The organism is Leuconostoc falkenbergense (genome assembly GCF_014634805.1).
In the GTDB taxonomy this organism is placed as follows: domain Bacteria; phylum Bacillota; class Bacilli; order Lactobacillales; family Lactobacillaceae; genus Leuconostoc; species Leuconostoc falkenbergense.
Map to the genome: position 1 here is coordinate 1 of NZ_BMBS01000015.1, position 43,261 is coordinate 43,261.

General features: G+C 37.2%; 42 protein-coding genes, 6 pseudogenes and 1 riboswitch. Of the genes and pseudogenes, 3 read left to right on the forward strand and 45 right to left on the reverse strand.

The genetic code is table 11. The features are described 5' to 3' along the window. Positions 1-43 precede the first annotated feature (43 nt). Positions 44-406: a KxYKxGKxW signal peptide domain-containing protein gene (locus tag IEU71_RS04345; RefSeq protein WP_004914147.1), complete on the reverse strand. Its 363-nt coding sequence runs from the start codon at positions 404-406 to the stop codon at positions 44-46. 175 nt (positions 407-581) lie between these two features. On the opposite strand from IEU71_RS04345, the gene IEU71_RS04350 reads away from it, so the two are divergent. Then, entirely contained in the window at positions 582-1,178 is a 597-nt protein-coding gene (locus tag IEU71_RS04350) for a hypothetical protein (protein WP_004914143.1), read from the forward strand. 57 nt (positions 1,179-1,235) lie between these two features. Here IEU71_RS04350 and IEU71_RS04355 read toward each other — a convergent pair whose 3' ends face one another. The 21 genes and pseudogenes from IEU71_RS04355 to IEU71_RS04460 form a co-directional block, all read right to left on the reverse strand. Further along, on the reverse strand, positions 1,236-2,039 hold the full coding sequence (locus tag IEU71_RS04355) for a serine hydrolase (RefSeq protein ID WP_004914140.1): 804 nt from the start codon (positions 2,037-2,039) through the stop codon (positions 1,236-1,238). Further along, positions 2,029-3,129, reverse strand: a complete 1,101-nt coding sequence (locus IEU71_RS04360) for a dipeptide epimerase (RefSeq protein WP_004914138.1) — start codon at positions 3,127-3,129, stop codon at positions 2,029-2,031. The genes IEU71_RS04355 and IEU71_RS04360 overlap by 11 nt, the downstream gene beginning before the upstream one ends. Further along, complete coding sequence (locus IEU71_RS04365; protein WP_004914135.1) at positions 3,126-4,556, reverse strand: Sapep family Mn(2+)-dependent dipeptidase; 1,431 nt, start codon at positions 4,554-4,556, stop codon at positions 3,126-3,128. Before IEU71_RS04365 ends, IEU71_RS04360 begins: the two co-directional genes overlap by 4 nt. Positions 4,557-4,575: 19 nt before the next feature. After that, positions 4,576-5,226 (reverse strand): M15 family metallopeptidase, encoded by a 651-nt coding sequence (locus IEU71_RS04370; protein ID WP_004914128.1) that lies wholly within the window; start codon positions 5,224-5,226, stop codon positions 4,576-4,578. Next, positions 5,210-6,037, reverse strand: a complete 828-nt coding sequence (locus tag IEU71_RS04375) for a serine hydrolase (RefSeq protein WP_004914126.1) — start codon at positions 6,035-6,037, stop codon at positions 5,210-5,212. The genes IEU71_RS04370 and IEU71_RS04375 overlap by 17 nt, the downstream gene beginning before the upstream one ends. Next, positions 6,027-7,673, reverse strand: a pseudogene (locus IEU71_RS04380) (peptide ABC transporter substrate-binding protein). Before IEU71_RS04380 ends, IEU71_RS04375 begins: the two are co-directional and overlap by 11 nt. Positions 7,674-7,908: 235 nt before the next feature. Further along, a complete protein-coding gene (locus IEU71_RS04385; RefSeq protein WP_004914114.1) occupies positions 7,909-8,430 on the reverse strand; it encodes a 2'-5' RNA ligase family protein in 522 nt (173 codons plus the stop codon). A 37-nt stretch (positions 8,431-8,467) separates the two neighbouring features. Further along, positions 8,468-8,962: pseudogene (locus IEU71_RS04390) on the reverse strand (NUDIX domain-containing protein). Between the two features lie 121 nt (positions 8,963-9,083). Further along, a pseudogene (locus tag IEU71_RS10175) lies at positions 9,084-9,745 on the reverse strand (thiaminase II/PqqC family protein). 92 nt (positions 9,746-9,837) lie between these two features. Further along, positions 9,838-9,926, reverse strand: a riboswitch (TPP riboswitch). 128 nt (positions 9,927-10,054) lie between these two features. Continuing rightward, positions 10,055-11,482: a cryptochrome/photolyase family protein gene (locus tag IEU71_RS04405; RefSeq protein WP_080519711.1), complete on the reverse strand. Its 1,428-nt coding sequence runs from the start codon at positions 11,480-11,482 to the stop codon at positions 10,055-10,057. A gap of 22 nt (positions 11,483-11,504) precedes the next feature. Continuing rightward, positions 11,505-11,807 (reverse strand): DUF2316 family protein, encoded by a 303-nt coding sequence (locus tag IEU71_RS04410; protein WP_036067007.1) that lies wholly within the window; start codon positions 11,805-11,807, stop codon positions 11,505-11,507. A 183-nt stretch (positions 11,808-11,990) separates the two neighbouring features. Continuing rightward, on the reverse strand, positions 11,991-12,395 hold the full coding sequence (locus IEU71_RS04415) for a DUF3021 family protein (protein ID WP_004914095.1): 405 nt from the start codon (positions 12,393-12,395) through the stop codon (positions 11,991-11,993). A 10-nt stretch (positions 12,396-12,405) separates the two neighbouring features. Further along, on the reverse strand, positions 12,406-12,861 hold the full coding sequence (locus IEU71_RS04420; protein ID WP_004914083.1) for a LytTR family DNA-binding domain-containing protein: 456 nt from the start codon (positions 12,859-12,861) through the stop codon (positions 12,406-12,408). Between the two features lie 21 nt (positions 12,862-12,882). Next, positions 12,883-13,749 (reverse strand): ABC transporter permease, encoded by an 867-nt coding sequence (locus IEU71_RS04425; RefSeq protein WP_004914081.1) that lies wholly within the window; start codon positions 13,747-13,749, stop codon positions 12,883-12,885. A gap of 1 nt (position 13,750) precedes the next feature. Then, a pseudogene (locus IEU71_RS04430) lies at positions 13,751-14,606 on the reverse strand (ABC transporter ATP-binding protein). A gap of 196 nt (positions 14,607-14,802) precedes the next feature. Next, positions 14,803-15,513 carry a hypothetical protein gene (locus IEU71_RS04435; protein ID WP_004914076.1) on the reverse strand — a complete coding sequence of 237 codons (711 nt, stop codon included), beginning with the start codon at positions 15,511-15,513 and terminating at the stop codon, positions 14,803-14,805. Positions 15,514-15,717: 204 nt separating this feature from the next. Then, the gene (locus tag IEU71_RS04440) at positions 15,718-16,002 is read right to left on the reverse strand and encodes a hypothetical protein (protein WP_036067004.1); all 285 of its coding nucleotides are present in this window, start codon (positions 16,000-16,002) and stop codon (positions 15,718-15,720) included. Between the two features lie 17 nt (positions 16,003-16,019). After that, positions 16,020-16,862: a PTS system mannose/fructose/sorbose family transporter subunit IID gene (locus IEU71_RS04445; protein ID WP_004914067.1), complete on the reverse strand. Its 843-nt coding sequence runs from the start codon at positions 16,860-16,862 to the stop codon at positions 16,020-16,022. Between the two features lies 1 nt (position 16,863). Continuing rightward, entirely contained in the window at positions 16,864-17,733 is an 870-nt protein-coding gene (locus IEU71_RS04450; RefSeq protein ID WP_004914065.1) for a PTS mannose/fructose/sorbose/N-acetylgalactosamine transporter subunit IIC, read from the reverse strand. Between the two features lie 24 nt (positions 17,734-17,757). Then, positions 17,758-18,253 (reverse strand): annotated as a pseudogene (locus IEU71_RS04455) (PTS sugar transporter subunit IIB). Positions 18,254-18,267: 14 nt separating this feature from the next. Beyond that, complete coding sequence (locus IEU71_RS04460; protein ID WP_004914059.1) at positions 18,268-18,696, reverse strand: PTS sugar transporter subunit IIA; 429 nt, start codon at positions 18,694-18,696, stop codon at positions 18,268-18,270. Positions 18,697-18,986: 290 nt separating this feature from the next. Here IEU71_RS04460 and IEU71_RS04465 point away from each other — a divergent pair, with 290 nt between their 5' ends. Then, positions 18,987-20,597 carry a ParB/Srx family N-terminal domain-containing protein gene (locus tag IEU71_RS04465; RefSeq protein WP_004914057.1) on the forward strand — a complete coding sequence of 537 codons (1,611 nt, stop codon included), beginning with the start codon at positions 18,987-18,989 and terminating at the stop codon, positions 20,595-20,597. Positions 20,598-20,643: 46 nt separating this feature from the next. Here the strand turns inward: IEU71_RS04465 and IEU71_RS04470 are convergent, their stop codons facing one another. The 17 genes and pseudogenes from IEU71_RS04470 to IEU71_RS04540 form a co-directional block, all read right to left on the reverse strand. Then, positions 20,644-21,639 (reverse strand): AI-2E family transporter, encoded by a 996-nt coding sequence (locus IEU71_RS04470; protein ID WP_004914052.1) that lies wholly within the window; start codon positions 21,637-21,639, stop codon positions 20,644-20,646. Between the two features lie 104 nt (positions 21,640-21,743). Beyond that, positions 21,744-22,226, reverse strand: coding sequence for an MscL family protein (locus IEU71_RS04475; RefSeq protein WP_004914050.1), 483 nt, complete (start codon positions 22,224-22,226; stop codon positions 21,744-21,746). Positions 22,227-22,365: 139 nt separating this feature from the next. After that, positions 22,366-23,154 carry a metal ABC transporter permease gene (locus tag IEU71_RS04480; RefSeq protein WP_004914049.1) on the reverse strand — a complete coding sequence of 263 codons (789 nt, stop codon included), beginning with the start codon at positions 23,152-23,154 and terminating at the stop codon, positions 22,366-22,368. Further along, positions 23,147-23,830 (reverse strand): ATP-binding cassette domain-containing protein, encoded by a 684-nt coding sequence (locus tag IEU71_RS04485; RefSeq protein ID WP_004914048.1) that lies wholly within the window; start codon positions 23,828-23,830, stop codon positions 23,147-23,149. Before IEU71_RS04485 ends, IEU71_RS04480 begins: the two co-directional genes overlap by 8 nt. A 4-nt stretch (positions 23,831-23,834) precedes the next feature. After that, positions 23,835-24,741, reverse strand: a pseudogene (locus tag IEU71_RS04490) (metal ABC transporter solute-binding protein). 238 nt (positions 24,742-24,979) lie between these two features. Next, positions 24,980-25,435, reverse strand: a complete 456-nt coding sequence (locus IEU71_RS04495; RefSeq protein ID WP_004914041.1) for a Fur family transcriptional regulator — start codon at positions 25,433-25,435, stop codon at positions 24,980-24,982. A gap of 107 nt (positions 25,436-25,542) precedes the next feature. Further along, positions 25,543-25,977, reverse strand: a complete 435-nt coding sequence (locus IEU71_RS10180) for a glycosyltransferase-like membrane protein (protein ID WP_488534252.1) — start codon at positions 25,975-25,977, stop codon at positions 25,543-25,545. Then, entirely contained in the window at positions 25,973-27,127 is a 1,155-nt protein-coding gene (locus tag IEU71_RS04500; protein WP_004914037.1) for a glycosyltransferase-like membrane protein, read from the reverse strand. Before IEU71_RS04500 ends, IEU71_RS10180 begins: the two co-directional genes overlap by 5 nt. Positions 27,128-27,144: 17 nt before the next feature. Continuing rightward, the gene (locus IEU71_RS10185; protein ID WP_308738280.1) at positions 27,145-27,327 is read right to left on the reverse strand and encodes a 6-carboxytetrahydropterin synthase; all 183 of its coding nucleotides are present in this window, start codon (positions 27,325-27,327) and stop codon (positions 27,145-27,147) included. Further along, the gene (locus IEU71_RS10190) at positions 27,309-27,524 is read right to left on the reverse strand and encodes a tunnelling fold family protein (RefSeq protein ID WP_004914035.1); all 216 of its coding nucleotides are present in this window, start codon (positions 27,522-27,524) and stop codon (positions 27,309-27,311) included. Before IEU71_RS10190 ends, IEU71_RS10185 begins: the two co-directional genes overlap by 19 nt. After that, positions 27,517-28,863 carry a TIGR03111 family XrtG-associated glycosyltransferase gene (locus IEU71_RS04510; RefSeq protein ID WP_004914033.1) on the reverse strand — a complete coding sequence of 449 codons (1,347 nt, stop codon included), beginning with the start codon at positions 28,861-28,863 and terminating at the stop codon, positions 27,517-27,519. The genes IEU71_RS10190 and IEU71_RS04510 overlap by 8 nt, the downstream gene beginning before the upstream one ends. Next, entirely contained in the window at positions 28,860-29,450 is a 591-nt protein-coding gene (gene xrtG, locus IEU71_RS04515; protein ID WP_004914029.1) for an exosortase XrtG, read from the reverse strand. The genes IEU71_RS04510 and xrtG overlap by 4 nt, the downstream gene beginning before the upstream one ends. A 1-nt stretch (position 29,451) precedes the next feature. Next, the gene (locus IEU71_RS04520; RefSeq protein ID WP_080518952.1) at positions 29,452-30,225 is read right to left on the reverse strand and encodes a Firmicu-CTERM sorting domain-containing protein; all 774 of its coding nucleotides are present in this window, start codon (positions 30,223-30,225) and stop codon (positions 29,452-29,454) included. An 81-nt stretch (positions 30,226-30,306) separates the two neighbouring features. Beyond that, positions 30,307-31,179 (reverse strand): GGDEF domain-containing protein, encoded by an 873-nt coding sequence (locus tag IEU71_RS04525; RefSeq protein ID WP_241870129.1) that lies wholly within the window; start codon positions 31,177-31,179, stop codon positions 30,307-30,309. Between the two features lie 265 nt (positions 31,180-31,444). Then, the gene (locus IEU71_RS04530) at positions 31,445-32,221 is read right to left on the reverse strand and encodes an EAL domain-containing protein (RefSeq protein ID WP_051000479.1); all 777 of its coding nucleotides are present in this window, start codon (positions 32,219-32,221) and stop codon (positions 31,445-31,447) included. A gap of 186 nt (positions 32,222-32,407) precedes the next feature. Next, entirely contained in the window at positions 32,408-33,325 is a 918-nt protein-coding gene (locus tag IEU71_RS04535; protein WP_004914018.1) for an aldo/keto reductase, read from the reverse strand. A gap of 142 nt (positions 33,326-33,467) precedes the next feature. Continuing rightward, positions 33,468-34,517, reverse strand: a complete 1,050-nt coding sequence (locus IEU71_RS04540; protein ID WP_004914016.1) for a 2,3-butanediol dehydrogenase — start codon at positions 34,515-34,517, stop codon at positions 33,468-33,470. Positions 34,518-34,750: 233 nt separating this feature from the next. Here IEU71_RS04540 and IEU71_RS04545 point away from each other — a divergent pair, with 233 nt between their 5' ends. Next, a complete protein-coding gene (locus IEU71_RS04545) occupies positions 34,751-35,584 on the forward strand; it encodes an aldo/keto reductase (protein WP_004914015.1) in 834 nt (277 codons plus the stop codon). A gap of 59 nt (positions 35,585-35,643) precedes the next feature. Here the strand turns inward: IEU71_RS04545 and IEU71_RS04550 are convergent, their stop codons facing one another. From IEU71_RS04550 to dnaG, 6 genes are all read right to left on the reverse strand, one after another. Then, on the reverse strand, positions 35,644-37,050 hold the full coding sequence (locus tag IEU71_RS04550; RefSeq protein ID WP_004914013.1) for an NAD-dependent succinate-semialdehyde dehydrogenase: 1,407 nt from the start codon (positions 37,048-37,050) through the stop codon (positions 35,644-35,646). Positions 37,051-37,210: 160 nt separating this feature from the next. Then, entirely contained in the window at positions 37,211-38,212 is a 1,002-nt protein-coding gene (locus IEU71_RS04555) for an alpha/beta hydrolase (protein WP_004914011.1), read from the reverse strand. 129 nt (positions 38,213-38,341) lie between these two features. Then, positions 38,342-39,076, reverse strand: a complete 735-nt coding sequence (locus IEU71_RS04560; RefSeq protein WP_004914009.1) for a 3-oxoacyl-ACP reductase — start codon at positions 39,074-39,076, stop codon at positions 38,342-38,344. Next, positions 39,076-39,633, reverse strand: coding sequence for a QueT transporter family protein (locus IEU71_RS04565; RefSeq protein ID WP_004914007.1), 558 nt, complete (start codon positions 39,631-39,633; stop codon positions 39,076-39,078). Before IEU71_RS04565 ends, IEU71_RS04560 begins: the two co-directional genes overlap by 1 nt. Before the next feature lie 102 nt (positions 39,634-39,735). After that, positions 39,736-41,034, reverse strand: coding sequence for an RNA polymerase sigma factor RpoD (gene rpoD, locus IEU71_RS04570; RefSeq protein ID WP_004914004.1), 1,299 nt, complete (start codon positions 41,032-41,034; stop codon positions 39,736-39,738). Positions 41,035-41,068: 34 nt separating this feature from the next. Beyond that, positions 41,069-42,931 (reverse strand): DNA primase, encoded by a 1,863-nt coding sequence (gene dnaG, locus IEU71_RS04575; RefSeq protein ID WP_004914002.1) that lies wholly within the window; start codon positions 42,929-42,931, stop codon positions 41,069-41,071. Between the last annotated feature and the right edge of the window lie 330 nt (positions 42,932-43,261).

Sequence of the window (43,261 nt, forward strand, 5' to 3'; positions counted from 1 at the left end):
TTGTTTTAGACAATTACCATTAAAGGCGCTGCGGCTTTTTTATTCAAGTGTTCGGTTTAATTTTACAATCTACCTTATTATCAGTTGTTTTAGTCAGATTGTCTGCAACATCATCTGTTTTCTTTCCAGATTCATTGGTTTGATTATTTTCTGATTCTTCCGCAGCAGATGTGGCTACAATATCGTTAGATGATTCCTCTTTTGTAGTATTTTTAGCAGAACTACTATCCACTATTTTATTAGCAGTTGAAACATTAGTATCATCAGCAGAAGCTACTGAGTGGTTCATCAGAATTGAACCACCAAACAAGCTGATTATTGAAGCACCCGAAACGAGCCATAGTTTTCCTGCCTTGTACATCTTGAATCTTTTACTATTTTCCTGATTGTCATAATTTAATTTCATAAATTCTCTCCCTCTCTATCTATTACTACGCTCACTATTATCTACCCATAATATTTATTTTCGGTCATCAATTCTTCAATAGATTGATAGACAATTATTCACAAATACTTGATATTGTTGACTTGAGTATAGTAACGTTTTTTATTAATACATTTAATTTCAAAGGAAATGAATCATGAATCGTAATTTAAAAGTTATGCAGACAAAACGAAAAATTTTTTTAGCAATCATTACCTTGTCACGTGATACCCCAATTAACAAAATTAAAAATACTGATATAGCAAACATGACTGATCTGAATCGCGCCACCATTAAAAAATATATCCAGCCTGATGCAACACCTGATGCCTTTTTTGAAGAATTTCAAAAGGAATTACTTGAGAGAGTCCACTTAGCTTATCAGATTGGTCCAGAGAAATGGTATGATCCCAACATTTATTCACATTCTCAAATGCTCAACCAATTACGCGTTCTGTTTGATTTTCAAAACGAACTACGTCAGTTGTTTATATACTGCGGCCATACAGCTGCCTATTTCTTTCACCAGCTAAAATTAGGACTGCAGAGTCGGGACTTCACAATTTATCGTATTGAACAGCAATCCGAACATGTTCCTGGACTATCATATATTTCAGAGCGACAAGCAGTCTTCTTCAAAAACGAACTATTCGCTTTAATCTGCACTTGGATTACAAGCGAGAATCCAGAAACACCCGAGGAATTTATCAAAGTTATTGAAAACTTGTGGGCTAATCAGATGATTTGGCCATAATAAAGTGAAGTATTTTGGTCGCAAAAAAATAACTTGTGAGTCCACAAGTTATTTTTTCTAAAACAAAATCATTTCTTCCCACAAAACATGACTTATATTGTTAAACAACGCCAGTCGCTGAAATCTGTGACTGGCGCTTGTTTTTGTTAACAGCGCAACATCTAATTGGTGATCATCAAATACAATACTCATAATATCATGATTAACTGTCGCCCCTTCACCGGTCTTATTGAAAATGGTGAATTCTTGAAATGGCGCTGATGTGTTTTCAATAAACGTCCCCGGCAACTTATATTGCGATTGCTGACGCGTCAATAAATAGTTGGTAACCGAATGTTCCAGAACATTTTTTAACATTGATAAACTATCAGCGGCCGTTGTTTCGTTATCTAACTTGGTTTGTGCCATGAATTGGCGACGCAAGTGAGTGTTTGTATAACGTGAGCTCGCAAAGTGATTGATTTCTGCCATACCAAAATAACGTATCAACGCATTTGCTGCCCAATTATCTGAAATCGTCAACATTAGCGCTTGCAATTTCGCCACCGTGACAGTCTGATTATTGCCCGACAATACGTCTAAAATACCTGCTCCAAAATGCGTTAGCTTTCGTTTCGTCCACCAAATATCATCCTCAGCCAACCCAAAATCTGAATTAATTAGCGACACTTTGTTGGCTAAGACTTCTGGCTTTTCAGTCATAATATAATCTGAAATCAGTAACTTTATTATACTGGCTGATGGAAAAGATAAATTTGGCCGCAACGACAACAAAACACTGCCATCAAGTGACAAAACAATTGCAGTCTGACCTTCAAAATCCGACAGCAATTGTTCAATTTTTTGTATCTTAAATGACATCAAAACTCCTCTGCGCAATACCCAGTCCTGACCGATTTGAAGGTATCAATTGCGTTTGATCAAGCCGCAAGCCATCAGAAACAAGGTCATAGTCAAACATAAACGGTGCGTCTAAGTCAACGTATTTGACAGTTTTATTTGTGTTAGCTAAAGCGACAGCAAATGCAATACTGATTTTTGATTCAATCATACAACCAATCATAGCTTGTCCGTTAAAATCATTAACAGTTTGGAATATCTTTTGCGCTTCAGTAATACTGCCTGCTTTTTCCAGCTTAACATTAATCAAACGGACAGCGGTTTCGTGCATATATTGAAACGCTTGGTGATGATTAAAGACACTTTCATCCAGCATGATCGGTATCTTAGACTTGACAACTAGCGCTTTAAGCTGGTGTTCAAAGCCGACTTTCAATGGCTGCTCAATAAAATCAATTGGCAATTCTTTAGTAAGTGCCATTTCAATAAACTGCATTGTTTGTGCAACTGTCCAAGCCTGATTCGCATCAATTCGAAAATGTATTTTTTGATATCGATGATTTAATTGTGCAATTTTATCAATTTCATTCACAATAGTATCGCCACCAACCTTAATTTTTAAAGCTGAGAAACCTCGGCTGACAATACCATCAGCGTCTTGTAACATCTGATTTTTTTGGCTAATACTCAATGTGTAATCGGTCACTACCGGTTGACTCGTGCCACCTAAATACTCAGCAATCGGTAAGTCTGCAATACGAGCAAAAATGTCATAGACGGCTTCACTGACTGCCACACGTGCTGCAGAATTAAACACAATTAAACCATGAACAAATTCATCAACTTCTGCCGGTGTTTGAAAAGTTTGATTAACAATGGCTGGTTTTACAATGTCATTGATGACCGCCACAATACTTGTCAAAGTATCGCCAGTTACTTTCAGTGATGGCACCGCTTCACCATAACCTGTAAAAATAATGCCGGTCTCCGTTTTCGCTGACACTGCAATCACGATACCTCCTGCATTATCCTGCCGATGCAAATTAGTCACAAATGGCCGTTTTAACTTAACAGTGTATTTTTTTAATTTAATGTCGCTAACAATAATCATTTTATATTTCCCAATCGGTAGATACTTTCCACTAAAATAGCCATTGCTTTTGGATAATTTTCTAAATCATATTTTTCATTTGCTTGATGAGCCGTTGTTGTTTGCCACGCAAATCGTGTGCCAAAAGCAGCACCACGCTTAATTAATCTACCGTAAGACGCACCAGTTGAATAATGCAGCACTGTTGGCTGACCCATCACTGTTTCATAACTTGCCAACAAAGTTGCAATCACAGCATCATTTTTAGGCGTCAAATGTGGTAACAATTCATCCTTTTTGACTGTCACGCTACTATGCAAGGCTTTGACACTTCGTTGAATAATGGCAAGCATTTGTTTTTCAGTAATACCAATTGGATATCTGATATTGATACTAAAGTAACCATCCCCGCCACTGACAAATTTCTGTAATCCATAATTCACGACCAACGGTCCCATTTCAGCTTGATTAAAGGCCAAACCCATTTTTTTGCCGAAATAATCTAAATGTGCTGTACGACCTAAAATTTGTAAAAAAGCAGCGGCTTCACCAGTAAAGTCAAATTGCGTCAGAAAATTAGCCAAATAAGTCCCAGCATTTAAACCAGCATCAGGTGTTGAGCCATGCGCTTGTTTCCCTATCATTTTAATTTCAAGGCCATTACTTAGCGTTTGGACAGTAGCTTTCAGGCCAACATCAGCATTTCGCTTCAAAAAATAGTCCAGTTTTTCGGTTACAATAGGCTCATCAATTCCAGTTATTGTAGCAACAGCCAAGCCGGGTACGACGTTGCCAGCAACTCCGGCGTCAAATTTTAATAATGTTACATTATCTTGACCTTGTTTTGTATCTGAAAATGACACCATAAAGTTGGCAATACCTGCTTCAGCATTTTCCACAATAAATTCACCATCAGGGGAAAAACCGATGTCAGGCACCCCCTCTTTTTGGAAATAATAAGGCATATCTGACCAATCATTCTCTTCATCGGTGCCAATGATTAATCTTATTTTATTTTTAACAGCAAGCTGTTGATCAGCAATCAGTTTGATGGCGTAGTAACTCAGCATTGTCGAGGCCTTCATATCATCAACACCACGACCAGTCAGAAAATGTCCCTGTTGTTCTGGTTCAAATGGTGATGACGTCCAGCCATCTCCCACCGGAACAACATCGACATGAACAAGAATACCAACGGTTTCTGACGCTGCCTCTGGACCATATTCAATATACCCAACACGATCCGCAACACATCCAAAGCGCAAACCATCACGTGCAGCAAAACTCAGCATTTGATTCAGTGCTTGTTTGACTGCAACACCATACGGATGAGTTTTGTCACTTGTTTGTGTGCTTTTCACTGATGGAATTTTAACTAACGTTTTGAGATCTTTTAGCCATTGCTCGTAATAGTTTGGCACCATTTTTTGCCAAGAAGATTCGCTCATCTTAAACCTCTACTCCATTTCATCGCTGATCATTATACTGAGTCCGAAACCACAAATGTGATTTTGAATTAGTTGTTAAGCGTTCGATATACTCCTCTAGTGATAACCCATTTTTTGTCATGTAAGCGGCATTTTCTTGACCAACAAATCTAAAGTGCCACGGTTCATAATTAATACCCGTCCAGTTTACTTTTGCCTTGGGGTATCGCAAAATGAAACCATAGTCAACAGCGTGATTTATCAGCCACTGTTGTGAAATAAGCTGATCAACATCATCATACAAATCCTGTCTGTCATTTAAAAACGCTGTGTCTATTATGTCAACAGCTAAACCAGTATGATGTTCACTTGAACCAGGCAGTTGTGAATAAGCTAACGTCATGTTTTGTGCCTGTTCAAGTGAATAACCGGCATTGCGGTGACGCTGGACAGATTGATCAAATAGGCTTTTTTGATACGCAATCGAGCGATAACCAGAGACTAATGTAAAACGAAACCCATTTTTCTCTGCTTCGGAAAACAAACTAGATAAACTATCTACAATACTAGTATTAATCGTTTCTTTCCCAATTAAGAACCGTTCAAACGCTAGTTCTTCTTGAATAGGATGTTGCTGATTAACAACAAGCAAATTAGGATTGTCTAAAGCACCGCTATTTGGAAAATTCATTCGTTGTTGCCTCCCTTATGAGCCTTTCAGCTTCATCAAACTTGGCAAAATGATTAGCCCCATCAAAGCCTAAAAGCACCACAATATATCGTTTATGCTGATGTGTAATAACTGCAATAAGGTTCTGTTTCGCACGGTCAGTAAAACCAGTTTTCAACCCTGCCCAAGTCATATCATGTGAGGGATTAGCAATTTTTGGATTACGATTTAACCAAATTTTATTTTCAATTACCATTTGCGCTTGTTGCGCTAATGATAAGATATCAGGAAAATTCAAAATAAGCTTCTTTGTCAATAATAACAACGCGTTGGCAGACATTTTTGTGACTTTTTTGTCGCTAACGTGCTGACTAATGAAAAAATCAGCAAGATCCTCATCATCTAGACCAGTTGGATTACTAATGTCGCCATCAATTTTCATCGCCGCCAATAATAATTGTGTTTGATGACGCCAATTTGACAAAGAACCAAATAAGGTCAGCATCAATTGAAGCGCTGGCTGATTTTCAGATATCAGCAAGGTCATGTTAAGTAAATCAATGACCTCATAACCCTGTGGTACAGTCATTGGAATATCTGCCAAATCAGGGTTAGAACCCACTGCAGCAACATTTGCTGTGACTGGTAGAACTGAATGATAATCGAGCTTACCTTGTTGAATCGCTGACATCGTTTGATAAATAATAATTAGTTTTGCTAAAGAGGCAGTTGGCCATTTTAGATTGTCATTCTTACTGGCAATGACTTTGTCATCAGTGATTGAAAATACAATATAAGCTTGGGCCGAAGTCTCAATTGGTTCACTTATCATGTTTGACAGCATTCTTATAAATTGTGCCGGCACCCGTTGTGAAGTATTGAATACCTGACACTTTTGGATTAGATAATTGTACTTGTTGACCCCAAATAACTGGGTTGACAGCTGAATCTTGGAACAAAATTTTCTCGCCTAATTGCTCATCCTTATCGCGTGCACTTCCCTTTTGTGCATCGGTCGATAGTGCCTTTTTGATAGCGGCATCATAACTGGCATTTGACCACTTACCATCGTTATTTGGTGATGACGTTGTGAACAAATTCAAGAAGGTTGTCGGTTCAGCGTAATCACCATACCAATTGACATAGATAATATCGAAGTTTTGGTCAGTTTGATCATTTAATCTCTGCTTGAATGGCACAAATTTTTCTGAAATCGTCAAACCGGATAATTTCTGCCATGAATCTTTCATAAAGTCTCCGACAAGCTTAGTTTGTGGCACATCTGCAGTCAGTTCCAATGTCAGATTTAGTTTGGTTAATCCTTCCTCTTTCATACCTTCTGCAAATAACTGCTTAGCTTTTTCAAGATCGTAGCTGTAATCCTGTTTGGCTGTTGATGCGAAATCCTTACCACTAGCCGTTTTTGATAGTCCGGCGGGTGTCATACCTGTGGGTACTTTACCAACACTGTTATAAATTGAGCTCAAGATTTCGGAACGATTTGTTGCTAAATTCAACGCTTGACGAATTTTCTGATTGTTCAAGCCTTTAACTTTACCCGTCTGATTGTACTCAAAATATGATGTTGCTGCCAATGGAACAGCTTTGTAGTCTTTACGCTTACTATTAGCCGTTTGTAATTCAGTCGTACTCAAAACAGCCAAATCTAAGCTACCACGTTTGTATTCCTGAACAGCTGTTGCAGGATTTTTGATGACACTATAATTCACACCAGCGTTTTTGACGCTTTTGGCGTTGTAATAATTTTTATTCGGAATTAACTTAAACGACGTGTTCGTACCATTCCAGCCAACAAATTTATATGGTCCAGAATAAATTTGTTCACTTGATTTAGTACCAAGTTTCTAGCCTGCTTTCGTATTAAATGCCTCATTTTGTGGGTAAAAACTAGGGAATGACATGAGACTAGCAAATTGCGGCTGTGGCGAATCTAATGTCACAACGACTGTTGAAGCGTTTTTTGCAACGATTCCCAGTGAATTGACATCTTTATCTGTTCCGGCACTGATTGCATCCGCATTTTTAATGCCAGAATAAATATAAGCATACTGTGAGGCAGTTTTAGGATTAACCGTCCGACGCCAAGCATAAACGAAATCTTTTGCAGTCAATTTTGTACCATTCGACCATTTCAAGTTTTTACGTAAATGGAATGTCCATGTCAAACCATCTTTTGATGTGGTCCAGCTTTTTGCAAGACCTGCAACCGGTTTACCACTTGCACTTTTACTTAACAAGCCCTCTTGTGTATTTCCAGCAATCTCAAACGCATAAGTATCGGTCATTTTTGACAAATCCTGTGTTGTTAGATCAGTGCTAATATAGGTTTTGATCGTTGCATCGCTTGAACTACCACTGGTTCCCCACACACCGGCAACTCGCGTTCCTGCCGCAATGACCACAATAGCGCCGATGGTGCCAAAAATGATTGTATTCCGTTTTACCATATATATTTCTTATCTCTCTGTTATTCTCTCATCAAAGCGTTATTAAGATAATTCTCTTTTTAAATTAGCACTTTTTCATTTGAATATAACTTTTTTAATTTGATACTAAATATAATAGCATACGGTCTTTTAAACATTTTTGAAAAACATCTATATTATAACTAGTTTTTTGTGCACAACGCACAAAAAAACAGTCAATCACTATAATTGACTGTTTGTAAAATCCTAAAAACATTCACACCAATTCAAATGAAGCCAAAATTTCAGAGTCATCATTAGCAAGAATATTTTCAATAGCAACATATTTGATCTTAGCTGTTATATGCCATTGTAATTCATTTAGTGTCTCAACGAGTTGACGCGCTTCACTGGGTTGTAAGGATTGTCCTATTGTAACGTGTGGTTGATACGGTATATCACGACGGTAAAAAGGCTCAAAATTATCCAGTTCATAAAGCTTGTCGTGTATCATTTTGATTATGTCTGCGCCTTGCGCAACGGATAACCAAACGTAGCCGTTATCCGTGTCGCCTCCAACACAATTCAGTGTTAGAGTGAACAACTCAAGACGTTTCACAACAGATTGCACCGCATCACAAATACTCGTATCCGAGGCATTACTTTTGAAAGGAAACACAAGCGATACATGAGGTCGAATATGTGTATATAAGCTATCATTTTTTTGTCGAATCGACTGAATGGTTGCTTGATCAACTGAATTAAAGTCTGGAAAAATCAAAACGGACCGATATTTCATCGCCACTCCTTTTATTATTGCATATCAAATAAACAGATTAATCACCATTTTCACGTAACCATGGTCGATCACTAACTTCATTTTCAGTGATAATCCGATGCAGAGTTTGTTGCGCTTGCGGCACAAACATTTTTGGTTCCGGATGAATAGGTACAAATTGCAAATCCAATGTCTCTGTACCATCTTTTTGCAAAAATCCCCCAGCCTGTTCAACTTCAAAACCAATACCAATAGTCTCTTGTGCATCACCCCAAGAATTTTTGTCCGTCACATTTGTGGCGATACCCAATACTCTGGTTACGCTAACGTCAATATTCGTTTCTTCTTTAAATTCCCGTACAACCGCTTGCATTGGAGAATCGCCATATTCAAGATACCCCCCAGGAAATCCCCAGCCAGCGTCTGAATCCCAACGTTTTTCTAACAAAATAGCATCGTGAGTGTCATTCTATAAAACTCCAAACGCAGAAACAAAAATCATGCCCTCATGACCAACTTTCTCCCGCATTCGCGCAATATAATTCTTATTCATGATGTAACCCCTTAATCAAAATTTTGTGCAACAAATCACTTTTCATTATAGCACTACGACGTATTAATTATGAAAATAATGATATTCGGTGATCACAAAAAAATCTGGGTCAAATTTCGCTTTATTTGGATTGCGCAGTAGTGAAGCTGTCCCATTTTTCTGGCAATAATGTCATTTGCCAGAAACGTAATTCTTCTGCACTACTATACATAAATTGTTGCAACAACAAATCCATATCAAGTTCATCTTGATGTTTAGTCACTAAGTCATCTAATAATTGAATCATCTCGTGAACGTAACCTTGAAATGTCTCATCAGCGTACGAATTAACAAAATCAATATAAATTTGTTGCTTGCCTTTTAAGTAATCCTTTCTTGCTAACATTTCTTGGAAAATTTCTAGATATAACCAGGGGCATGGTGCATGTGGCAAGTATAGTGATAAGTTGTTGGTAAAATTTCAGCCTGTTGAATCTCGTCATCAGTCATATTAAGACCTTGATATATCCCATTTTGCTGGTCAACATCATAAGCTGTAATTGCCTGAATGCCTGATTTTAAAGCATCAATAACTTGTGAATCCTGACTTGTCGCCAAAATTTTATCATAAATTGCTAAATAATTTTTGACATAGTAATTATCCTGTATCAAATATGCCTTAAAGGCAGACAAAGGTAACGTCCCATCTTCAATGCCCTTAATAAAGGGGTGATTCTTGCTTGACAGCCAAAGTGAAGCTGACTTTTCGTGTGCTAATTCGCTAAATTTCATGATATTCTCCATTCTTTTTTATAAAATATCTAAAAACCCCAGCTCACTGAAATTGAGCTGGGGTCGCCAAAAAGCATCGTAAAATACAACATCATGATATTGATGTGGCTAATATAATATCTTCCTGCGTCAGTCTTAACTGCTTCAGGTTCAATGGGTATGATCTCAGCTCAAGGCACCCCAGATATCTTACATAAAAAATTATAACACACGTATTCATTAAAACAGTAATAAATTTTAATGATATGCAATTGATTCATCAGCTAAAGGCGAAAATGTGTCATACAAGCCAAGTTATTGGATTCTTTTCACAAAACCCTTTTAAAAATTATCCTTACTTTGCTCATACACCGCGATTGCTCTTAATCGCGCAGCTTTATGATCCACAATTGGCTGAGGGTAATCATCATTTAATTTCACACCATAAGCTTTTTGTTCCGCATCAGTTAACTGATTAGGCTGATGTATTTTTTTGCTTTTGATAGATTTCAATTCCGGAACATATTGCGTGATAAACGTGCCATTAGGATCAAATTTTTCTGACTGTATTGTCGGATTAAATACTCTAAAATATGGCACACTATCTGTACCTGTCGACGCAGCCCACTGCCAACCACCAATATTACTTGCTGGATCATAATCAACTAATTTTTCTCGAAAATACTTCTCACCCCACCGCCAATCAATTAATAGATCTTTGGTTAAAAAAGAAGCAACAACCATTCTCAAACGGTTGTGCATCCAACCCGTTTCATTTAGCTGACGCATGGCAGCATCGACAATTGGAAAACCAGTGCGCCCTGTCCGCCATGCTTTAAAATGATCCTCATTATTTTGCCAAACAACGTTTTGAAATGATGTTTTGATTGCCTTTTCTTGCTGATCTGGATACATAGCATAAATCATATTGTAGTAATCACGCCAACACAGCTCTTTGATGAAGGTCGTACGACCGTCACTTTCCGGTTCCTGCCTGACAGCACCATAAATTGTCCGAATTGAAATTTCACCGGTCCTTAAATATCGTGATAAATGGCTGGTGGCATCAAGGCTGGGTATATCACGATTTTTATCATAGTCAGCGAGTTTATGTGACACAAAGTCGATCAAAACTTGTTTGGCAACCGACTCTCCAATTTGATTTTCGTAAGCATAACTGTCACATGGACGGATTAGCTTTTTAAGCTCAGCTGTTGCGTCATTGTTTGGCAGCACCAGTTGCTTTTTGACAATTTCCGAATGCCTTAGATCATAATTTGGTGATTTTTTAGGTCGTTGTATCCATTGCTTAAAGTATGGTGTGAACACCTTATATCCAGTACCATCTTGTTTTTTAATATCGAACGCACTGTGCAATGTAAAATCTAAAAAAGGATGCGGCGTTACCTGCAACTCATCACGACAATATTTTGCAATTGCTTGATCTCGTTTTCTACCATAACCCCGTTCATCAAAATCAAAATACAAATCTTGCCACTCCGGCAGCTCTTTTTTTAATGCTGTAAACACAGTGGTGACATTTCCTGAGAAAATATGCAAGCTGATTTTTTTTTCTTTTAAAACTGATTTAAAATGAGACACACTGGCAAAAAAAGCACTTTGATTGACACTGCCATTCGCTACGATTTGGTTCGGGTCAATAATAAACACTAAAGCAAGATGATCACTATTGGCAACAGCAGCTGACAAAGCTGTATTATCTGCTAATCTTAAATCTCTTCTAAACCACATCACACTTGTCTTAGTCACAAAAATACCCCTCACATTTAAATTATTTTGACAGTTGTCGCTTGTAAATTTTTCTGGTACTCAAAAACCAATAATTACGAAAATCACCCACTAATTTTGAATATGGATAACCCGTTAGTCCTTGTTGAAATAATTGTTCCGACAAATACTCTTTCAAAATCCAAGGATCTTCAGGTGCAACGTGATCCAATTCTAATATCTGATTGATTTTTGAAACAGAAGTGTTTAACGCGGCTGCCACATCCTCAATTGCTAAATGGCTCATTTTGAGATTTTCCTTGAGTTCCTTACTTGTATTGAAACGCTCAGTAGAATTTAGAGACATGTCACTCCCCCCTTTCATTGTTCAGTTCACGATGTTAATAAAGCAATTATTGATTGTTATACCAACACAATTATGATTTATGTAATACAACGAGTATAATGCTTTCACACTTTTACGTAAAGAAATTTGATTTTAACTGCAAAGCACACAACAAAACGCCAATATTTGGCGCCTTTCTAATGATTAATCTGAACGTTTATGAAATTTAGCAATGGATTCATTAACGCGTTCAACTTTCAAATGCAAATTGATTTTGATAATTATCCAAACCGCAATATAGATTGTCAAAAAACTCAACCAAAAGGTGGGCTCATACAAAACTTCATGTAGCCCCAAAGTTAACGACGCAGCACCTAAAGTTATCATTAGCGTACCTATAAAATGTAGTATGAGAGCGACAAGATATGAAAATCGTTCAATGTCAAAAATCATTGATAAAATACCAATTAAGCCGCTCATCACTAGTACAATTAACGTGTTGATAGGATCAACATGTGTTTGTTCAGAAAAAAAGATAATACAAATCATGTAAATGAACGACCCATAGCCAAACCCATGAATCACGTGACGCAAAATTTCTTTGATCATTTCTATCTCCTCAAACCGACAAACGAGCAATCAAGTCTTTTACATATCGCCGACTGACCACAGATTGATTATCCTGAGTTAAGTGCGCGGTCATATTGCCTGCAAAACTCTCCGATAGGCTTTGTAAATGATTAATATTGATGACAGCGTGTTTGGATATTTGAACGAAGTGTTGATTTTTAAGGCGTTGACAAAAATGAACCAACCTTTCTTTCGTACATACTAGTCGCTCTGTTGTATAAATTAATAATTCATCATCAACAACGTCAAGCAAAATAATTGTCTCAACCTTCAAAACGATTATCTCATCTTCCGCCTTAACCGTCACAAGATTGGCAGTCTCTGACTGATATTGACGAATGTAAGCCATCAAACGTTGCGTTTCTAAGCTATTTTCTTTTGCTCGGACGATTACCATTGGCTGCTCATCAGGAACTTCTGTGCTGATTTGAAAGACAATTTTCATATTTGCCTTAACCTCGTTTGTTTAATTAAGTAAGTTTTGTCTTTGTTTTTGTGTAATAAAGCTTGGTATCAAAACAATTAAAAATGTAATCAGAATCAGTGCACCGACAATGCTATAAGTCTGTACTAAACTCAACAGTGATGACCATTTGATTTGAATGCCCATTAAACGATTAAAATATCGGATAGCATTAGTCTGTTGAAACGTATCTTTGATCGTATCGTTCATCAACACTTGGCGATACAGCGAGGCAATATAAGAACCCGGTGTCATTTTCATAATTGTTTGTGCAAAAGTTGGTAGTGATCCAATTGGAATGTAAGTACCAACTAAAAATCCTGACGCAGTACCAATAATGGTTGCCAGTTTTCCAAAACTATCGACTGTTTGAAAACGACTGGCTAATATAGCATTAACTAACGTTGCCAATATAGCGCTCAACACCATTATACCTAATGTCGGCACAACTTGTGATATTTGAAACGATATTTTATCAGTTACCACAAAATATAACCCCATGACAACTAACATGACTAATTGCATGATAAAACCAATAAAAGTAGCGCTTATCAAATAGCCAAAATGAATTGACAATGGGCCAGCATCGGTTAAAGACAAGTCTTCCAGCACATGTTGTTCTTTATCTTTTACCATTTGTGATAGTGCCGTTAAAGTCGTTGTAATACCTGTAATGGCAAGTGTTCCGCTTATTAACCAAGTATCTAACAATTGATTTTTATGACTAATGCCCGCCCAATTAGATGAAATCCCTTTTTTTAGAAAGACTAGATAGAGAACAAAGGAAATGAGTGCACCAAGAAGTGAAAAAATTACCCCGCTACGATTTCTAAAATACAACATCATGTTACGTTTTACCATAGCCAACATATTAACGCATCTCCTTTCCAGTTAATGTCACAAACGCATCATCCATCGTACCTAAACGATATTCAAAATTGACTGATGTTGTGTGATTAGCGAAATTGCCTCTGTGATACTGGCAGTTTTGATAAGTAACTCATGTTCGTTCATCACTTGGCTAACCATATCTGGTGATAATGTTTCATTCAACTGTTTTGCATTTGGACAAAATAATGTTAATTGATTGCTGGCATAGCGCTGCTTGATCTCATCAGCAGAACCGCTGGCAATAATTTGTCCATGATCAACAATATAGACCTGTTGAGCATGATCTGCCTCGTCCAAATAATGCGTTGTCAGTACAATTGTCAACTGACGATTCTGCTGCAAGTCATACAGTAATTGCAAAATGCTAGTCTTGTCTGAATGTCAAGACCAGTTGTTGGTTCATCTAAAAACAAAATATCTGGACTATTTAACAGTGCTCGAGCAATATCAACACGTCTTTTTTGACCGCCTGACAGTGTCCCGTATAATTGACCGGAAAACTGAGTCAATCCCAAATCGTGAATCAAAATGTCAACTTGCTTCAAACCGACATTTCGATACTGTTTGGCCCGAATCATCAAATTCTCTTTTACAGTCAGCTGATCATCAAGCACACTATTTTGAAAAACAACACCTATCGTCGTATTTGGTGCATATATTATGTCACCCGAGCTAGGCTTGCGAATACCGGTCAACATCCTCATTGTAGTTGATTTTCCCGCACCATTTGGCCCTAGGACAGCTGTTAAACTCCCTTTTTCAATATTCATGTTAATGCCATCAACAGCGATATGATTACCATATTTTTGTGTTAAGTTAATTGTTTTCAATATCATGACTTAACCTCCTCAACAATGAGTATAACAAAGTACGATTCAACATTGATTCAAATTCTGCCAACCGGTTGAATTCGTTTGGTAAGCGGTAAAAATTAATAAAAATAATTTAGCTATTTAAACATAAAAAAACCAATAACTTTCTAAACATTAGTTTGCTGAAGTTATCGGTTTTAATTTATCTATTAGTATTTGTCTATTTAAATGTTATTGTGCCACCGGGTGCAAAATCATCTGAATCTGTTCCAGGCGTGACGCCAGTATGATCAACAACAACTCGCAAGTTTTGCAAATTAAAATTTTTATTACTGGTCAAAATTTCGATAGAAGACTTAATGCTGGTATGTGGCTCTATTTTACCAAGATAATTGTCAAATTCGTAAGCACCAAATGTGCCAGAACTAGAATAGGTCATATTATTGCCATCAATTACTTTTAAATAATCTCCGCCATTTGTAGAACTAGTATCAATTTCTCTATTTGTCATATTGTTTATTGTATAAAAAAGCGAGACGCGATAATATTCTTTGGGAAGTTCATTTTTATTAATATTCTCTTCCGCGTCCGTGTAGTCATTAGTATCTCTTTTATCCGTTTTTTTAATAACCACTTTGGTAATACTTAGGTCAACGCCATTAACAGAACCCTTATATTGTAGTGGTTTGTTAAGTACCATGCTTTTATCTTTTGCTTGACTAGATTTTGTCGCGCTGCTTTTTTCAGAAGTGTTATCTTTAGTTTTTGTATCACTAGGAATGAGTGCAAAAATAATAACTAAAATCAATGATCCAAAAGAAAACAGTAACCACTTTTTTAAATGTTGTTTACGTTGCACAATTGCCAAAACTAAAAACACGACAAAAGTTAGCAAAAACAGTAATACTGCAGCTCCTAAAATAGTTTCCATTCTATCCCCTCAACTTTCTCATTTTCAAACAAAGTAAAGTATACCACCAATATTAATATAAAAGAAATGTAATATTAGTTTCTTTAACATTGACTTCTTTTTGAGGTTATTTGAAAACAATTTAAAAAATCGCATTTTCCACAGTTATTTAATCTCTACAACAAAAAATAGTTGTCCCATCACAAGGACAACCATTTTCATTTCTTACTTTTGATGGCCGTAATACTGTATGACCTTGGCCAAATTTTGTTTGCCGCGGTAGATAGCGTAACCAACTGTGAAGACTGCCACAACATTCAAAATACCAAGAACAACACCAGTGCCAAACAACCACCAGTTATGCTTGACAAAGAAGTACATCATCAAAATGCTTATCCCAACTAGCATTGAGAAAAATGACTGCCAGCGTGATAGATTATTGAGCATTGTCTTTTGATAAGACACTTCTTTTTGATAGTTTTCATTATAATCTTGTGTGCTCATCTTCATGAAACGCCTTTCTTTTATTAATAGCTTAGTCCTGGGTTGAAGAATCCAAGGAGTACACCAATCAAAGCAACGACTACCAAAATCAACATCACCTTGATGGGTGAGATATTCTTTTTAGCCATTAACCACCAGCACGCCACAATAAACAGCGCCGTCAACAAACCGGGATAAACAGAGTCCAACTTATCCTGAAGGACAAGGTAGGCCTTGCCAGATGAATTTGTTAATTTAAATGACGTTTTGACCGTAACCCAAGTTGCGGCAACACCACCAACGACCATGCCACCAACAGTAGCGATTGCACGTCGAATAGCTTTTCCTTGCGCACCAACTAAAATACCAACAGCTTTATCACCTAGTTCATATCCTTTAAAGTAGGCAAAACGCATACCAAAGTATCCTAGCAAGTTCCATACAATAATATAGAAGATGGCACCCAATGGCGATCCACCATCAGACATACCCAAAGCAATACCTAGAATAACTGGAATCAGTGTGCCGACCACCAAAGAATCACCAATACCAGCAATTGGTCCCATTAATCCGGCACGAAGTCCGTTAATTGTTGTATCATCCACATTACCATGGTTTGCACGTGCTTCTTCCAAACTTGCTGTCACACCAACAATCACTGTACCCAACTGTGGTTCTGTATTGAAGAACGCTGTATAGGTCTTCATCGCTTTTTCTTGATCTTCTTTGTTATCGTACAATTCTTCAACAATTGGTAACATTGAAGTCAAATAACCAAAGGTTTGCATATGCTCTTGTGAAAACACTGTGAGATGACCGTAAAACCAGTGATGGAATGACTTATTTAATGTCTTACGAGAAATTGTCTTTTTTTCTGTGTTATCCATTTTAAATATCCTCGTCTTCCTCATCATCATCGATGGTCGATGTTGTCCCTGACGGAACCGCTTGTCGATTAGTACTGATAGCCATGTCCAACTTGTAGAAAATCATTGCGAAAATCAACGAAACAACTGTGACTGAGACTAAATTCAAATGCAATGAAGCAGCAAAAGTAAAGCCAACAAAGAACGGAATAAAATCAAGTGGGCTATCAACAATTTGCTTTAACAAGATTGCAATTCCCACACAAGGTAGTAGTGCACCAACAGTGAATAACGTTTTCATTGGAATGCCGTCCATTGGTAGTGCTGTTTTAAGCGCAGTAACGGCACTTGATCCAAAATGTGTCATCAATAGTGTTGGAATGAATGAAAAGATAAAGTGAGAAATCCAAGGATAACCCCAATCCACCGCATAAAGCTTTTTGAAATCACCCTTTTCAACTGCTCGCCAACCAATATGCTGCCAAACCAAGTTCATTGTTGCTGTACCGTAGAACAAAACAGTTCCAACAGTTCCAACAGTTCCAACCAATGTACCCATCGACTTGGCTAAATCAGCCGCGTTTGTCGAAGTAGCCGCCAAACCTTGCGAGTGAATTGCCACCATTGCCAGTGGAATACCAATATACGAGACCGCTCGCAAATCAGCAGACACCGTACCACCCGGTGTCACCAAAGCGATATATACTAATTGCATTGCCACACCTGCGGCGATACCAGTTTTCAAGTCACCTAACACAAGTCCACAGACTAAACCACCTACTAAAGGACGACCTAATGTATAGTTTCCGATAGTTGAGCCAGCCATACCAGGCATTGACGATAAACTAGCGAAAATGCCCAGAATACTTGCTTGTATCCAACTAATTGTCATATTCCTAACTCCTTTGATGTTAGTTTACAAATTGAATTTCCCTTTGAAATCGTTCCAGTAACCGATTGACACATCGGGCAAAAGCTGGAATTTGACTTGGTAACCCTGTGTCTGAATGGCATCAAGTGCCTTAGCTTCAGCGGGTGTAATCGACTGATTATTTCCTAGTTTAACGGCGTCAGGTCTATCGTTGGCTGGCCCGACAATCACCTTATCGACACTACTTGGCACAAAACCATAATCTACCGAAAATTGTTTTCATATCTTGAGGTGTTTTTGTAATCAAGAAATATCGGCGGTCTGAGTCAAGCACTTGCTGTGCTTTTTCCTTAAAATGTGCCAATGTCCAAACAAACGTCTTCTTTTCAGAGGCACTTTTGAAGGCATCCTTCAAGACTGGGTTATTTGCTGCAGCGTCGTTAACGGCAATCAAACCATCACAAGGATATTCTTTAGCCCAACGTGTCACTGTTTGACCATGAATAATGCGGTCATCAATTCTTACAAATGAAATACTCATAATTGTTCTTCCTTTCAAATTTCATCATCGTCATCATCTGCTGATAACTCAAATTTTTTTACAGCTGTGGTAGCTTCAGTCAAGACAGCTTGTGTCAAATTATCTGGATCAAGGCTGTCTTTTAAGATGGCTGCATTTAACGCCATCGGGAAATTCATGCCGCCAAGAATCGTTGTCTTTGACAATTGACCACTTTGGTGAATAATGTTGATTGCAGTTGTTAAAGGACTCCCGCCAATAATATCGCCAAGTACGATCAAATTTGCGTCAGGCTCCAATTCTGATAAAAGTGCTTTAAACCGCTCTTCAAATTTTGCCGTGTCTTCACCAGAATGCATCCCCACTGCCTTCACCGTTTTTATTTCATCGCCAATAAACATACTAAGAGCATCTTTCAAGCCCTCCGAAAATCGACCATGACTCACCAAAATGAGATAATTCATTCTCTTTCTCCTAACTTTCATGAACACAATGAAATCATGTTTCGACATCATATCATTTTTTACAGGGTTAAATGTAAGCGCTTCCATAACCTAAATAATATCTTACTCTTGCACACTAAAAAATACAATACAAAATTACAAAAGTTATCATTTTAAATAATACAATCCTGTTACTAGACCATTTTTGAATTTTTTTCTTTTTCACATACAACATCTTTACCTATTCTTTGCAGTGCTTTTAATTCAGTGGTTTACCATTATCTTAATAATAAATATTTCAGATGAAGATTATGATCACAACACGTTTTTCCAAAATTTCAGCAACTGTTGCTGGATTAGTGGCAGCCATTTTTGTTGGTGTCGCCAATGTAAGCGCAGACAATAAAACTGAATATAATGTGCCAATTTCTACCATTCACCCCATTCAAGCGGCAGTTGGTAAAGCCCAAATTGCTTCGAAAATATCAACTTACGTTGAAAATGGTGCCTTAACTAAAAATTATTACAATGATTTTAATGATGATAATGGTTATACCAATGGCCTTTACTCATTGAATGGTGTTTCCCAGACAGACAAAACGACCTATAAAACTAATAGTATTCAATCAGTTATTCCAGATGCGCAATTAACCAACGACAGTACAGCAAAAGTACCAGTTATCAAAGGCCCGGGTGGCACTTTGTACGCAACTGATGGTCATCATGGCTCAACCACATACGAATTTATCAAACAACAGTACAATTTAGGGTTTGATACCATCAACGTGGAAGTAATTGCAGATTACAGTTCACTTTCTATGGCAGATTTTTATAAAAAATTAATCGCCAACAATCAAGTGTTGCCTATGGCATTCAATGTCAAAACTGGTGAGTATCAGTCATTTAGCCTTGATCGACTACCAACGCATATGTATGCTAATGAATTTGTTAACGACCCATTTCGAAGCCTTGCCTACTTTTGGCGGAAAAGTGCTATTGACAAAGATAACGTCACCGCAAACTTTGCTGAATTTTATTTAGGCATGTTTTTGACAAGTACTGGCGAATTTAAAGGCTTGTCATTTGAATCCCAAGACTATTATCTCACTGCTTTTAACAAAGGAAATGCTATTTTGCAAAAGCTGATTAATGGTGACACCACCTACACTGCACTATTCAACAAAGTGCTCACCATACCATATGGTGTGACACCATCAATGCTTGGCATTCAATCAATTTTTGACGACACAAAAATAGCGGCACAACGCCAAAAACTAACCGATGCCCTTACTTTTTTAACCAATACACCAGCATTAGCTACTTCAAATACAACATTATTTGATCTCAATACAGAACAACTGACAAAACAAGTTGCCACTTTCAAAGCACTATCGGCTTCAGACTACACAAAAGACAGTTATCAGAAGGTCAATGATTTGATAACAAAAGCAAATGAACTCATATCTAACAATGGATCACAAACAGATTTAGATAATTTAACGTCACAAATTGAGCAAGCATTGCGCAACTTGGTCAAAGTACCAACAACTGAAATATTAGATACAACACAATTTGAGCAACAAGTAAGCCGCTTCAACAAATTAACAGCCACACAATACGATTCAACCCACTATCAAAGCATCAAAAATGCAATCGCAGAAATACAAGCCTTGATTACAAACCATGGTACACAAAATGAGTTAAATACCAAAGTTGAATCACTACAAGCAAAAATTGACGCACTAAAACCCGTATCATCAGTCAAAACAGCAACCAATACGTCACCAAAACATAATCACAAGCAACACCTTGAATTGCCAAGAACTATGGTTAAACAACCAATTATCATCAGTCCTGTCATGATAGTCTTGGTATTGATGGCAAGTGTTAGTTTTAGCTATAAACGTTTTAAATTATTTTAATAACCACAAAAAAAGAGTAAAATAATTTACTCTTTTTTATGTTATATTAATTATTAAATTTTTGAATTCTGAAGAAATCAAGCAAGAATGTCAGAATTGGTAAACCAATCACCAGTCCCCATACACCAAACATTTTTTCCATAATAATCAAGTTCAGCAATATGACTAAAATCGGCATATGTGTACGGTGTGACATGAAATGTGGATGTAAGAAATATGATTCAAAAAAGTGAATACAAGCAATCGCAACCAAAATAATAATAACTGTATTCCAATCTCCAATAATGAACGCTGTAATAGTCAATGGAATCAAAGAAATAATGACACCGAACACTGGTATCAAACCCAAAATGAAAATCATGACGGTAAAGCCTAACAAGTATGGAAACTGTAAAAATGCCAACACAACCATCATAATGGCTGTGTTAATCAAACAGATCATCAATTGTACTTCAAACAACTTTCCCAATATGATTATAAAACGGTGAACAATAATATAAAACTCACCAAAGAATTTTTTATAAGGACTGTGCAAAAAATTCATTGACCATAACCGCAGTTGCGGATATGTCATACTAAAAATAAAACTAAATAGTAAGGCTAAAATCAATTCATACAGGACATGACCAACTTGATTGAGCTGTGTCAAACCTTGTGAAATCAACTGACTAGTATTTACTGAAGCAATATATTGATGAAAATTCTTATATATCGTTTCTAAAAACGAATTCGAATGCCAGTTAAGATTAGTTGCCAACTTGACCATACTATCAAATTGATGAATCACTGTGTTAGCGCCTCGATCAATAGCAAACGCTATCACCCCAATAAAGACAACATAAACCAGTGCTATTGACAAAGATCGTGATAACTTTAGAAAATGAGAAACGCGTTTTCCAGCGTTCATTGCTAAATAAGCAAAAATTATCGTCAACAAGAGTAATGTCATAAACTGTTTCAAACAAGCAATCAACAAAATGATGACAAAAAGAACAAAGTACCGATACAACGGGCGCTTTTTTAGTGATGTTAATAAATCCATGAAATCCCCCAATTAATATATATGAATCTATTATATATGAAATATTGCTGTTTTATAACTGTTTTTTTAATTTTTCCCTATTTAACACAAAGGATAGTCTGATATTAATTTTTTTCCTGCTCTTTTTGCTGATTTTTTAACATTTCAGATTGCATGTGCAACGATTGGCGTAACAACTCATTCGTCGCCTCTTGTGCTTTGCGTAATTGCTTCGTTTCTTCCAATTGCGCATTGTAACCAAAGGCTTCTGACGCTTCCTTCACTAAGAATTTGTTCACTAATTTAACAAAGAAAAATACACAGGCAGCAATCGCACATAATGTCAAAACGTTTTCAAAAACTGCCCGCAATGGATTCAGGACTAAGTAGATATCGGCGGTATGTTGCTTGGACACCAATATAACTGAACAAAAGTAAAAGATATTTGAAGCAAGACTAATGATACTCTTAATCAAATCTGTTAAGCTACCACCGACGATAACACCAATTGATAGTTGAATAATGGCAGGTGATGTAATAAATTTTCGAAATTGATCCGCTTGTTCCGTTGCAAGATTATCTTTAATTTTGATTCTAATTTTACCCATGACATCCCCTTAAACGTTTTGAGTTAACATTTTTTCATTACTAATTGCTATTATTCCATGATATCTTGCTTTTTTCAACTGCCTTAATCAACAAAAAACGTTACTCTCGTAACGTCATTTAATATCAAGTTTCTATTTTTCAAGATATCTTGGCAATCATCAAACTGACACCATAAATCACACCCTCAATGACGGTGATAAAGAAACTTACTGGCCAATTTGTGATGTAACTTAAATACAGTCCCATCCATGTACCAAACAGTGCAAAAATAAGGGATAACCCAATCATACTATGCACTGAAGTGGTTAAAAATTTAGCCGATGAAGCTGGAATTGTTAACAACGAAAAGATTAACAGAGAGCCAACAATTTGCGCCGTGACACTGACCGTACAGGCAACTAACATCAAAAAAATGAGGGAAATCCAAACCGCATATTTTGAATTATAGCCAGACCCAGCTGGATCGAAAGTAATGTATTTCAACTTGCGAAATAGCAAAACTGAAATAACACCTATAATCGCAATTAATATTAACAACTCAGTTAGATTGTCACGACTAATACCAACAATACTGCCAAATAGAATGCTCGTCGCATAGCTTGATTGTTTATCAGACAATGATAGAAATAAAACACCTAGCCCTATAAAAATTGCCGAAAAAACACTAACCGAAGATTCACGCTGACTGATTTTTCGCCCCGCTAAGGAAACAAAAACTGAACTTGTCATCGTAAAAATTAGCATACCAGTTATTGGTGAAAGCCCGGCAAAGATAGCAAAGCTCGCCCCTGAAAAACTAATCTCGGATAAAGTATGTGTATAAAAAGCAGTTTTACGGGCAACGACAAACACGCCCATCACCGCACAAATCAGACTGATAAAGAAACTAGCAATAAAAGCATATTGCATGAAAGCATATTCAAACATTGGCAATTCCTTTCTCTAATTCTGCTTTTCTGATGACACCCTTGTGGTTTTGAATATGCAGTTCAACGTCAGCAAACATGGCAACAAGCTCTGGATCATGCGTGATAAAAACCACTCCTATATCTGCACTGACGCTTATTTCTTTAATTAAACGTAACAACTCAATTCGTGAATCACGGTCTAAATTAGAAGTGCTTTCATCCAAAATCAATAACTGAGGTTCTGCCATCAAAGCCTGAGCAAGGTACGCACGTTGTTTCTCACCACCAGATGTTTTGCCCATTGGTTGTTTCAAAATTTGGTTTAAATTCGTCCATTCAGCCACTTGGGCACGTAATGCTTTTTCAGAACGTGACAACCAAGGACTTAAGCGATGTGTCAAGTTCAGTGTCATAAAATTTTCAACACTCAGCGGATAAGCATCATCAATCTCTCTAAATTGTGGAATAACTTGAATGGCATCAAATGAAACACTAAAATCAACGTGTTTCGATATCTTTTTAACTTGTTTTGATTCCCCCAGCAAAGTATTTAGCAAAGTGGTTTTCCCGACGCCATTATCCCCAGTGATACATAATATTTCACCAGTGAACACCTCAAAAGACAATGATTTAATCAATGTTTTATTGGGTACACTAACGTCTAAATTTTTAACACTTAAAATTTTTTCAACCATTTGCCTATTTTTCTGATTTTTGAATGTCTGCCAATTGCTGATATTGGGCTAACATCCATTGACTATAAGTCTTCCCTTTGGGCATTGTCTCAGTTACTTTTAACACTGGTACAGAATATTGCTTTGCCAATTTAACTAATTCTGTGACCGTCTTGTCGCTTGCTTGGGTATTTTGAACAAAAAAGGTAATTCGACGATTTTTGATATCATCTTGCATCGCTTTAATATCCTTCGGTGATGGATCTGTGCCATCTTCGACTGACTTAGCAAAATGAGTATTATTTTCGGTATAGCCTAGTTCTGCAAGTGCATAATCGAAAACAGGTTCGCTCACATCAACTTTTTTATTATCTGAATTAGCTTTTAATGCATCAATTTTTGTTGTAATTGGTTTGAGTGAGGAGATGTACTTTTTGGCATTTGCTTTGAATTGCGCCTCATGTTTTGGATCAATTTTGGCGAACTTATTTGACAGATAAGTCACTAATTTTGGCATTGTTTGACTTTGATACCATAAGTGCGGATTATCGCCATTTTTTTTTGTTTAAGACATCTTCACCAACGCGAACGGAAGTGATTTTGTCATTTTTTGCTAACTTTGCCATCCATGAATCATAACCAATGCCATTGTAAACAACAAAATCAGCATTGGCAACTTCTTTTGCTACTTTGGCGCTTGGTTCATAATCATGAGGATCCACGTTGGGATTTGTAATGACTGATGTTACTGAACCATATTTGCCCAGTACTGCTTTGGCAGCTTCACCGTAAAAATCAACTGAAGAAACAACTTTTATTTTGTCATCTTGATGACTACTTTTTGCCTGCTTTGTCTGTTGACCCCACACAATGACAAGGATTACTGCCAAAATGGCAACAATAATTGCGCCAATGGTAACACGTCGTTTCATTATTTTTTACCCATCTTTCAAAATATTCTATTGTCTACAAATTTTACATTTCCGCATTAGCAGAACGATTATATGTTAATATTTCAAGCAACAACCATTCTCCGGACAAACGATTGATTGTTCAAAAATACTAGCACGTTTACAATTATAGTAATGATTACTATTTAAGTCAATAAAAAGTAATCATTACTTTTTATTTTGGGCACAAAAAAAACAACTACACTGTGGTAGCTGCCTTTTAATGGTTATTTTTCTCACGTTCCTGTTGGCAAATGTCACACAATCCAAATATCTCCAATTTGACGTTTAAGACCAAAAATTGTTGCAATTGAGACTGTAATTGCGGGGATAATGTCGAATCTATCTTAATCACACGATGACAATTTTGACAAAAGAAGTGACCATGACGTGGTGACACAAAGTCACATTGATACTTAACCTTTAACTGACCATTTTCAGATCGTTGCTCAATAATACCAAGATCCGTGAATTCTTTGATGTTGCGATATGTCGTCGTATGGCTGGCATTTGGGTAAATGCTTTGCATATAATCATCAACCTCTGTCACTGACACATAACGATTTTCAAAATCAGACAAAAATTTCAACAAATCTTTGCGTTGCTTCGTTGTCCGCAAGTCACTTTTTTCCAGTATTGCTAAGCCCTTATCATATTGTGCTATGTTATCAGCCATCTACTTTAAACCTCTATCGACATGTCACTTAATCATTACATAAGCTATTATGCTTCAAAAAACGAAAATAGTCCAATTCTTTTGCTTAGTGTCTATCTGTTAGATAATTAATTTTTCATTGTTTGCGTTGGCACATCTTTTTGGAGCCATTTTAATTTGGACCGTAACATTGCCATTGTATCAGGTAACACTAGTGCAGCCATTAACCAAAAAACTGGCAGTCCTTGAATTAAATAACGGGAACGGCCACCTTCAAATATCAAGAGATACATGAATAAACCAACAATAGACAGTCTTAATATTTGAGTCAATTTATTTTTGCTACGCCAGCCTAATGCAATCATAGACAGTAATAAAATCCAAACAACTTGAGCAATATATCGAAAATCAGATAAATACTTTCCCTCCGTATAAACAAAATCTTCAAATAGTCGCGTCAATCCTGCTCCAGTAGGCTTAGCAGTCATAAAGTTTCCCTCAATTAGCCATGCAAAAGTGCCATCTGAAGAGTTCCTATTTTGTTTAGAAATAAGAAACTTAATATAACCAAAAAAAACCTCGCTTTTTCAATCTTGCAATAAGATGTTTTTTTGAGTAGTCAACCATTGCTTTTTGACTGGGCTGCCTACCCATTGCCAATGCGTCTTTAGCATTATAGCCCCCATTTCCACTAACACCCATATTAATAAAATGAATTGCTGGCACAGTGCGATGTGGTGTAATTTCAATCACTTGTTGTGACTCTATTTGATGATTAACATAAGCATAACTCGTAACGACACCCACACATAGCAATAGTGCTATCATAATACTTTTAAGTTTTTGCCACTGAACGTCAATTCCCACTGAATTTCTAAAAAGATAAAGAAATTCAACCGCCACAATAGCTATGATAGGCACAATAGCCGATGGCTTTATAAAATAAATTGCCGTTAGGAAAAAGCCATTTCCCAACGTGGCGAATAAACGCCACACTAACTTAAAATTAGACTTTTGTGCGATGACATATGTCAAGATTAATCCAGAAACCAAGGGCATGACAACGACATCCGAGTATGGTACTAAAATCATAGGAAATACCAAAATCCAAATAGCATGCATGTATATGGTGGCGATTACTTTCTGACGATCAATTAAAGCTATTGTCAAAATATTTAGTAAAACTGCAACATCAAGGAAAATGACATTAACAATATCAAATAATAGCCAAGATGTACTATTTGCAAATACGGCAATTTGATGTTGCAATAACAACAAAGCCAAGTTGTTGGTGTACATACTAAAGTATGCTTTCAATTCATTACTATGATCAGGCAGGAGACCTTCGTGTATGGCACCCGGATCGAATCCGATACTTGGATGCGTATGCAACACCAATATCACTTGAATCAGTATGACTAGAGATAATATAATTGGTGCAACGATACTGCCTTTATCTTTAAACAGCCATAACATCGATAATCGGAATTTTTTAAACACAAAGAAAGCTGACGCAATACCAACCATCAACAATAAAAATACAATGGTCACCCACGTTGTGCCTTCACCCAATGTTTGGGGTGTTAATGTGTCACCAAGCGTTAAATTTGGCGACATCAAAGCAAAATATAGAGAAATAAAAATAAAAAAGTAAAATAGATAATCAATCAGATGATTCCCAAATTTAAAAAATGCCAATTTAAATTTTGTCAATGTTTAAGCCTTTCTGCTCAATCAGCAAGAGAAATTGAATAGAATCGTTTTGCCGATTCACCCAAATCTAATTGCACTAATTGAAAATGAATGACATCTAGTGCAGCTGTTAATTCATCAAACAACACATCAGCGAAATTTTCTAATGTCGGATTAATTGTTCTAAACGGTGCTATATCATTTAGCGTTTGCCCCGCAATTTCTGTAAATAATTTTGGACTAGTAACTCAATATCTTCAAATTTAACAACTTCAGATGTTGACGTAACAGGTGGTATGATATTTAGCACTACTTCCCAAGTGTGAGGATGTATCGTCCCTTGCCCATCAGCCCAACGAATGGCGTGGCTCGCGTTAATAAAGGTGCGTAATTTATATTGAGATATTTTTTTAATCATCTGTTTTACTTTTCTTAAACCGAGATAAGTCATCCAAAATGATTTGTTTAATGACTTTCAGTTCATTTTTAAAATTATTTGTGCGCCACGTTGCAGAGTTTGTAATCATGTTGATGATACCAATGAATCTAATGATTGATACAATCATGTTATAGAGCGGTAACGTTAAGACAACCCACCATTTTCGTTTAAGATACTTTTTTTCTTCTTTGAAATCAGTCAACATTCTGTTTACTTGCCAATAAATTAAAATCGAAAATAGCACATAAAGTAAATACATTAACACAAAGGACGCCAAAATTAGAACAGCTGAATAACCATAAAACACTAAGACAAATAAACCAATCGTCCATATCAAACGAGGAAACAGGAACGTATGATCAACCATTAAACGACTCACCATGAAGTTCTTGAAGAAATTGCCGATGTGCATATCTTTTGCCAAAAAGTCTGACGAAACGTCAACCTGTCCACGTTGCCACCTTTGTCGCTGCGTGTAAAGTTCTGAAACGCCATCAATGGGTTCAACATAGAAAATCGCGTTGTAACAAAAACCGACCTTTTTTCCTAATCGCTCACGAATTTGAAACGTCATATCCGTATCTTCGCCAACTGTATCGACGTTATACATATAGGTGCTGACTAATGTTTCACGTTTAAAAGCAGAGAAAGCCCCTGACATTGTAAATAGCTGATTCTTAGCTGATTCCATGCTTCGACCAAACATACATGCCTGTAAATATTCGAAGTACTCATTAACTCTTAAAACCCGTGCCTGCCACTTTTTTGTATCCTGAATCATTTTCTTATTAGTCAAAACGGCGCCAGCAGCAGCATCGATATCTGGATTATTTTCAAAATATAGCACTAAATTACGTAATGCATCAGGCTGTAAGATACCATCTGTGTCAAGATTAATGACATACTGACCAATGCTATTATAAATTGCGGAATTCAACGCTTTCGCTTTCCCTTGATCAGCGTCAATCCATTGCAAAAGTGCGTTGGGAAAAGCAACTTGTGCACGACCAAATTCACGAAAACTATTATCTTGGCTATTGTTATTTACAATCGTCATTTGTATCAAATCTTTTGGATAAGTTGTATTCACAATTGACTCAATGCACTCAAATAATGTTTTTTCCGAATTGTAGACGGGTAAAATAATAGAAATCATCGGTAATTTTTGCGGTATGGATAAAGGTTGATTCAATATTTTACTGTAATTGGTCCGAAAAGAATGCCAAAGTGTCGGAATAATTTCAAACAGTATTGGAATTAACAGCCAACTTGCCCAAAAGCCCAACTGATGAATTAATTGATTAATAAATGTATTCATGTTGTCTCCCGATTTTGCGATGCCACTTGGATTAATTGCCCACGAGTGAAAATTGTAAAGTAAAAAGTCAACATTAGTACGTAAAATAAGAGTCTTCCCAAAATGGAGTGAGCTAGAAAGAAACTATCACTGCCAAAAAGATGGAGACTTGTGGCCACAAAAGTTAATCGCACAATGTTTGCAGCAAAGATAAAAGCGACACCAGTCAATGCAAGCCACAATCTTTGTTGCACTTTAAACACTGGATAAAACGAAATGAGACTCACAAAAGCTGCTGTTTCAACAATACCAGAACATTCGTAGTCAACATTCATCAAAATAATTCGTTCATGATATAGCACTTGAATCACATGACCCAAAGGTAATGTACTAAAAATGCCAAAAAAGTCGCCAACTAAACCAACACCCCATGTCATAATAGTTGAAAATAGCCAAATAGCATATGGTTTGCTCCATAATACTAAAACAATAAATAAACCTAAACTCCCCATCAAAAAATAAAATGCATCTAGTTTAGCACGCTTAAAAACTGACAGGCTATATATCCAAAGGAGCACTACTATTAAAATGATTGTTTTCATCAACATTTTATGCACCCGTATTTTTTTCTTTTGTTTGACGCTTTAGTCGCAATCGGTATCCAAAAAAGGCAATGAGAAGACCTAGAAACGCAATAATCCAAGGCCCAGATGAAGCGCCCACATACGTGATTGAAGCTTTTCCCTTAAAATATTGACCATCTTTACCTTCAAAATCATCATACTCACCACTCGATGTGAGTGAAATTTCTGAATTTTCGGGAATTGTAACCGCTAAATCTTTGCGACTAATTCGAAATTCATAGACATATTTAAACTTAGATTCATCACCTTTAACAGTTTCTACGTCAACATAGCCACCTTGCGTATCATGCACTAAATGCTGCCAATCACCAAAAGCTTGTGAAACATCAACAGAAAAAGCGTGTCCCTCACCATTAGTTACTGTGCCATTGCCGAGCTGAATTTGATAGGGTTTGCCATCAATAAATATATAATACTGTTGATGAAAATTGGCATACTTGTCTAATGTACTGAAATGATTTGACATGTCAGCATTTAAGTCATACCAGCTGTCAATATAAACGTAAATATAGTCCTCATCGTATGAAAGTTTGATATCACGTTGAAAATCAGTTTGAGTGCCGTTAATATCAGCTGGTTGGCTGGAATTCAACTGAGTCCCCGGTACGTTATCCCAGTCATTAAAATTGCCATCAATCTGAATACTGCTGGAATCAGCCGATACCCTTTCGACTAAATGAGTTGAGACAAAGAGTAGAGATATCACTAATACTAATATGGTAAACATTGTTTTCTTCATGTTTGCTATAATCCTCGCTATTGTATAATCCCCATCGTCATGATTGATGGCTTCCTAAGCTGTCGTTGCACTAATATTTATTTAACGGTTCACGATGACGCCGTCCACAGTAACTGCATTTTTGGCAAAATATAGATAAGACTCGGCGCGATTGTAAAACATTTCCTTGGTTTTATCTTTTTCATGCCACTCGGCAACGCCAATTGAGATTGTGACGCCAAAAGTGCCTTTATCAGTATTCACAGAGAGCTCATTGACGGCCTTTAAAATATTTAAAGACATTTTCTGTGCCTCAGCATAATCTGTATTTTCTAGAATAATGCCAAACTCTTCGCCGCCAATTCGAAATAGCTCCGCACCTTTGTAGTTAACAATATTTTCCCTGATAGCGTGTGATACCTCTTTTAAAACAGCATCACCTATTAAATGCCCATAAGTATCATTAACCAGCTTAAAATTATCTATATCCAATATGATAAACGCTAGTTGAATTGTTTTATTTTTTGCCGCTTTAAACGATTGGTCAAAACTTTTTTCAAAGGCGGTACGGCTACTCAATTGCGTCAAAAAATCAGTATTAATACGTTCAATCAAAGCTTCATATTGTATACGACCGACGCTATTAACCAAATGAATGCAGGTCATATAAACAATCAACTTACAAATCAGAGCAATAAACAGGAGCACATCAAGTTCTTGACTAGGTAAAATCAATAACCCCCACGACGTAGCAAATACAATCATTGCAATTACAAATAATAATTTGTTTTCAATAATTGCCACTGAATATTTTTGAATAACAAAGGCAGAAACAGCGATGACTAGCAAACCTATTACAGCTATTGCAAGGCTAAGTGGCGTGATATCATGAATACCTCTATTAAAATTGAAGTTAATAAAAAATATGGTTGCAACCAAGGTTAAAATGTAAACTTGACCCCGTTCATTTAGCATTAATAGAAAATAAAACCACAACAAAACTTGTAAATTACATTCGGTCAACCATTGTGTATAACTATCAATCGAAAGCAAATAACTTTGCAACATAAATATGCTAAACAGCGGTACAAAAGAGCGAATGAAGTGTAGGAAATTTTCGTATTTTTTTGTCTGAAATGCTGATGCCATAGCATTTAAAATCATGCAGCACAGTGAAATAATGCCGACGACAATAAAAAAAGAAAAAACACTAGTTAAGTTAAAAAGGCCAAAGAATATGCTAAAAAATTCTGAAATGATCGTCATTTTGATCACGCTTATTCCTCTCAACATGTTTTTTACAATCAGTCGGACAAGCATTGGTTTTAAACAAAAATCCCTGTTGCAAGCTTACGCCCAATGTTTGTAAGTTGTCAGAAACACTCTCCGTCTCAACCCCTTCAACAACTAAATCCATGTCATGCCTACCAACAATCGACTGTAACAAATGAATTTGCAGCACAATCTCGTCTGGTGTCATCATTTTCTCAAGATGACGATAAGAAATCTTGAGACGATCAAGATATTGAATCGTAATTTCAAGATTGCCTAATGAATTATTACCTGTTGTTAAATCATCCAATGCTAGTCGATAACCCAATTTTTTTAAGCGTTTAAACGCCAAAACATTAATCGTTTCACCATACTGACCATAACGTCTTAACGTTGGAATTTCAGTGATTTCTAAAATTAAGCGAGACCGATTTTCTTGTGAAATATTCTTCATAATTTCAAAAGTCGTTTCGTATTCAATTTCTTGTTGATCAAGGTTCAACGAAAAATGTATTTCTGGATTATCAACTAAAATACGGTTCACTTCCTGCACAATATGCTTCAAAAATTTGGCATGGATTGTTTCCGATTTTGTCATCCACGCATACTCATCTTTGGGAAAACCTGAGACTATATTATTACGTAAAAGTAATTCAAATTCTATTATCTGTTCATTTTTTAAATGTCGAATTGGTTGTCCTACGAAGTAAAAATTTTTAATTGCATCAGTTATAATAGTATTCAAAACACTATCGCTCCTTTAATTTCAAATATTTATGTCAATTAAAAATCTTTACTATTTTAACGAAGAACATTATATTTAAATTTATGTAATAATATCTTAATTTTATCACACCTTTTATACTTTAATAAGTCCTATTATGTAGACAAAAAACGCTAACCTATTCGGCTAGCATTTTCGTTTTGACTATTAAATACCACTAAATACACGATCAATCGTCTGATAGTCATCATCTGACAAGTCAACTTTTAACGTGGCAGCATTGTCGGCCACTTGTTGCGGTTGTCTTGCACCAGGAATCACAACCGCAATATCAGGATTTTTGATATACCACGCCAAAACAGTCTGGGCAACAGTAGCTTGATGACTACTAGCAATCTGTTTGACCACATCTATTCCAGTCATGATCTTATGAAATTGATCTGCTGAAAACTGCTTAAACTTGCTACTATCTTCTGGCTGATACTTACCCGTAAGTAATCCTGAGGCTAATGGAAAGTATGGCACAAATTGAATGTTATTTTCCTTTAGGTAGGGCCACAGCTTGGTTTCAGCTTCACGATCACCTAAGTTGTAATGATCTTCTACAAAATCAACGCCACCATCTTTATTGGCTTCTTTAATTTGTTCTAAACTAAAATTAGAAACACCGACAGCCTTGATTTTGCCAGCTTGTTTTAGCTTAGTTAAAGCGTCTACGGCTTCATCTTTAGGCGTATCGTCATCCGGAAAATGGATATAAAACAAATCAATATAATCTGTTTTGAGACGTGTCAAAGCATCATCAACAGCTTGTGTTAAAAAAGCTGGCGTGTTATTAATTTTTAAATCGTGATTAGGATCTTGCGCTGCTTTAGTCGCAATTTTAAAGTTTTCACGCGGATAATTTTGTAAAACATCCCCAATGATTTCTTCGGATCGACCCAATCCGTACATAAATGCCGTATCAATCATTTGAATATTTGAATCTAATGCTTCTTTTACAAGGTCATAACCATCTTGATCACGAAGGCCGTCAAACAAATTGTGTCCACCGACTTTATTTGTGCCAATCCCTAACTTTGCAGCCTTATGATTTAGTTGATTTACAACGTCTTTATCTATCACTTGCGTCTCCTCCTACTTACTATTTATAACTATAATTATAAACCCTAAGCAGATAGCAACCAAGTGATTTGTTTGCAAATGACACTGCTGTTTTTCACCACAAAAAAAGCACACGCTACTGTGTGCTCCAAAATATACTAAATTATGCTTGATTCAAATCAATTAAAATTTTAGCTTGTGACTTATCACGTGTCAACGCTTCAAAACCATCATTAACAATGTTATCCAATTCAATGGTATCAGTGATAACTGGCTGAACATCAATTTGACCGCTACTTACCAAATCAACCGTTTGTTGGAACGTTTCCTTAGAATAAGCAATCGTTGTGGTCAACTTGACACCAGCGTTCATCATTTGCATTGGATCAAAGCTAATTGGCTTAGCAAAAATTGAAACAATAACAACACTACCACGTGGACGTGTCGCGTCAATTGCTTGTTCAAACGTTGGTTGTACACCAGCAACTTCAAATGATACATCGGCACCACCTGGAATAATGTCTTTGATCGCAGCAATTGCGTCTGGCACTTGGCTAGGATTAATAACGTCTGTTGCGCCCATTTCCAATGCCTTCTTCAAACGAACTTCTGACAAGTCCACCGCAACAATTTTAGTTGCGCCAGCAGCTTTTGCAGCCGCAGCAACCAAAACACCAATTGGTCCAGCACCGAAAATAACAACCTTTTCGCCAAATCGCAAATCACCTTCTTTAACGGCTTGAACCGCAACAGCAGTTGGTTCAATTGTTGCAGCTAATTTCAATGAAAAGTCTTCTGGAAGATGATAAAGATTCTCTTCTGGGACATTGACAAACGAAGTGAAGCCACCATCTGTGCTCAAACCAATGAAGCTATAGCCATCATAAACATCAAGATTATCAGGTGAAATTCCCTTAGTCACTGTTGGATTAATCGAAACATGATCACCAACTTTAAACTTGGTAACATCAGCACCAACTTTTTCAATCACACCAGAAAATTCATGTCCCATTGTTAATGGTGCTTGTCCACCAGTTAAAGTGTCTGGTGCATCAACTGGAATAAAGACGGGTCCTTCCAAATATTCATGTAAGTCACTGCCGCAAATTCCGGCATACGCTACACGTACAACAACTTCGTCGGACTTTGCTGGCTTTAACGCAACATCCTCGACTCTAACATCTTTCACACCATGCCATACAGCTGCTTTCATTATTATGTCTCCTTTGATGACAGTAAGTTTTTAAAGACTATATGTCTTTAGTAATATTATAACGCTTATTTTATTTCTTTGTGTAAAAAATCACCTGAAAATAATGATTAAATTCAACCATCATTTGATTTTATCAACCATGTTTGTAAGATATTTTACAAGCAATATTTTTGCATCGGCCGTATTTATCGTTTAATGTAAGTGTTATCAATTAAGAAAGAAGGAAAATGAAAATGTCATTTTATGAATTAAGTGACGGACAGCAATTGCCAGCAGTTGGTTTTGGTACCTATAAACTCGACGGTATCACAGGTGCTCATGCTATCACTTCAGCAATTAAAGCTGGTTATCGTTTATTAGACACTGCTTTCAACTATCAAAACGAGGGCACTGTGGGACAAGCAATCAAGACTTCCCATGTCTCACGTGATGAACTGATTGTCACTTCAAAATTGCCGGGTAAATATTATAGTGATCAGCAGGCATCAATTGATTTGATTCAAGAATCCTTATTTCGTTCCAAATTAGATTACTTTGATTTGTACTTGCTTCATTGGCCAAATCCGATTGATGATCATTATGTTGAAGCATGGGATACGCTAATTCAAGCACAGAAGTTTGGATTAGTAAAATCAATCGGTGTCTGCAATTTCTTACCTGAACACCTAGAACGACTACAAACAGAAACGGGCCATTTACCGGTAGTCAATCAAATCGAATTACATCCCTTCTTTAATCAAGCAGAAATGCGTGCGTATAATTCTGAACACAATATCTTAACTGAAGCTTGGAGTCCCCTAGGCCGAGCAAGCGATTTATTGACTAACCCAACCCTAGTTGATATCGCTAAAAAATATCACAAAAATGTTGGTCAATTGATTTTGAAATGGGAAGTATCGCTTGGTGTTCTCCCTATTCCAAAAGCCACTCACTTTGCCCGTCAAGTTAGCAACTTGGATATTTTTGATTTTGACATCACAAAGGACGACATGGCACGTATTAACGCACTGTCAAAACCTGATGGTCGAACCAATAACCAAGACCCTGCCGTTTATCAAGAATTCTAAAAAAAAGCTTTTAATCTCTTCAATAATAAGAGATTAAAAGCTTTTCTTTTGATCAGATTTTAAACGAATCCACCAAATACATCATCCAAATCAATTGGTTCATGCTTCGTAACAATTGTTTCTTTGTTGACGAATGTTTCAATACCAAAGCGACCCAATTCACGACCGTAGCCGGAATTTTTAACACCGCCGAATGGCAATTCGGGTAATGTACCACCAAAGCTGTTGGCAAAGACTGCACCAGTTTCTAGGCGTGATGCCACTTCAGTTGCATGTTCAGCCGAACCACCAAACACAACGCCACTCAAGCCATAGTGGGAATCGTTGGCTAAAGCAATTGCTTCTTCTTCATCCTTGACTTTGTAAACTTGTCCAACTGGACCAAAGAATTCTTGATAAAATGCTGGGTTTTCCTTAGTGATGTTGGTCAAAATAACTGGCTCGAATTGTGCAGCTGGCAAGTTCTGTTCAACACTACCAAACGCAAGTGTTGCGCCAGCATCGACTGCCGCTTTAACCTGTTTTGTCAGATTCTGCTTAGCTTTTGAAGTACTTAGTGGTGCCAAAGTGGTATCTGAATCCATTGGATCACCAATTTTTGCTTCAGAAAAGGCTTCTTTAAGCATGTCTAACAGTGCATCATAGTTCTTTTCTGTCACGATAAAGCGCTTTGATGACGTGCAGACTTGACCAGCATTATACAAACGTGCACCACCAATAATTTTCTTAATTTCTGAAAGGTCAGCGTCTTCCAAAACAATAAATGGATCACTGCCGCCGAGTTCAAGAGAACTCTGCTTCATGTTCTTACCAGCTTCTGCGGCAATAAGTTGTCCAGCGCGCTCTGATCCTGTCAACGCCACACCTTGAACACGATCGTCTGCAATAATATTATTAACTTGATCATAGTCAACGTAAAGATTAGTGAAGGCACCGTCTGGTACACCTGCTTCGCTAACAACTTTTTCAAAAGCACCAGCTGCCATTGGTGTGTTACTAGCATGCTTCAATAACATTGGATTGCCGGCCATGAAGTTAGGGGCAAAGACACGCATAATTTGATAGTATGGGAAGTTCCAAGGCTCAACTGTCATCAAGACACCTGTTGGTCTTGAGATTGTTTGGGCTGGTCCGATTGATGATTCAATTGGCTTTGGTTTCAAAAATTCCGCTGCATTTTTGGCATAATAACGTGCAATTGATACACAAATAGCAACCTCGCCTTGCGCTTCTACGAAACGTTTTCCCATTTCAAGGGTCAAGACTTTGGCTAACTCATCTGTTTGTGCTTCCATCACGTCAGCCACTTTATTCAACGCTGCGGCACGACTTTCAACAGGATCATTACGCCATTTTTTATACAGTGCATGACCCTTTGCAATTGCTTTTTCGACATAGGCATCATCATGATTGTCATATGTTTTAATCACTTCATCTGTAAATGGATTAATTGTTTGATAGCTCATTTTATTCGACCTTTCGTTTGATACAGAGTGAGTATAACTAACAACATCATTACTATAACACCGTTCAAATTATTACAAAAGTATTTAACTTGTGATTTTATATGCAAATAATATGTAATATTATTCACAAAAAAGCATGATCATCAATTGATCATGCTGACTATTCAACACTGGCTATATAAGCTAGCGTTTGCTGATAACACTTTTTGGCTGCTTTAGTTTGATAATTAAATTGATATTCATGTGTGATGGACTTACTGGTATGATTAAAAAATTGGCTCGTCACTAACACGCCTAATTGTTGTAATTTTTTTTCAAACGCCAAGCCTTGGTCTTGAAAAGAATAAGCATTACCATCTGTGATATAGGTTGGTGGAAATTCAGTTGTGACATGATCAACTAAAGAAGCTTGCTTTAGCTCAACTGACTTTTGCCATTGGCGTGTTCCTAATTCACTCCAAGCAACTGAATGAACGAACCATTTTAATATTAATGAATCACTTTTTTGATCTAATACTTGCTTGAGATTAACTGGGCCACAATATGAAATCGCGCCTTTAACGGCATCTTTTGGGATAGCTGTTTGAAACTTCATACTTTTGGCGTAGCTTTTATTCGTTGCCAATGCTGCATATTGCAGGGCAATTTGTGCACCGGCCGAGTCACCGCCAACAATTATTTGGGATGTATTCAAATTTGATTGACTTTTTAGATAATTTATTGCGTCATTTAACTGATATAGTTGGCTTGGATAAGTCGCAGTGGGCGCCAACTGATAGTTAATTGCAATGACTGTTAATTTGGCGTCAGCAGCTATTTTTGTGGCAAATTCCTTCATGCCACTTTTGTCACCACCCACATACCCACCACCGTGAACCCAGACAAGTGTTGCTTTAGATTTTGTTACATCTTTTGGTTGATAAATATCTAAAGTGTTTTTTTGATAATGAGACGGATAAACGACATTACCGGTCACCGTGACATTTTTAGAAGCCGACTTAAAAGCACTTTTATCCGTAATCGTTACTGGCCCGTCAAACATACGTTTAATCAAATATGCACTTGGTCTTGGAGACAAACTAAATGCTAACAAAGTTGTCAATATTATGACTAATAAGGAAACAACCAACCAGAAAAGCCACCTTCTAATTCTTCGCCACATCAACCATCACCTACTCATATTTCGCTCTTTTGAATTACTATGACTTTTATCATATCATGTGTATGAACACAAAAAAACCAAACCCGTTAGGATTTGGAAAGGTTTAATGACTACAACATAATTTATCTATTAATGTCCTAAACTCCAACCACCATCAATTGGCACTACTGCGCCATTGATATAGTCAGCTTGTGAACTGGTTAAAAATAAAGTTAGATCAGCTACTTCTTGTGGTATCGCCCAACGTTTTGCAGGTGTTTGTTCAGCCACTTGTTTAGCCATTGTGCCATCTCCGGCAAAGTCCGCTGCATTCATCGGCGTATTGATAGCTCCCGGAGCAATCGCGTTAATGTGAATACCCTTTTGAGCATAGTCAAATGCCAGTTGTTTGGTATAACCAATAATCGCGTGTTTGCTTGTTGTATAGGCAGCACCACCTCCACCCGCGGAAAATCCTGCGATGGAAGCCATATTCACAATGTGCCCACCACCTCTTGCAATCATACCGGGCAACACTGCATTAGTTGTAATAAACATAGGCGTAACATTCACGTCTAGAACATGTTGCCAATTCTCAAAATCCGTTTCCAAACTAGGTTGATAATTGTCTAAAATACCAGCCGTATTGATTAAAATATCAATACTTTCCTTATCTGTAATAGTGGTTAGTAAATCAATTAGCTCGTCATGGTGACTGATATCGAGTTGATAAGTAACTAGCCTTTCATGCTGTACGTCTATGAGCTGTTCATCGATTGCAATAACACGAGCACCGTTTGTTAAATAACTCATCATCTGAGAAAAACCGATGCCAGAAGCGGCACCGGTAATCAAAATATTCTTATTTGTATATGTCTTTGTCATTATTTACTCAAATCAACTATTTTACTAAGTGAAAAAATAATAATGCCACCCACAATTAATGAAACAAGTTCACCGGGTACTACGCTAATGTAATACGCCAACCATTGTGCAAAGATTCCGCCTTTTGCACCAGAGGCAAAGGCACCACTTGCGCCAATGCTGAAAGCAAACGTAAATTCCGCAGCCAAAATAGCCATGCCGATAGTTGACACCACAGCAGAACTAATAATAATTTTTACAATCGCACTTTTTACTTTTTTTGTTAATAAATAAGTAATAGCCGTCATAATAACAGTCCCTAAAGTGCCAAATACCCAATCAATCCACCCTAAAGGTGAAACCAAATTAGCGATTAATACACCTGATCCAAGCGCTAGTACATAACGTTTGTTCCAAGCTGATAAATGATTCAGCCCTTCGGACAGGCGTAACTGAACTGGACCAAATCCTATTGGTGCAACAACGATAGTAATCGCTGCATACAAAGCAGCGACAATTGCTACCATAGTAATGTTGCGCGTACGGCTTGATTCTGAAACTGTCATAGATTTTTGCATTGATAAATTCTCCTAGTTTTGATGAGCGGGATGGTAGATGAACCGCTGTTTTCATTGTCACGTTGATTCCTATGCTTTATCAACGATCATTGAGTGTCTTGATTAATTCGTACTTTCATCCATAAAATCTTTAAGTTGCTTTGAACGGCTTGGGTGACGCAACTTTCTCAAAGCTTTAGCCTCGATTTGGCGAATACGTTCACGTGTTACACCAAATACACGACCTACTTCTTCCAACGTGCGCGTACGTCCATCTTCCAAGCCAAAGCGCAAACGCAACACGTTTTCTTCTCTATCAGTTAATGTGTCCAAAACTGACTCCAACTGTTCACGCAACATTTCGTAGGCAGCTGAATCAGCAGGTGAAACGGCTTCATTGTCCTCAATGAAGTCGCCCAAATGTGAATCATCCTCTTCACCAATAGGTGTTTCAAGTGAAACAGGTTCTTGCGCGATTTTTAAAATTTCACGAACTTTGTCGGCCGTCAAATCCATTTCGGCACCAATTTCTTCCGGTAGTGGTTCACGTCCAAGATCTTGCAATAATTGACGCTGAATACGAATCAATTTATTAATTGTTTCGACCATGTGAACTGGAATACGAATTGTACGTGCCTGATCAGCGATAGCGCGTGTAATAGCCTGACGAATCCACCATGTGGCATAAGTTGAAAATTTGAAACCCTTGGTGTAATCAAATTTGTCAACGGCTTTCATCAGACCCATATTACCTTCTTGAATTAAATCCAAGAATTGCATGCCACGACCGACATACCGCTTAGCAATCGACACAACCAAACGCAAGTTAGCTTCGGCTAATTCTTGCTTGGCTTCAACATCGCCATTTTCAATTCGCTTGGCGATTTCTATTTCTTCGTCGCCTTTCAAGAGGTTAACACGACCGATTTCCTTGAGGTACATGCGAACAGGGTCATTGATTTTGATTCCGGCTGGTGTTTCTTCTGCTTCGGCTAACTCCTCTGCTGAGGGCTTATTTTGTTTGGCTTTCAACACTTCTGGTGCTGGGTCACCATTGTCATCAACAATTGCAATGCCCGCATCTTCAACCTTTTCCATCAAACGTTCGATGTTTTCTTCATCTAAGTTGAATGGCTCTGCCAAGCGTTTTGACAAATAAGCATAAGTAATTGACTTAGCAGTCTTAAACTCAGCAATCAATGCCTTTGTGGCTTTATCATATTCTGGATTTTTAAGTGGACCAGATTTTTTGGCTGACTTTGGCTTTGACGCTTTGCCCGCTGCTGCAGCTTGTTCAGGTGTCTTACCTTGTGCTAAAGCCAATAATTCAGCTTTCTTAGCGCGACTATTGTAAGCGATATTGTTCTCATCTAGGTATGCTTTGATATCTAAAATCTTGCTTGCACTTGAAACAGTTGTCATGCTTAACTCCTTTTTACACTAAACGTGCGTTCCATTACTGTTGTTGCTTCTTAATGTTAATCAATTCGGTTGTCAATTGTACTAGCTTCGTGTCATCACGTTGTTGCTTTGCAACGGTAATTTGTCGTTGCAATTCGTCAATTCTCGACATTTTTGGGGCATCATTGATGATTAAACGTAAATAATCGCTAACCGCTTCGTCTTTAACTTCCAAATCACCAAACAAACGATCTATGGCCATTATTTTTTGGTTCAGCTCTGGCTTTTGCAAAAAATCCATAAATTCTGCAATGTCGAAACTGCCAATATGATCTCGCTGATAAACTTCAGCTAACATCATTAATAACTGATAATCTGAATGAACAAATGCAAAACCGGCAGTAGACTTAACCCGACGCATCACTTGCGGATCTTTAATCATTGCCATAATTAAGGCACGCTCAGCCAACTCTACCTTGGAAACCGTGTTTTTAAACTGTGGGTTAGCCTCATAAAGTTGATCATAATAATTATCTTGTGGCGGCTCGCCATAAAAATCATCCCTAGTCGTCAAACGCTGTGATTGCACTTGTGACTGATTTGATTTCTGCTGAAGTGTTTGTGCCAATTGCGCTTGCAACGCTTCTTTAGAAGTCCCGAACTCTTTAGAAATTCGAGTTAACTGCAGATCTTGCTCTACTGGCGTAGCGCGACCCAGTATTATCATCACTTCTTTTAAAAATTGCAAATATTGTGATTGATTACTCAAATTTTTATCACGTTTAGCATCATCAACCAAAAATTCAATCGGCGTTTGGATACTTTGCGTCAAAGATTGTGCTAACTGGGGTAACCCTAATTTAATCCGCACTTCATCTGGATCAAGATTATCAGGTAAATGCACCACGCCAATTTCAAGTGATTTAGTGTTGTTCGTAATCAACTCAATCGACCGTCGTGCAGCTGTCTGTCCGGCATCATCACCATCATAAACCAGCAAAATTCGTTTGGCAATTTTTGCTAATTGGTGGACATGATCGCTTGTTAGCGCAGTTCCCATAGTCGCTACACCAACTTTTTGATCAGCCATGTCAGCTGAAATAACGTCCATGAAACCTTCAAATATCATCGCTGTGCCAGTCTGTCTGATGACATTTTTCGCACGATCAAAATTATATAAGATTCGCCCTTTCATAAAAAAAGGACTCTCAGGACTATTCATATATTTAATTGAATTGTCTTTATCCAGCGCACGACCAGAAAATCCAACCACTTGACCGCGCTCAGTTTTAATTGGCCAGACAATTCGACCAGCAAAGCGGTCACGCTGTTCTCCGGCACTATTGGTGAGGAATAATTCTGAGGCTGATAATAGCGCTGGCGATAGATTCTGATTTTTTGCGTAACTCAACAACAAATTATCGTCAGGTACAAAGCCTATACCAAATGTTTTAATAATATCATCTGTCAGATGACGTTTGTCGTGAAGATACTGAAGTGCGGCTTCTCCTGAGGTCGTATTAAGCAACGTGTGCTGATATAATCTCTGTGCATCATTGTGCAATTGATAAATTGCTTGAGTCGTCGCATCTACTTGGTGCGTGGCCGTCGCTGAAATACTACTGTCAATCGGCATGTCAACACTCTCAGCCAAAAACAGGATAGCCTCTGGATAAGATAGCCCTTCTTTCTCCATAATAAAGGAAAAAACTGAACCCGAGCGACCGCAAGAAAAACAATTAAAAACTTGTTTGTTTTCCTCAACAAAAAGTGATGGATGCTTGTCTTCGTGGAATGGACACGAACCATTCCATTGACGTCCTTTTTTGACGAGCGGCGTGTACTGACCAATAACATCAACAATATTTACTTTCGACCGTACTTCATCAATGAATGATTGCGGAATTTTACTCGCCATGCACACCCCTTTCCAAATAATAAAAGTCGCAAACGACGTCGTTCGCGACCTAATCTTCGTATCTAAAATTATACGTTCAATATTTTAATTTGTCAAGCCCTTTTATTTTTATTAAATCGCTTTATAGCAACGTTTTAGCCATATCAGAATTTTAAATTTATGATATTATGTTAACTTAGCGAGCAATGGCAGATGTCAACCCCAAGCCGAACGATTGTCCCTTGCTCCATAAAATATTCTTGACATAAAATCAATATGGTAGATTGTAAAATTAAACCGAACACTTGAATAAAAAAGCCGCAGCGCCTTTAATGGTAATTGTCTAAAACA

Coding starts and splice junctions, on each gene's coding strand:
- IEU71_RS04345 (WP_004914147.1), bottom strand. CDS start 406: ATGAAATTAAATTATGACAATCAGGAAAATAGTAAAAGATTCAAGATG.
- IEU71_RS04350 (WP_004914143.1), top strand. CDS start 582: ATGAATCGTAATTTAAAAGTTATGCAGACAAAACGAAAAATTTTTTTA.
- IEU71_RS04355 (WP_004914140.1), bottom strand. CDS start 2,039: ATGTCATTTAAGATACAAAAAATTGAACAATTGCTGTCGGATTTTGAA.
- IEU71_RS04360 (WP_004914138.1), bottom strand. CDS start 3,129: ATGATTATTGTTAGCGACATTAAATTAAAAAAATACACTGTTAAGTTA.
- IEU71_RS04365 (WP_004914135.1), bottom strand. CDS start 4,556: ATGAGCGAATCTTCTTGGCAAAAAATGGTGCCAAACTATTACGAGCAA.
- IEU71_RS04370 (WP_004914128.1), bottom strand. CDS start 5,226: ATGAATTTTCCAAATAGCGGTGCTTTAGACAATCCTAATTTGCTTGTT.
- IEU71_RS04375 (WP_004914126.1), bottom strand. CDS start 6,037: ATGATAAGTGAACCAATTGAGACTTCGGCCCAAGCTTATATTGTATTT.
- IEU71_RS04385 (WP_004914114.1), bottom strand. CDS start 8,430: ATGAAATATCGGTCCGTTTTGATTTTTCCAGACTTTAATTCAGTTGAT.
- IEU71_RS04410 (WP_036067007.1), bottom strand. CDS start 11,807: ATGTCTCTAAATTCTACTGAGCGTTTCAATACAAGTAAGGAACTCAAG.
- IEU71_RS04415 (WP_004914095.1), bottom strand. CDS start 12,395: ATGATCAAAGAAATTTTGCGTCACGTGATTCATGGGTTTGGCTATGGG.
- IEU71_RS04420 (WP_004914083.1), bottom strand. CDS start 12,861: ATGAAAATTGTCTTTCAAATCAGCACAGAAGTTCCTGATGAGCAGCCA.
- IEU71_RS04425 (WP_004914081.1), bottom strand. CDS start 13,749: ATGTTGGCTATGGTAAAACGTAACATGATGTTGTATTTTAGAAATCGT.
- IEU71_RS04435 (WP_004914076.1), bottom strand. CDS start 15,513: ATGGAAACTATTTTAGGAGCTGCAGTATTACTGTTTTTGCTAACTTTT.
- IEU71_RS04440 (WP_036067004.1), bottom strand. CDS start 16,002: ATGAAGATGAGCACACAAGATTATAATGAAAACTATCAAAAAGAAGTG.
- IEU71_RS04445 (WP_004914067.1), bottom strand. CDS start 16,862: ATGGATAACACAGAAAAAAAGACAATTTCTCGTAAGACATTAAATAAG.
- IEU71_RS04450 (WP_004914065.1), bottom strand. CDS start 17,733: ATGACAATTAGTTGGATACAAGCAAGTATTCTGGGCATTTTCGCTAGT.
- IEU71_RS04460 (WP_004914059.1), bottom strand. CDS start 18,696: ATGAATTATCTCATTTTGGTGAGTCATGGTCGATTTTCGGAGGGCTTG.
- IEU71_RS04465 (WP_004914057.1), top strand. CDS start 18,987: ATGATCACAACACGTTTTTCCAAAATTTCAGCAACTGTTGCTGGATTA.
- IEU71_RS04470 (WP_004914052.1), bottom strand. CDS start 21,639: ATGGATTTATTAACATCACTAAAAAAGCGCCCGTTGTATCGGTACTTT.
- IEU71_RS04475 (WP_004914050.1), bottom strand. CDS start 22,226: ATGGGTAAAATTAGAATCAAAATTAAAGATAATCTTGCAACGGAACAA.
- IEU71_RS04480 (WP_004914049.1), bottom strand. CDS start 23,154: ATGTTTGAATATGCTTTCATGCAATATGCTTTTATTGCTAGTTTCTTT.
- IEU71_RS04485 (WP_004914048.1), bottom strand. CDS start 23,830: ATGGTTGAAAAAATTTTAAGTGTTAAAAATTTAGACGTTAGTGTACCC.
- IEU71_RS04495 (WP_004914041.1), bottom strand. CDS start 25,435: ATGGCTGATAACATAGCACAATATGATAAGGGCTTAGCAATACTGGAA.
- IEU71_RS10190 (WP_004914035.1), bottom strand. CDS start 27,524: ATGATTAAAAAAATATCTCAATATAAATTACGCACCTTTATTAACGCG.
- IEU71_RS04510 (WP_004914033.1), bottom strand. CDS start 28,863: ATGAATACATTTATTAATCAATTAATTCATCAGTTGGGCTTTTGGGCA.
- xrtG (WP_004914029.1), bottom strand. CDS start 29,450: ATGTTGATGAAAACAATCATTTTAATAGTAGTGCTCCTTTGGATATAT.
- IEU71_RS04520 (WP_080518952.1), bottom strand. CDS start 30,225: ATGAAGAAAACAATGTTTACCATATTAGTATTAGTGATATCTCTACTC.
- IEU71_RS04525 (WP_241870129.1), bottom strand. CDS start 31,179: ATGCTAAATGAACGGGGTCAAGTTTACATTTTAACCTTGGTTGCAACC.
- IEU71_RS04540 (WP_004914016.1), bottom strand. CDS start 34,517: ATGAAAGCAGCTGTATGGCATGGTGTGAAAGATGTTAGAGTCGAGGAT.
- IEU71_RS04545 (WP_004914015.1), top strand. CDS start 34,751: ATGTCATTTTATGAATTAAGTGACGGACAGCAATTGCCAGCAGTTGGT.
- IEU71_RS04550 (WP_004914013.1), bottom strand. CDS start 37,050: ATGAGCTATCAAACAATTAATCCATTTACAGATGAAGTGATTAAAACA.
- IEU71_RS04555 (WP_004914011.1), bottom strand. CDS start 38,212: ATGTGGCGAAGAATTAGAAGGTGGCTTTTCTGGTTGGTTGTTTCCTTA.
- IEU71_RS04560 (WP_004914009.1), bottom strand. CDS start 39,076: ATGACAAAGACATATACAAATAAGAATATTTTGATTACCGGTGCCGCT.
- IEU71_RS04565 (WP_004914007.1), bottom strand. CDS start 39,633: ATGCAAAAATCTATGACAGTTTCAGAATCAAGCCGTACGCGCAACATT.
- rpoD (WP_004914004.1), bottom strand. CDS start 41,034: ATGACAACTGTTTCAAGTGCAAGCAAGATTTTAGATATCAAAGCATAC.
- dnaG (WP_004914002.1), bottom strand. CDS start 42,931: ATGGCGAGTAAAATTCCGCAATCATTCATTGATGAAGTACGGTCGAAA.